Annotated in this window: 55 protein-coding genes and 1 rRNA gene (1 of these 56 only partly in view); 22 read left to right on the forward strand and 34 right to left on the reverse strand. The window is 32.5% G+C overall.

Annotated features, from left to right (window positions below):
* The 3 genes from prfA to H277_RS0115990 all read right to left on the reverse strand — a co-directional run.
* On the reverse strand, positions 1-447 hold the beginning of the coding sequence (gene prfA / locus H277_RS0115980) for a peptide chain release factor 1 (protein WP_019976627.1). 645 nt of this gene lie to the left of the window's left edge; 447 of the gene's 1,092 nt are visible here — the first part of the coding sequence; it begins with the start codon at positions 445-447; its stop codon lies off the left edge, out of view.
* 108 nt (positions 448-555) lie between these two features.
* Positions 556-1,920, reverse strand: coding sequence for a T9SS-dependent choice-of-anchor J family protein (locus H277_RS0115985; RefSeq protein ID WP_019976628.1), 1,365 nt, complete (start codon positions 1,918-1,920; stop codon positions 556-558).
* Positions 1,921-2,175: 255 nt separating this feature from the next.
* Complete coding sequence (locus H277_RS0115990; protein ID WP_019976630.1) at positions 2,176-2,493, reverse strand: DUF3817 domain-containing protein; 318 nt, start codon at positions 2,491-2,493, stop codon at positions 2,176-2,178.
* A 108-nt stretch (positions 2,494-2,601) separates the two neighbouring features.
* Here H277_RS0115990 and H277_RS0115995 point away from each other — a divergent pair, with 108 nt between their 5' ends.
* The gene (locus tag H277_RS0115995; protein WP_019976631.1) at positions 2,602-4,230 is read left to right on the forward strand and encodes a POTRA domain-containing protein; all 1,629 of its coding nucleotides are present in this window, start codon (positions 2,602-2,604) and stop codon (positions 4,228-4,230) included.
* Between the two features lie 101 nt (positions 4,231-4,331).
* Positions 4,332-5,525, forward strand: a complete 1,194-nt coding sequence (locus tag H277_RS0116000; protein ID WP_026357666.1) for a C1 family peptidase — start codon at positions 4,332-4,334, stop codon at positions 5,523-5,525.
* A 27-nt stretch (positions 5,526-5,552) separates the two neighbouring features.
* Here the strand turns inward: H277_RS0116000 and H277_RS19315 are convergent, their stop codons facing one another.
* The 5 genes from H277_RS19315 to H277_RS0116025 form a co-directional block, all read right to left on the reverse strand.
* Positions 5,553-6,950 (reverse strand): AAA family ATPase, encoded by a 1,398-nt coding sequence (locus H277_RS19315; RefSeq protein WP_019976633.1) that lies wholly within the window; start codon positions 6,948-6,950, stop codon positions 5,553-5,555.
* A gap of 136 nt (positions 6,951-7,086) precedes the next feature.
* Complete coding sequence (locus H277_RS0116010; protein ID WP_019976634.1) at positions 7,087-8,385, reverse strand: cation:proton antiporter; 1,299 nt, start codon at positions 8,383-8,385, stop codon at positions 7,087-7,089.
* An 87-nt stretch (positions 8,386-8,472) separates the two neighbouring features.
* The gene (locus H277_RS0116015) at positions 8,473-9,315 is read right to left on the reverse strand and encodes an OmpA/MotB family protein (RefSeq protein WP_019976635.1); all 843 of its coding nucleotides are present in this window, start codon (positions 9,313-9,315) and stop codon (positions 8,473-8,475) included.
* A gap of 147 nt (positions 9,316-9,462) precedes the next feature.
* The gene (gene lysM / locus H277_RS0116020) at positions 9,463-9,918 is read right to left on the reverse strand and encodes a peptidoglycan-binding protein LysM (RefSeq protein WP_019976636.1); all 456 of its coding nucleotides are present in this window, start codon (positions 9,916-9,918) and stop codon (positions 9,463-9,465) included.
* 64 nt (positions 9,919-9,982) lie between these two features.
* Positions 9,983-10,819 (reverse strand): hypothetical protein, encoded by an 837-nt coding sequence (locus H277_RS0116025; protein WP_146810478.1) that lies wholly within the window; start codon positions 10,817-10,819, stop codon positions 9,983-9,985.
* A 125-nt stretch (positions 10,820-10,944) separates the two neighbouring features.
* Between H277_RS0116025 and H277_RS0116030 the strand changes: the two genes are divergently transcribed.
* Positions 10,945-11,985: an asparaginase gene (locus tag H277_RS0116030; protein WP_019976638.1), complete on the forward strand. Its 1,041-nt coding sequence runs from the start codon at positions 10,945-10,947 to the stop codon at positions 11,983-11,985.
* 70 nt (positions 11,986-12,055) lie between these two features.
* Here the strand turns inward: H277_RS0116030 and H277_RS0116035 are convergent, their stop codons facing one another.
* Positions 12,056-13,462 carry a DHA2 family efflux MFS transporter permease subunit gene (locus H277_RS0116035; protein WP_033422771.1) on the reverse strand — a complete coding sequence of 469 codons (1,407 nt, stop codon included), beginning with the start codon at positions 13,460-13,462 and terminating at the stop codon, positions 12,056-12,058.
* A gap of 73 nt (positions 13,463-13,535) precedes the next feature.
* Here H277_RS0116035 and H277_RS0116040 point away from each other — a divergent pair, with 73 nt between their 5' ends.
* From H277_RS0116040 to H277_RS0116060, 5 genes are all read left to right on the forward strand, one after another.
* Complete coding sequence (locus H277_RS0116040) at positions 13,536-14,195, forward strand: TatD family hydrolase (protein WP_019976640.1); 660 nt, start codon at positions 13,536-13,538, stop codon at positions 14,193-14,195.
* 11 nt (positions 14,196-14,206) lie between these two features.
* Positions 14,207-14,929: a tRNA threonylcarbamoyladenosine dehydratase gene (locus tag H277_RS0116045; protein WP_019976641.1), complete on the forward strand. Its 723-nt coding sequence runs from the start codon at positions 14,207-14,209 to the stop codon at positions 14,927-14,929.
* 59 nt (positions 14,930-14,988) lie between these two features.
* Positions 14,989-15,696 carry a hypothetical protein gene (locus H277_RS0116050; protein WP_019976642.1) on the forward strand — a complete coding sequence of 236 codons (708 nt, stop codon included), beginning with the start codon at positions 14,989-14,991 and terminating at the stop codon, positions 15,694-15,696.
* A gap of 94 nt (positions 15,697-15,790) precedes the next feature.
* Complete coding sequence (locus H277_RS0116055; protein ID WP_081623245.1) at positions 15,791-16,411, forward strand: hypothetical protein; 621 nt, start codon at positions 15,791-15,793, stop codon at positions 16,409-16,411.
* Between the two features lie 85 nt (positions 16,412-16,496).
* Positions 16,497-17,519, forward strand: a complete 1,023-nt coding sequence (locus H277_RS0116060) for a DUF3667 domain-containing protein (RefSeq protein WP_019976644.1) — start codon at positions 16,497-16,499, stop codon at positions 17,517-17,519.
* Between the two features lie 51 nt (positions 17,520-17,570).
* On the opposite strand, the gene carB is transcribed toward H277_RS0116060, so the two are convergent.
* From carB to H277_RS0116105, 8 genes are all read right to left on the reverse strand, one after another.
* The gene (carB, locus tag H277_RS0116065; protein ID WP_019976645.1) at positions 17,571-20,801 is read right to left on the reverse strand and encodes a carbamoyl-phosphate synthase (glutamine-hydrolyzing) large subunit; all 3,231 of its coding nucleotides are present in this window, start codon (positions 20,799-20,801) and stop codon (positions 17,571-17,573) included.
* Between the two features lie 11 nt (positions 20,802-20,812).
* On the reverse strand, positions 20,813-21,901 hold the full coding sequence (gene carA / locus H277_RS0116070) for a glutamine-hydrolyzing carbamoyl-phosphate synthase small subunit (protein WP_019976646.1): 1,089 nt from the start codon (positions 21,899-21,901) through the stop codon (positions 20,813-20,815).
* Positions 21,894-23,030 carry an aspartate aminotransferase family protein gene (locus H277_RS0116075; protein WP_026357670.1) on the reverse strand — a complete coding sequence of 379 codons (1,137 nt, stop codon included), beginning with the start codon at positions 23,028-23,030 and terminating at the stop codon, positions 21,894-21,896. Before H277_RS0116075 ends, carA begins: the two co-directional genes overlap by 8 nt.
* A gap of 27 nt (positions 23,031-23,057) precedes the next feature.
* Positions 23,058-23,420 (reverse strand): four helix bundle protein, encoded by a 363-nt coding sequence (locus H277_RS0116080; RefSeq protein WP_019976648.1) that lies wholly within the window; start codon positions 23,418-23,420, stop codon positions 23,058-23,060.
* A gap of 31 nt (positions 23,421-23,451) precedes the next feature.
* Positions 23,452-24,438, reverse strand: coding sequence for an N-acetyl-gamma-glutamyl-phosphate reductase (argC, locus tag H277_RS0116085; RefSeq protein WP_019976649.1), 987 nt, complete (start codon positions 24,436-24,438; stop codon positions 23,452-23,454).
* 167 nt (positions 24,439-24,605) lie between these two features.
* Positions 24,606-25,787, reverse strand: coding sequence for an argininosuccinate synthase (gene argG / locus H277_RS0116095; protein WP_019976651.1), 1,182 nt, complete (start codon positions 25,785-25,787; stop codon positions 24,606-24,608).
* 7 nt (positions 25,788-25,794) lie between these two features.
* On the reverse strand, positions 25,795-26,247 hold the full coding sequence (locus H277_RS0116100) for an arginine repressor (protein ID WP_019976652.1): 453 nt from the start codon (positions 26,245-26,247) through the stop codon (positions 25,795-25,797).
* Positions 26,248-26,317: 70 nt separating this feature from the next.
* Positions 26,318-26,896 (reverse strand): GNAT family N-acetyltransferase, encoded by a 579-nt coding sequence (locus H277_RS0116105; RefSeq protein ID WP_019976653.1) that lies wholly within the window; start codon positions 26,894-26,896, stop codon positions 26,318-26,320.
* Positions 26,897-27,147: 251 nt separating this feature from the next.
* Here H277_RS0116105 and argB point away from each other — a divergent pair, with 251 nt between their 5' ends.
* Entirely contained in the window at positions 27,148-27,915 is a 768-nt protein-coding gene (gene argB / locus H277_RS0116115; protein ID WP_019976655.1) for an acetylglutamate kinase, read from the forward strand.
* Positions 27,909-28,976: a M20 family metallo-hydrolase gene (locus H277_RS0116120; protein WP_019976656.1), complete on the forward strand. Its 1,068-nt coding sequence runs from the start codon at positions 27,909-27,911 to the stop codon at positions 28,974-28,976. The genes argB and H277_RS0116120 overlap by 7 nt, the downstream gene beginning before the upstream one ends.
* Positions 28,977-29,102: 126 nt before the next feature.
* On the opposite strand, the gene H277_RS0116125 is transcribed toward H277_RS0116120, so the two are convergent.
* The 4 genes from H277_RS0116125 to H277_RS0116140 all read right to left on the reverse strand — a co-directional run bounded on the left by H277_RS0116125 (position 29,103) and on the right by H277_RS0116140 (position 32,131).
* The gene (locus H277_RS0116125) at positions 29,103-30,053 is read right to left on the reverse strand and encodes a hypothetical protein (RefSeq protein WP_019976657.1); all 951 of its coding nucleotides are present in this window, start codon (positions 30,051-30,053) and stop codon (positions 29,103-29,105) included.
* Positions 30,054-30,085: 32 nt separating this feature from the next.
* Positions 30,086-30,619 (reverse strand): ExbD/TolR family protein, encoded by a 534-nt coding sequence (locus tag H277_RS0116130; protein ID WP_019976658.1) that lies wholly within the window; start codon positions 30,617-30,619, stop codon positions 30,086-30,088.
* Positions 30,620-30,638: 19 nt separating this feature from the next.
* Positions 30,639-31,229, reverse strand: coding sequence for a biopolymer transporter ExbD (locus H277_RS0116135; protein ID WP_019976659.1), 591 nt, complete (start codon positions 31,227-31,229; stop codon positions 30,639-30,641).
* A gap of 89 nt (positions 31,230-31,318) precedes the next feature.
* The gene (locus H277_RS0116140; protein WP_019976660.1) at positions 31,319-32,131 is read right to left on the reverse strand and encodes a MotA/TolQ/ExbB proton channel family protein; all 813 of its coding nucleotides are present in this window, start codon (positions 32,129-32,131) and stop codon (positions 31,319-31,321) included.
* Between the two features lie 320 nt (positions 32,132-32,451).
* Between H277_RS0116140 and H277_RS0116145 the strand changes: the two genes are divergently transcribed.
* The gene (locus H277_RS0116145) at positions 32,452-34,593 is read left to right on the forward strand and encodes a type IA DNA topoisomerase (protein WP_019976661.1); all 2,142 of its coding nucleotides are present in this window, start codon (positions 32,452-32,454) and stop codon (positions 34,591-34,593) included.
* A 153-nt stretch (positions 34,594-34,746) separates the two neighbouring features.
* On the opposite strand, the gene H277_RS0116150 is transcribed toward H277_RS0116145, so the two are convergent.
* From H277_RS0116150 to H277_RS0116180, 7 genes are all read right to left on the reverse strand, one after another.
* Positions 34,747-35,154, reverse strand: a complete 408-nt coding sequence (locus H277_RS0116150) for a hypothetical protein (RefSeq protein WP_019976662.1) — start codon at positions 35,152-35,154, stop codon at positions 34,747-34,749.
* Positions 35,155-35,215: 61 nt separating this feature from the next.
* Complete coding sequence (locus tag H277_RS0116155) at positions 35,216-36,130, reverse strand: helix-turn-helix transcriptional regulator (protein WP_019976663.1); 915 nt, start codon at positions 36,128-36,130, stop codon at positions 35,216-35,218.
* 122 nt (positions 36,131-36,252) lie between these two features.
* Entirely contained in the window at positions 36,253-36,987 is a 735-nt protein-coding gene (locus H277_RS0116160) for a hypothetical protein (protein ID WP_019976664.1), read from the reverse strand.
* Between the two features lie 219 nt (positions 36,988-37,206).
* Positions 37,207-37,965, reverse strand: a complete 759-nt coding sequence (gene tpiA, locus H277_RS0116165) for a triose-phosphate isomerase (RefSeq protein ID WP_019976665.1) — start codon at positions 37,963-37,965, stop codon at positions 37,207-37,209.
* 77 nt (positions 37,966-38,042) lie between these two features.
* On the reverse strand, positions 38,043-39,125 hold the full coding sequence (locus H277_RS0116170) for an ABC transporter permease (protein WP_019976666.1): 1,083 nt from the start codon (positions 39,123-39,125) through the stop codon (positions 38,043-38,045).
* A 3-nt stretch (positions 39,126-39,128) separates the two neighbouring features.
* Positions 39,129-40,250, reverse strand: a complete 1,122-nt coding sequence (locus H277_RS0116175; RefSeq protein WP_019976667.1) for a BT_3928 family protein — start codon at positions 40,248-40,250, stop codon at positions 39,129-39,131.
* Positions 40,247-40,795 (reverse strand): DUF1599 domain-containing protein, encoded by a 549-nt coding sequence (locus H277_RS0116180; protein WP_019976668.1) that lies wholly within the window; start codon positions 40,793-40,795, stop codon positions 40,247-40,249. The genes H277_RS0116175 and H277_RS0116180 overlap by 4 nt, the downstream gene beginning before the upstream one ends.
* Positions 40,796-40,848: 53 nt before the next feature.
* On the opposite strand from H277_RS0116180, the gene folP reads away from it, so the two are divergent.
* Positions 40,849-41,676 carry a dihydropteroate synthase gene (gene folP, locus H277_RS0116185; protein ID WP_019976669.1) on the forward strand — a complete coding sequence of 276 codons (828 nt, stop codon included), beginning with the start codon at positions 40,849-40,851 and terminating at the stop codon, positions 41,674-41,676.
* Positions 41,677-41,710: 34 nt separating this feature from the next.
* Here folP and H277_RS0116190 read toward each other — a convergent pair whose 3' ends face one another.
* The 3 genes from H277_RS0116190 to H277_RS0116200 all read right to left on the reverse strand — a co-directional run bounded on the left by H277_RS0116190 (position 41,711) and on the right by H277_RS0116200 (position 44,381).
* Positions 41,711-42,139, reverse strand: coding sequence for a hypothetical protein (locus tag H277_RS0116190; RefSeq protein WP_019976670.1), 429 nt, complete (start codon positions 42,137-42,139; stop codon positions 41,711-41,713).
* 53 nt (positions 42,140-42,192) lie between these two features.
* Entirely contained in the window at positions 42,193-43,215 is a 1,023-nt protein-coding gene (locus H277_RS0116195; protein ID WP_019976671.1) for a DUF4407 domain-containing protein, read from the reverse strand.
* Between the two features lie 104 nt (positions 43,216-43,319).
* A complete protein-coding gene (locus H277_RS0116200) occupies positions 43,320-44,381 on the reverse strand; it encodes a branched-chain amino acid aminotransferase (protein WP_019976672.1) in 1,062 nt (353 codons plus the stop codon).
* Between the two features lie 80 nt (positions 44,382-44,461).
* Here H277_RS0116200 and mnmC2 point away from each other — a divergent pair, with 80 nt between their 5' ends.
* From mnmC2 to H277_RS0116215, 3 genes are all read left to right on the forward strand, one after another.
* On the forward strand, positions 44,462-45,178 hold the full coding sequence (mnmC2, locus tag H277_RS0116205; protein ID WP_019976673.1) for a tRNA (5-methylaminomethyl-2-thiouridine)(34)-methyltransferase MnmC2: 717 nt from the start codon (positions 44,462-44,464) through the stop codon (positions 45,176-45,178).
* A 71-nt stretch (positions 45,179-45,249) separates the two neighbouring features.
* Positions 45,250-46,077, forward strand: coding sequence for a 50S ribosomal protein L11 methyltransferase (gene prmA / locus H277_RS0116210; RefSeq protein WP_019976674.1), 828 nt, complete (start codon positions 45,250-45,252; stop codon positions 46,075-46,077).
* A 6-nt stretch (positions 46,078-46,083) separates the two neighbouring features.
* Positions 46,084-46,380 (forward strand): ATP-dependent Clp protease adaptor ClpS, encoded by a 297-nt coding sequence (locus tag H277_RS0116215; RefSeq protein WP_019976675.1) that lies wholly within the window; start codon positions 46,084-46,086, stop codon positions 46,378-46,380.
* On the opposite strand, the gene H277_RS0116220 is transcribed toward H277_RS0116215, so the two are convergent.
* Together H277_RS0116220 and H277_RS0116225 are read right to left on the reverse strand one after the other, a co-directional pair.
* Positions 46,377-46,781, reverse strand: a complete 405-nt coding sequence (locus H277_RS0116220; RefSeq protein ID WP_019976676.1) for a hypothetical protein — start codon at positions 46,779-46,781, stop codon at positions 46,377-46,379. The genes H277_RS0116215 and H277_RS0116220 overlap by 4 nt on opposite strands.
* A gap of 33 nt (positions 46,782-46,814) precedes the next feature.
* Positions 46,815-47,351, reverse strand: coding sequence for an RNA polymerase sigma factor (locus H277_RS0116225; RefSeq protein WP_019976677.1), 537 nt, complete (start codon positions 47,349-47,351; stop codon positions 46,815-46,817).
* Between the two features lie 418 nt (positions 47,352-47,769).
* On the opposite strand from H277_RS0116225, the gene H277_RS20580 reads away from it, so the two are divergent.
* The 7 genes from H277_RS20580 (at position 47,770) to H277_RS19855 (ending at position 52,819) form a co-directional block, all read left to right on the forward strand.
* Positions 47,770-47,904, forward strand: coding sequence for a hypothetical protein (locus H277_RS20580; RefSeq protein WP_019976678.1), 135 nt, complete (start codon positions 47,770-47,772; stop codon positions 47,902-47,904).
* 70 nt (positions 47,905-47,974) lie between these two features.
* Positions 47,975-48,994, forward strand: a complete 1,020-nt coding sequence (locus tag H277_RS0116235; protein WP_019976679.1) for a hypothetical protein — start codon at positions 47,975-47,977, stop codon at positions 48,992-48,994.
* 6 nt (positions 48,995-49,000) lie between these two features.
* Positions 49,001-49,939, forward strand: a complete 939-nt coding sequence (locus H277_RS0116240; protein ID WP_019976680.1) for a hypothetical protein — start codon at positions 49,001-49,003, stop codon at positions 49,937-49,939.
* Between the two features lie 4 nt (positions 49,940-49,943).
* The gene (locus H277_RS0116245) at positions 49,944-50,879 is read left to right on the forward strand and encodes a hypothetical protein (RefSeq protein WP_146810482.1); all 936 of its coding nucleotides are present in this window, start codon (positions 49,944-49,946) and stop codon (positions 50,877-50,879) included.
* An 8-nt stretch (positions 50,880-50,887) separates the two neighbouring features.
* The gene (locus H277_RS0116250) at positions 50,888-51,304 is read left to right on the forward strand and encodes a hypothetical protein (RefSeq protein ID WP_019976682.1); all 417 of its coding nucleotides are present in this window, start codon (positions 50,888-50,890) and stop codon (positions 51,302-51,304) included.
* A 41-nt stretch (positions 51,305-51,345) separates the two neighbouring features.
* Positions 51,346-51,687, forward strand: coding sequence for a hypothetical protein (locus H277_RS0116255; protein ID WP_019976683.1), 342 nt, complete (start codon positions 51,346-51,348; stop codon positions 51,685-51,687).
* The gene (locus H277_RS19855; RefSeq protein ID WP_019976684.1) at positions 51,680-52,819 is read left to right on the forward strand and encodes a hypothetical protein; all 1,140 of its coding nucleotides are present in this window, start codon (positions 51,680-51,682) and stop codon (positions 52,817-52,819) included. The genes H277_RS0116255 and H277_RS19855 overlap by 8 nt, the downstream gene beginning before the upstream one ends.
* A gap of 284 nt (positions 52,820-53,103) precedes the next feature.
* Here H277_RS19855 and rrf read toward each other — a convergent pair.
* Positions 53,104-53,212, reverse strand: a 5S ribosomal RNA gene (rrf, locus tag H277_RS0116265).
* Between the last annotated feature and the right edge of the window lie 67 nt (positions 53,213-53,279).

Genomic DNA, 53,279 nt, shown 5'->3' on the forward strand with positions numbered 1-53,279 from the left:
TTTCCATCCTTTTTCTTTGAAATACATCGAATACATACGGTAAACATCTTCTACAAAAATAGCCGCTTCATCACCTCCTGTACCTGATCGTAATTCGACAATAACGTTTTTATCATCTTCCGGGTCTTTCGGAATCAACATCATTTTAATTTCCTCTTCTATTGCAGGAATTGCATTGATCGCTTCATCTTTTTCAATCTTCGCTAATTCAACCATTTCGGCATCCGAACCATCGTTAATGATTTCGTCCGCTTCATCAATTACATTCACTAAGTTTTCGTATTCTTTTTGCTTTTCAACAAAGTCTTTCAAGTCTGAATATTCTTTGTTTAATTTTGCATAACGAGCTTGATCTGTAACAATATCGGGTTGAATGATTAAATCAGCCACCTCATCGAAACGCTGTTTGATTGCTCTTAATTTATCTAATAGACCTAAATCTGCCATATACTTTTATTGGATTGCAAAGATACAATAACTCAAGGGATTCAGAAAATTTGAATAAAAAAAACCGATGATTTCTCATCGGTTTTTTTATGGCATAATTTATAAATATTATTTTTTAATAATTTTCTTGACAGTTTTTGTCACACCGTCATTAATTTTCAATACATAAACACCCGCCGGTAAAGTTGAAATATTATAAGAATCTGCATAATCAAACGATTTAATTTTAGATCCATTCATATTATATAACTCTAAAGAAATTTTTGTTTTATCTACATTTGTACTAAAATCAATTTTAAATGAATCTTGTACAGGGTTTGGATAAACTCTAGTTACATTTTTTGTGTCAATATCAGAAGTCCCTAATGTTTTCAGCTTTCCTTCAACAGACACGTTATCAATATTGATACGGTACATATCTGTTACATCAAAATGTCTGAATGTGATATAAATTTTTTGTCCTACGAACTCTGTTAAGTCAACTGATCGTTGAGTTTCTTCTCCTGGTAAATCTTTTTCAGTAAAAACTTGTTTAAAAGCTGATTCATCTGACGTATCATTTGTTGTAGAAATATACACCGCATAATTCTCTTTGTTAAATTTTGGGTCAGAAGCAAATACACCATATTTTAAAGTTGCTTTACCATCTACGTTTGTTAAATCAACTTGTGGAGAAGTTATCCAGTTATCAGGCGTTAAAGGTCCAAGATTATTTATATATGAAGCAGAAGTGATTACCGGACTACCTACCGGATTACCTGTTGCATCAGTTGATTGTACTGCAGACCATTTATAACCATCTCCATCTTTATCATATAATTTCCAATCACTGATATCTTTATCATCAAAATTATCTGACCAAATAATATCTCCAGTTGGCTCAGGATCTCCCCCTCCTGTAGAATCAGTTACTTTGATATCATCTATTAATAACATAAACATATCATTCGAATTGTTTACAAAAGCAATTCTTACTTGCTGACCTACATAATCTTTTAGATTAATTGTTCTTTTTTTCCAATCACTATCTTCAGCTGGAATACTCAATAATTCAGTTTTAAAATCAGCTACTGTATTCCCTCCAGTAGAGATCATTACTTTATAACCATCTGAAAAATCAGCATCTTGAGCTTTGGCATTCCATTCTATAACAGGAGCTTTAGTCTCTTTAAGATCTATTACCGGAGAAATCAACCAATCATCTGATGTTCCAGCCGGCGTATACCATGATGTACTCATTGCTGCATAATTACCAGCAGGGCCCCCATAGTTTCCATTCGCTCCAAGCCGATCTATAGAATTCCAGCCATTTTTTATAAAATTCACTGCAGAGGCAGGTGTATTCTTATCATTGTCTATAACAGTCCAAGCACTTATACCTGGCCCATTTCCATCAAAATCTTCTTGAAAAATCTGCGCTGATAATGTCGTAACAGAAGATAACGTTAATAAAGAAAATAAAATTTTTTTCATAAGTAATTCATTTTAGTATTAAAAAAATATTAGTGTTACATAAAACTACTTAAAAAAAAAATTAAAACAACAATATTTTAATGAAAGTTTTTAAAAAAAAATTAATGATGTTTGAAAAATTTAAATTATTTGAAGATAATATTATCGATATAATCAAAATTTCTTGTTAGTTAAAAATGAAGAAGAGTTATTTTCTTCAATATAAAATCCCATCAACATGAAACATGTTGATGGGATTATTTTATTATCCGAATTTTATTGATTTACTTCTTTCTCCGCCAGCATTTCTTTGTATTTTTTTCCTTCAATAAACTTCTTTTCTGCCCAGATTGTCCCCCCGGGAATAATTGCTGCTACAAAAAATATCCAGAAAATGGTCATACTCCAATTGTATTTTTCTTTTAACAGATATAAAAGAATAACATACAAAACAAATAATCCTCCATGTATACGCCCGGCATGAGTTACCCAAGTAGGATCATCCCAAATGTATTTCATAGGCATTGCTACAAAAAATAAAATAACCGCAGAAAGCGCTTCTAAATAACCAATAACTTTAAAAAATTTCAACATTCCGTGTAAATTTGAAGCCAAAAATAATTTTTAATTTTCATATGAACACTAATAGATATCAGTAAAACAAATACTTAACATCTATTTTATACGTTATTATAACCAATCATGCGATTTGTAGTTTACATATTTCTGTTTTTCATCCAAACGGTTTTACTTTTCGGACAAGAAAAGTCGTATCTTTTTTTTCGTTACAACAATGATAGTAAATCGTATACAAAAGATTTTGAAAGTAAAAATCTTCAACTGTCTTTAGATTCTTTACAACAGACAGGTTATTATACCTTGACAATAGATTCAATAAAAAACGAAAATGTTTATTTGAATAAAGGAAGGTTATACCATACTATTTGGATAAAAAATAATGACCTTTTCGAAAATAAAAACGATTATTTTCCAACCAACAATTTAGATTCTATTTTAACTAAAATCTCTAATGAATATACCAATCTAGGGTATCCTTTTACTCAGATAAAACTTGTACAAAAAGGATTCGAACAAAATGAACAAAAAATAGAGTTACTTTTAAACAAAGGAAACCTTCGAACTGTTGATGGCGTAAAACTCGTTGGTTACGAAAAATTATCAAAAGGTTATTTACGACATGGTCTGAACATCAAAAAAGGAGAAATCTACAATGAACAAAAATTAGCCACCATCTCTTCCTTGATGCAACAAACCAATTATATAACAGAAGTCCAACAACCGAAAACTTTGTTCAAACCAGATTCTACCATTTTGTATTTGTACCCCCGGAAAGTAAATTCTAATTATTTTGATGGTGTTTTAGGTTTTGGGACAGATGATAATGGCGATTTTAAACTGAACGGAAACGTACAGCTTTCGTTGAATAATGTATTTAATGGTTTGGAAGAAATTCGGTTAAATTGGATTGGAACTGCCAACAAAAATACTTCCTTGAATGTAGGAGTTAAACTCCCTTATTTATTCAAATCTGCAATCGGTTCAGAAACTAATTTTAAATTATTCAAACAAGATTCTGTTTTTGTCAATCTTGATTTTTCGGAACGATTATTTTATCAATTGAATCTCAATTCAAGTATTGGTATAAGTGGAATAATACAATCTTCTAACTTCCTATTGGAAGATGATTCGTATCTAAAGTCTAGTTATGATGATTATTCTAAAATAGGTGTTGGTTTGAGTTATCATTATTTTTTGAAACATCCTTTCCGTTTGATGGAAGGTAAATCGATGTTGAATGTTTTGGTTAATTCGATTCGAAAAAAAGAGAAAAATTTTTCGTGGACAGAAGATCTCGAAAATAAAACAGTGAATCAAGTTGAAATTGGTTTAAAAACTTTCCGCTTATTTGAAATAACTCAAAAACATTACCTTAAAGCTGGTGCAGAATTTAAAGGTTTATTGACAAAAGATGATAATTTCTCCGAAAACGAATTGTATCGTATCGGAGGATTTGGAAGTTTTAGAGGGTTTAATGAAGAAAGTATAACAGCAAATATGTACGGCTTTGCAACTCTAGATTACCGCTTTGTTCCAAGCGAAGCCTTTTATATTGGATTATTTGCAGATTACGGTTTTATTGATAACAAACGAGCTAATATGAATACATCGCTGTTAAGTTTTGGAACAGGAATTTCATTTTTAACCAAAATGGGAATTTTCAATTTGAGTTATGCGGTTGGTAAAACAGACAATTCTTCCTTTGATTTTAAAGAATCTAAAATTCATTTTGGAATTTTGAGTCAATTTTGATTTTATTTCATTTAAAAAAAACTTTAATTTTTTATAGGTTTATTGTTAACATTTTCGTGAAATTAGCTACTTATAAAAAACTCACACAAAATAATTTTAAAATGCGTAAAATTTTTTATCCAATTTTTGCTTCAGCATTATTGCTTGGAAGCGTTCAATTGGTCTCTGCACAAGACAACTTAGTTAATTCGTTAAACAAAAATGTCAGTGAAAATAGTAAAGAAGCTTTCAAATTTACTGACGTGATTAATTTGGCAAAAACAGGTGTAGAAAACCAAGGTTCATCAGGTACTTGCTGGTCTTATTCAGGAAATTCTTTCTTCGAATCAGAAATGTTAAGAATGGGAAAACAACCTATTCAATTGTCTCCAATTTTCAATGCGAGAAATACATATGTTGAAAAAGGTAAACAATATGTTCGTATGCATGGCGCAACAACTTTAGGTGACGGAGGTGGTTTTTTTGATGTTTTAAATACCATCAAAAAATACGGGGCTGTTCCTGTTGAAGCTTATACAGGTCTAAATTATGGAACTAAAATTAACCAATTTGGTGAAATGGCTGCAATTCAAGAAGGAGTTTTGAAAGCTGTAGTTTCTAATCCAAATGGAAAATTAACACCTAACTGGGAGAAAGCTTATACAGCTGTTTTAGATAGCTATTTAGGAGAATATCCAAAAGAGTTCACGTACAACGGAAAAAAATATACACCCCGTACATTTGCTGATCAAGTGGTAGGAATTAATCCAAACGATTATGTTGCGATTACATCTTTCAAAGATCACAGCTACTACAAACCATTTGTATTAGCAATCCCTGATAACTGGGCATATGAATCATTTTATAATGTTCCGATGACTGAAATGACAGACAATATTGATTATGCTTTGAAAAATGGCTATACTATCGCATGGGCAACAGATGTTTCTGAAAAAGGATTTAGTTGGAAAAATGGTGTTGCTTATGTTCCTGAAGTAGATTTTGCAGATATGACTGCGACACAAAAAGCTGAGATGTTTAAAGGTCCAAAACCTGAAAAAGTAATTACCGAGGATATGCGCCAAGCGGCTTTCGATGATTATCAAACAACGGATGATCATGGTATGCACATTGTTGGTTTAGCAAAAGATCAAAACGGAAAAGAATATTATATCGTTAAAAACTCTTGGGGATTAACAAACGATTACGAAGGATATTTATATGTCACAAAAGCATTTGTTCAATACAAAACAACAAATATTTTAGTACACAAAAATGGTCTTCAAAAACAAACATTGAAAAAATTAGGAATTTAATATCCATTTTCTACACTAAAAAAGCTCCTATTTGGGAGCTTTTTTAGGTTTCTTTTTTTCTTCTATAGGTTTCTCTAAAAGTTCAAGAGGTTCTTCATTTTGCTTGAAACCAATTTTAGTAATTGGTATTTCTTTGGTATTCAAATAAAACTCTAAATCAGCATTCAATTCAATAATGCGATGAGGAAAATCTTGACCAACATTCTGTTTGGCTTCATTTACAAAAATTGCACAATGTCTCAAATATTCTGATGTCAGTTTCGATTTTGCTTCTTGAAATGCCGAAAACAATACTTTTTCCGTCATAACAGTATGTTTTGTTTCATCTTTTCTGTAAAGTGCATACAAACGTTTTTTTAATGATTGTGTAAAATCAATCAACATTGTATTTGAAAAAAGTCTCATTTCAGCTGCATAAGGTGTCCAAAAATCTTTGTTTAATGCATTCTGATTCTTGAGAATAGTTAATAACGGAGAATCGGAAGCCAAATTAGAAGTTAAGTGATGAAGAAGCAATTGTTTTCGTTCATCTAAACTTGGAGGAAAAATTGGAATATGCATATCAAAGCGTCCCGGTGCAACGATTTCGTCATTCAGATTGGCGAGTGATTCAACTGAACCTACAATCAAAAGTTCTTTCTTATCATTTTTCTGAATATGTCGCAAAACAGAGTAAAATAATTCTACCATATCAGGATAAATTGTATTTTCTGATGTCGCATTCAACAACTCTTCAAATGAATCTATAAACAATAATGTTTTGGGTTGATTCATTTTTTTGGATAGAAAATCTGAAAATTTGTTTTTTGTAGAATCAAAATTGCCCAATAAATAATCGTTGAAAACGTGGACAAATTCATAACCAATCATATCCGCTATTTTCCTTGCCCAATAAATTTTCCCGCTCCCAGGAGGACCATATAAAACAATTCCGGCAGGTTTAGAAATACCCCATCTTTCTACTTGATCTTTACTAATGAAAGGATCGAGCATATCTGTCATATAAAAATATAAATCGGTATAGCCTACTAAACTTCTGCCTGAAAAGTCTTCACATTGCGGAAAAGCTTTTTCTATAAATGGGTATTTTCCTCCGATGTACGAATGAATCAAATAACTTGACACTCCGGTTTTCATTTCTTTGGCTACATCTGCAGGAATACCATTCACAACAAAAAAATGAAGTACTTCGTCTTTTTTTGCTCCAATGGTTTTTGCTATTTCTTCTACTGTTTTTTCTTTTGAATAATCTTCAGCATATTTCTTTAAAAAGTCTTTATTTTCCTCAGAAAATGCAACAAATTCTTTTGTTACATTAAAATTTTCGTCAATACAAAAACTTAAATCGATATTAAAATCATTGATAAAATTTTGTAAGCTTCCTAAAGATATTTCAAGTTGATCCGATAAATCTTTTAATTTCATTTTGTTGGCTTCTTCTAATTTCTATTAAAAATAAAAATTTATTCACGAATAAGACCAATTATAAAGTCTAAACTTCTGTTAAACAACAAACGACTTCTTATGAAGTCGTTTGTTGTTTTTAATATACTTGTATCTTTTATAATTTTGAAGAATTCAGATACTCTTCCATTTCGTCTTCTTTTGCTTCTTCCGCTTCATCTTTTAATACACGACGCGCAACTTTTCCTACAGTTAAACCTTGTATCACAATTGAAAACAACACCACAATATACGTGATTTCTAAAAGCAAATCTTTCCATTCAGAATTGGGCATGGAAAGCACTAAAGCAATCGAAACACCACCTCTAATTCCTCCCCAAACTAATACAATCAATGAGCCTTTAGAAAAGGTATTTTTTCGTAAAATTGTTCTTGCCGGGATTATAATGGACAATGTTCGGGATAATAACACAATAAAAATAGTTGCAATTCCCAATAAAATTTGATCCATCAAATCTTCGATCAACAACAATTCAAAACCTATAAAAAGAAATAGAATTGCATTCATTATTTCATCAATTAATTCCCAAAACTTCGCAAGATAATCACGTGTTGTACTACTCATGGCAACTTTTTTACCATAATTTCCGATAATTAAACCTGCAATAACCATTGCCAGCGGACTCGATATATGAAGTTCTTTTGCGATTAAAAAACCTCCCATTACAATGGACAAAGTAATCAAAGCCGAAACTTTGTAATCGTCAATTTTTTTCATCGAATTAGAAGCTGTAAATCCTAATAAAAGTCCTAATAGAATTCCGCCTCCGGCTTCCATTAAAAATAATTTAGATACACTTGCAAAATCAGCATCAAAATTTGGATTTGTCGCAATCTGCAAAACAACTGCAAACATAACTACCGCTACCCCATCATTAAACAAAGATTCTCCTGTAATTTTGGTCTCAATTACCTTCGGAACTTTGGCTTGCTTTAAAATTCCCAATACAACAATGGGATCGGTTGGGGAAATTAATGTTCCAAACAATAAACAGTAGATATACGGAATTTGTATCCCAAAATATGGCGCGATGTAATACAAAATTCCGGAAACAATAAAGGCTGAAAGTACGACAGAAATTGTTGCGTACGTCGCAATTGTCCACCTTAAATTTTTAAGGTCTAAAATATTAACATGCATCGCTCCTGCAAAAAGTAAAAAGTTCAGCATAGCTCCCATCAATATTTCATTAAAATCAAGGTTGCTAAAAAGTTGAAAAAGATCTTTTGTTGCATCCGGGAAATAACTGTCTCCTAATAAACGAATGGCGACAGAGACTAACATGGCGATAATCATAATTCCAATTGTTCCGGGTAATTTCAAGAATCGAAGATTTGCATATGAAAATAATGCTGCAAGAACAATTAGAACAGAAAAAGAATAATATAGTTCCATTGGTATTGATTAAATTTTGGAAAAAGATACAAAAAAAGAGCCACTGTAAAGTGGCCCCTTTTATACTAATTTGATTTATTTATCTAATTAATTTTTTGGAGCTTGCCCAATTAAATCCATAAACTGATCTAATTTAGGTAAGATAATAATTTGTGTACGACGGTTTTGAGATTTTCCTTCCGCTGTTGCATTAGTCGTAATTGGGTTAAATTCTCCACGACCACCAGCAGTTAAACGTTTACCATCAACACCATATTGGTTTTGTAATGCTTGTACAACAGAAGATGCACGTAAAGCAGATAAATCCCAGTTATTACGGATGTTTGGTTTAGAAATTGGCACATTATCAGTGTTTCCTTCAATCAACACATCGTAATCTCTATAATCGTTGATAATTTTAGCAATTTTACTCAAAGTTTCTCCTGCAGCCGGTGAAATTTCATAGCTACCAGATTTGTATAGCATATTGTCAGCTAATGAAATGTAAACCACTCCTTTCAATACTTTAACATCAACATCTTTCGCTTCACTGCTCGATAAAGAACGCGTTAAGTTATTTGTTAAGACCATATTCAAACTATCTGATTTGCTTTTCGCATCAATCAAATGTTTGATGTATTTGTTAGATTCGTTGATTTCTTTTACTAACTCAGAAACATTTTTAGAACCTCCATCAATACACTTCTTAAGAGCAGCTTGTAAATCTCTTACTTGCTGTCTTTCACTTTGAACTGTGTTTTCAAATTGACCTTGGTTACTTTCATAGTTAGCTAATTTGGCCTTCGCTACAGCTAATTCTGTTTGACATCCTTGGTTCTCAGAATAAGCAGAATTGAATTTATTTTGTAATTCATCATACTTCTTCTGACTCACACAACTAAATAAAGTTGAAGCAGCGATTACCGCTACTGGCAAAATTGAAACTTTCATAATTATTTTTTTATTTCAGTTATACGAATATATGTTATTATTTTTTATTGGAACTAATATTCCTCAAAAACCATGCTGTAAAAATATAAAACTCCTACAATCATAAGGTTGTAGGAGTTTTAACGGTATAATTTTATTTCTATTGTATTAATCCTGAGGAATATACAAAACCTGACCCGGATAAATTTTATCTTCGTGTTTTAACATTGGTTTATTTGCTTCGAAGATTTTTGGGTATTGCATAGCGTCTCCGTATACTTCTTTTGCAATTTTAGACAAAGAATCTCCACTTTTTACTGTATACATTGTCTTAGAAATATCCGGAATTTCAATTTTTAAAGGCGTCTTTAATGTCAATTGATCTTCCACTCCTTCTACTCCGTCAATATTTCCTGCTGTAGCCAATATTTTTTGTTTCTCGTTGATATCCAACGCTTGCCCGGCTACCACAATTTTATCTCCATCAGCAGAAAAACTTACTCCTGATAAATCAAATCCTTGTTTCGCAACCTGATCTTTTACTTTTGTTGCTTTTTCTTCTGGAGTTTCAGCTCCTCCGAAGACTTTTTCTCCGGCATTTTTAATAAATGAAAATAATCCCATAGTGAGTTGATTTTAATAATAATTTATTTGTTGATATTTAGTAAATATATAATTTCTCTAACAATTATCGTGCAATTGATGAATATTTCTTTTTTAAATTTTCGCTCATCGAACGCTGTTGTTGTATTTGACTTGTTAATTGATTAATTTTCGAATCAAGCCCTTTATCATTTTCTTCCGCTGTCTGAATTTTTCCATTCAAGGTGACAACCTGATCTTCTATTGTTCTTAACGCATTTTCGGTTTTTATCTTTTTCTTCATCAACCCGTCTATCGCTTTTTCATCAGATTCTCTTTCCAATTGGTTCACAATCAATTCTAACTTATCTCCTAAAACTTGTTTTTTATTTTCTAATTTTAGTAACGTATTGTTATTTTTTAAATACGATTTAATTGAATTTCCTTTTTTCAATTGTACATCAGCATTTTCTTTCGCCAAGCGAATCATATTTTCATTGGCTAATTTCAATTCATTTCGAACACAGCTTTGTTTCGTTTTGATAGCCAAGTCTTGTAAAAAAGTATAAATCTTATCGAACTCCGGCGAATTACTATTAAACCCCATTCCGTTCTGATCTGTCAACGTATTAATTACCGTTGTTTTTCCGTTTTCTTCATCAACCAAACTAATCACAGATTTATAAACATCTTGCGAATTTTTGAACTTGATGTTATTCGCTTCATGTTTTTTCAGAAACCCCGAAGACCCTTCTTTATTCGACACCCAGTTTTCCCACGATTTAACAATCAAACTTTGGGAACAGTTTTCAGTAGAAAAGGCAAACGATTTCAATTCCTGGCCGTTCATTTCATATTCAACTTCAAACAATCCTTCATCAGATTGTGCGTTCACATAAGACGATGTTATGAAAGCTGTCATGGCTAAAAGTACTATTTTCATCAAGTTTATATTTTAAAATTCAATACACAATAATTTATCCAATTTACAAAATATCAGAGTTTATGAAAAGTTGTTGTACAGATTTTTTATTATGGCTAATTTTAACCAGAAATTAATCAATCCGCATGCAAACAAAAATTTTATTAATCTATACAGGAGGAACAATTGGAATGGCGAAAGATTATGGCGACCAATCCTTGAAACCTTTTAATTTTGATAATTTATTAAAACAAATTCCCGAATTGGGTCTGTTAGATTGTTCTTTTGATTACCATAGCTTCGATACACCAATTGATTCATCTGATATGAAGCCTAAATATTGGATAAACATTGCCGATACAATTCAGCAAAACTACGAAAACTATGACGGTTTTGTTGTTCTTCACGGAACTGATACCATGGCGTATACAGCTTCTGCATTGAGTTTTATGATTGACAATTTAGAAAAACCCGTCATATTCACAGGTTCTCAATTACCAATTGGTGACCTACGTACAGATGCAAAAGAAAATTTAATTACTTCTATCCAATTGGCTTCTTTAAGAAAGAAGGATAAACCAATTATCAAAGAAGTTTGTGTGTATTTTGAATATAAATTATTTCGAGCAAACAGAACAACGAAGATTAATGCTGAAAATTTTGATGCGTTCGAATCACCGAATTATCCGGTAATTGGAGTTTCGGGTGTTCATTTAGAGGTAAAAGAAGATTTATTACTGAAAAATACCGTAACTGAAAAATTAGCTATTAACAAAAAGCTTAATGCTGATGTTGGCGTACTAAAAATTTTCCCGGGAATGAATCGGTCTTTTATTGAAAGTGTTCTAAAAGCTCCCAATATGAAGGCTTTTATTATTGAAGCTTTTGGAACTGGTAATATTTTTACCGATGATTGGTTTATTGAATTATTGGAAGAAGTTACAAACAAAGGAATCCATCTTATTATCAACACACAATGCGCGGGAGGAATGGTAGAACTCGGTCGCTATGCAACGAGTGATGCTTTATTAAAAATGGGTGCTATTTCCAGTTTTGATTTAACAATGGAAGCTGCCATTACAAAAGCGATTTATTTATTGGGGCAAAATCTTTCAAAAGATGAATTTAAAGCTCAGTATGAAGCAAATTTAAAAGGAGAGCTTCGTCATCACTTTTACAATGATTAAATCAAAATAAATTTCAAACAAAAAATCTCTACTTAGTAGAGATTTTTTGTTGTTCTAATACACTTAACACCTATTTTTTTCCTGACATAGAAGATCCGTCAGATTCTTTTAATCTGAAAAAGATATAAGTAGATAAAATAGTCATCATTCCCATTGTCAAAAATGAATAACGAAAAGCTTGCACTTCTACTCCTTTTGTAAAAGTTTCCATTTGTCTAAAAATCCCTAAAATCAATGCAGCCACAGAGATTCCGAATGTTAACGACAATTGCTGAGTAACAGCTAACAAACTATTCCCTTCACTGGATGTATTCTCCTCCAAATCTGCCAATGATAATGTATTCATCGCTGTGAACTGAATGGAACTAAAAAAGCCGTTTAATATCATTAATGGAATAATATAATAAATGGGAGACTTTGATTCTAAAAAATAGAACAGACAAATTATCAATCCTAAAATAATCGTGTTTCCAATTAAGGTATTTCGATAGCCAAATTTATTCACAATCGGAACAACAAATGATTTTGCAATAATATTACTCGCAGCAGAAGGAATCATAATTAAACCGGCAACTGTAGCAGTGTAACCGTAACCAACCTGCAATAGCAAAGGAATAAGAAAAGGCATTCCTCCTATTCCTAACCGTGTAATCAGGTTTCCTACAATTCCGATTCTTAATGTTCTTATTTTAAATAAATTCAAATCGATTAAAGGATGCTGTTTATGTTTTGCATGGTAAATGTACAAACCTATCAAAAAAGCAGAAACGATTGACAGGGCTAAAACGGTTTGTATTCCAATTACACGAGAAGATATTAATTCCATCACCAATGTCAATACTGTTATTCCTCCACTAAAAAGAATCAACCCTCTGCTATCAAATTTAAAGACAGGATGTTTATAATCCGGTAGAGCAAAAGTGGTCATCCATAACGCTATTATTCCAAAAGGAATATTTACAATAAAAATCCAATGCCACGACAACGTTTCGACTAAAATTCCACCAATCGTAGGCCCTAAAAGCGGTCCTATTAATCCAGGGATTGTAATAAAATTAATTACTTTTAGCAATTCACGTTTTGGATAAGCGTACAGAATGGCCAATCGAACCACCGGAACCATCATCGAGCCTCCAATGGCCTGAACTATCCTCGAAATGACAAGAAAAGGTAAGGTTGTCGCAAAAGCACAAAGTGTCGATCCAAGTGTAAAAATTATAATCGCTGACTGAAATACTTTTTTTGTTCCGTACTTATCCGAAAGCCAGCCACTCAAAGGAATTAACAACGCAATTGTCAGGGTATAAGCCACAATAATTGATTGTATTTCCAAAGGCGACTTTCCCAATTCTTTTGCGATTGTAGGTAAAGAGGTATTTAAAATCGTCGCGTCCAAAGCTTGCATAAAAATTGCCATCGCACCCAGCCATGGCAGATATTTCAACATTTTCGGACTTAAATTATTTAGTGAATTCATTCGCTGTCTCCCTGCAAATTTTATTCCTATTTTAGCTTTTCGTGAATTGTTTGAAAAAGAGTAAATTTGAATCATGTTTCTCAATACACATACACATCATTTAACACTAAAATCGGATGTTTTGGAACTGTACAACCAGTTTCCAAAAGCGTTAAATCATGAGGCAAAATTATTTTCAATCGGGATTCATCCTGCCTACATCAAGACCTCTTCTATACAAGAAGAAATTGAGATCATTTTGCAGTCTCTCACACATCAAAATTGTTTAGCAATTGGTGAAATTGGTTTAGATAAATTATGCGAAACGAATTTTGCGTTACAAATCAGTGTTTTTGAGCAACAACTAAAAATTGCCGAACAGTATCGGTTTCCTGTTATTATACATTCGGTTCGGGCTTATCAGGAAATTTTACAAATTCGAAAAAAATTAAAGCTTTCTGTTCCGTTTATTTTTCACGGGTTCAATAAAAATGAGCAATTACTCAATCAAATTATTGCACAAAATTGTTTTGCATCTTTTGGAAAAAATCTTCTTTCTAACAAAAACTTACAAATTATATTTGCAAATCTTTCGGCAGATCAATTCTTTTTGGAGAATGATGCAAGTGAAATTTCTATTCAGGAAATTTATGCATTTGCTGCTGATTTACGAAAGATATCAATTGAAGAATTACAACTTCAACAAGCCGAAAACTGGAACACCATTTTCGGTTACGAAATTCAATTAAAATAAAATACATTTCAATGGCAGTTTGGCAAGAAAGAGCTGAGTTATTATTTAAACAAGAAGGTTTAGAAAACCTAAAAAATTCGAACGTTTTAATTGTTGGTTTAGGAGGCGTTGGCTCTTTTGCAGCAGAATTTATTGCACGTGCTGGTGTAGGAAAAATGACAATTGTAGATGGAGATACGGTAGATATTACAAATATTAACCGGCAATTACCTGCTTTACATTCAACTGTTGGACAACATAAAGTGGATGTCGTGGGAGATCGTCTGATGGACATTAATCCGGAATTGCAATTAACGCGAATCAACGAATTTTTGAGTCCGGAACGTACACACGAAATCGTAACAACCGATTTTGATTATGTGTTAGATTGTATCGATTCTGTTACGCCAAAAATTAATTTAATTTTGGCTGCGAAACGCAAAAAAGTAAAAGTCATCAGTAATATGGGGGCCGGCGGAAAATACCAAGCGAGTAAAGTTCAGGTTCGTGATATTAGCAAAACGGATGTTTGTCCTTTGGCTAAAAATGTTCGTAAAAGATTAAAAAAAGAAGGAATTAATAAAGGTGTAAAAGCCGTTTTCTCGACAGAAGTTCCTGATGAATCATCTGTAAAATTAACTGATGGAAAAAATTATAAAAAGTCATTTTACGGAACTAATTCATGGATGCCAGGTTTATTTGGATTACACGCTGCAGAAACAGTTATCCGTTACTTATTAAAAAATGATAAATAATTAAGTTCTTTCTTAAAGATTTAATTAATTTAGTTGCATATTAACAAAGAGACAAAAAAATGAAAATCAATTACGATTATATCACATACGAAGATGTTTTGAGAGCACGTCAATTTATGTACGAGCAAGCGTTGGAACAGAATGCGACTAATTCGTTGTTGAACACTGCCAGAGATTTATTTGGGAATCAAAATTTCGAGATGTGTATCAAAATTTGTGAAGGTTTATTGGATGCGAAAGATCCAAAACAATTGTATGATGCAAAGAAATTAATTGCCTTATCTTACTATAGTTTACAAGATTTTGAAAATGCGGATAAAGCTTTTTTTGCTATCGCTGAAAACTCGGATAATTCGGACGATTGGTTTAATGTTGTGATTTCTGCTGCATTAAATAAAAATATCGAACGCAGCCAAGAATCATTTGGAATTGCATTAGAAAAATACACCAAATTTGGTCATCAACGCAATATGCCATCTGTACAACTGATGTTGCATTACATGATTACATTGGAAACAGTAAAAGAATATGCCTTGGCATTGGAACAGTGTAAAATGTTATTGCAAGTGTATGCGAAATTGAAAAAAACAGACGAAAAATTCTTACGTTCTCGTGGGTTAGAACAAATCGAGGTCTTTTTGGAAACGGCACAGCCTGTTTTGAAAAAAGCGAAAAAGAAAGAATTAACTGAAATCAAAAAAGAATTAGTTGAAGCCTTAGACGCAAACGGCGTAGAAAAAGTTGAAGCTTTTTTTGCTGAATTTTAAGAAAACTATCTTTATTCAATAATTTAATCCACTTCAAAAGAAGTGGATTTTTTGTTTTTAGTTATTATTGTAAATTAGTTGAAACATGAATTGAATGAAATATATTTTTACGTTATTATTTTTGAATTCTATTTTTACTTTTGGTTGTAGCTGTATGCGCTCTTCAATAAACAATTCTTTTGATGACGCTGATGCTATATTTATTGGAAAAGTAATTGAAATAGATAAAACAAAATATGATTTCTCTTCCAACCCGGTTTATGTCTATACATTCGAAATAACAAAAGATTTCAAACGAAAATACCAAGGAAATAAATCTGAAAAATTTTATACTACTATCTATACTCCATTATCTTCTATGGTTGGAGGCTGTGGAAGTTCATTTAGTTTAAATGAAACATATTTAATATATGGTTATCATTCAAATATTGGTACTTTAACAAGTCTATGTACAAGAACTTTAGATTTAGAATCCGTCGAAAAAAATGAGTTAGATTCCCTAGAAATAAAAAGTAATTTATTTTTTAAAAAGAAAAAAGATATTGTTGATGTCGAAATCTATGGAGCGTATTCTGATCATAATAATGAATTATTAAACGAATACGAAAATGAAATTTTGAAACTAAAATCAATGAATAAAATTTATATTATTCTAATTAGTATTGTTTCTACTTTATTATTCATCAGTTTATTCTTCAATTTTAGGAGCAAATGAAAATCAAAATAATTTCAAATTTTTCAAAACTCAATTATTCAAAATAAATAATCTTTTTATAGCTTTATAACTATTTAATTAACACATGAGTCACGGAAAATTAAGAGAAGATCACAATTGTCAGAATTGCGGTCATTACGTAGAAGAACATTATTGTACACATTGCGGTCAGGAAAATGTAGAAACACGACAGCCTTTTCACTTTTTATTCACTCACTTTATAGAAGATTTCGTTCATTATGATGGTAGTTTCTGGCAAACCATAAAAAAGCTGTTTTTAAAACCCGGAGAACTGACTAAAGAATACCTGAGTGGAAAAAGAAACAGTTCTGTAAATCCGGTTAAAATGTACATTTTTGTCAGTTTTGTAACATTCTTTCTGATCTCTATTTTTCCCTCAAAAAATCATGATAGCAAACCAAAAATAGCAACTACAGCCACATTTGAAAAAGAAAAAGCTGTAAACGCAATTTTAGATACTTTAAAAAATAAAGGTTTGACAAGCGAAGAACAGGATGCAAAAATAAAAACTGAATTTAATAAAAATAAAACCATCAGTTCTTTGGATGAACTGAATGATGAAACTCTTGTCACTGTAGAAAATGAAGTCGGTAAAGAAGCTCCTGTCCTGAAACCTATCGTTACAAAATACAGAGAGTTAAAAGACAATAATATTTCGAATGCACAATTAAATGAAGCCATTGTAGAAAAAACATTGCATATCATTCCTAAAGTTCTTTTTGTGTATATGCCATTATTTGCCTTTTTACTATGGCTTTTTTACAATAAAAAAACATGGTGGTATTTTGATCACGGCATATTTACACTTCACTATTTTACTGTGATACTGTTGTCCATTCTAGTTATTTTCTTATTAAAGTCGCTCGCAAACTTTATAGATGTTAATGCCATCTCATCTGTTATTATACTGATTAATATATTGATTGTACTCTATATTATTGTCTATTTTTTCATTGCATTATATAAATTATATCACCAAGGTTTAATCAAAAGTGCCGTAAAAGGAATTCTATTAATTAGCATAAACACCTTTATATTTTTCTTTATTGTCATAGCCATTTTAATTTATTCGTATATGCATATTTAAAAATAAAAAGCCTCGCAAATGCGAGGCTTTCTAATTTCTAGATTCTAACTTCTATTTATTACGGTATTCGTTCCAAGTTTTAATTTTTAAATCATCCATTGATAATGTTGTAAATGCATTGATGAAAGCCGAAGCTAAACGCGCATTTGTTACCAATGGAATATTGAAATCTACTGCTGTACGACGTATCTGGTAATCATTATCTAATTCCGCTTTTGTTAAGTTTTTCGGAATGTTGATTACCATATCAATTTTCTTGTCGTGTAAGTAAGACATTACATTTGGTTCTTTTTTATCAGAAGGCCAGTAAACTAAAGTCGAATACACGTCGTTTTCTGTAAAGAATTTATGTGTTCCTTCAGTAGCATAAATTTTATATCCTTTTGCGATTAATTGTTTTGCCGGTCCTAATAAAGCAACTTTCGATTCAATTGGTCCACCAGAAATTAAAACTGTTCGCTCAGGAATTTCATATCCAACAGATAACATCGATTTTAATAATGCTTCTTCTGCTGTATCTCCGATACATCCTACCTCTCCTGTAGAAGACATGTCTACAGATAGCACCGGATCTGCTCCTGCTAAACGTGTAAATGAAAATTGAGAAGCTTTCACTCCTACATAATCCAAATCGTACACAACTTCTGAATGTCCTTTTTCAACTTCTAGTCCTAATAAAACTTTTGTTGCTTTTTCAATTAAGTTATTTCCAGCCACTTTCGATACAAATGGGAACGAACGTGACGCGCGGATATTAGTTTCGATAACACGAACTGTATTATTTTTAGATAAGAACTGAATGTTCATTGGCCCTGAAATTTCGAAACGTTTTGCAATCTTCGCTGCAACTTTTCGCATTTGGCGAATTGTTTCAATATACACTTTTTGAGGTGGATAATACATGGTTGCATCTCCTGAGTGTACACCGGCAAATTCTACGTGTTCGGAAATAGCATAATCTACAATTTCTCCGTTTTGACATACTGCATCCAATTCAATTTCTTTTGCACCTTGTACGAATTCAGAAACGACAACCGGATAATCTGGCGAAACCTCTTTTGCTAATTTTAAGAATGCATCTAATTCTTCCGTATTCGAAACCACGTTCATTGCAGCTCCAGATAAGACATAAGAAGGACGAATTAAAACCGGAAAATTAACTTCTTCCACAAATTTATGAATCGCTTCTAAAGAAGAAAGCTCTTTCCAACGCGGTTGATCAATCCCCAATTCATCTAAAATTTCAGAGAATTTGTGACGGTTTTCTGCATCATCAATACGCAAAGGAGAAGTTCCTAGTATATTGATTGATTGATCATACAATCTCATGGCTAAATTGTTTGGAATTTGCCCTCCAGTTGAAATAATGGTACCTTCCGGTTGTTCAAATTCTAAAATATCCATTACTCGTTCGAACGATAATTCTTCAAAATATAAACGGTCTGATTCATCATAATCCGTTGAAACAGTTTCCGGATTATAATTGATGATAATTGTTTTATAGCCATTCTTAGCCGCTGTTTGCGCTGCATTTACAGAACACCAGTCGAATTCCACAGACGACCCAATACGATAAACACCTGATCCTAAGATACAAACTGACTTTTCAGTTTCTTGAACTAGATCATTTTCAGTCCCATGATATGTTGTATATAAATAATTGGTTTGTGCCGGGAATTCTGCTGCTAACGTATCAATTTGTTTAACAACGGGTTTTATTCCGAAGTTTTTGCGCAACTCACGAACTGTTAATTCATTTCTGTGTACGTTTTGATTTCCTTTTACTAAAACTGCAATTTGCTGATCCGAAAACCCTAGTAACTTTGCACGTTTTACTAAATCTGCTTCAACTTGTTCAAATCGTTCTAATGCTTCAAATTCTTTCGAAACATTAAATATTCTTTCTAAACGTTGTAAGAACCATAAATCAATTTTCGTTAAATCATGGATTTTTTCAATTGAATATCCTGCTTTGAAAGCTTCTGTAATAGCATATAAACGCTCATCGTTTGGCTCTGCTAGCCAAGTATCTAACGATTCTCCTTCTGGAATTGTGAATCCGTTAGCGACGAAACCTCTGTGCCCGATATCCAACATACGAATTCCTTTCTGAATCGCTTCTTCAAAAGAACGTCCTATGGCCATCACTTCTCCTACAGATTTCATTGCTGAACCAATGTTACGACGAACTCCGTAGAATTTGTTTAAATCCCAACGAGGCAGTTTCACTACACAATAATCTAATGCCGGTTCGAACATTGCAGATGTTGTTTGCGTCACACTATTTTTCAATTCATCTAAAGAATATCCCAAAGCTAATTTCGCAGCAACAAAAGCTAATGGATAACCAGTTGCTTTAGAAGCTAAAGCAGAAGAACGTGATAAACGAGCGTTTACTTCGATTACACGGTATTCTTCCGAAACTGTATCGAAAGCATATTGGATGTTACATTCTCCAACTACACCAAGATGACGAATTGTGCGAATTGCAACTTCACGTAATTTATGGTATTCCGAATTTGATAAGGTTTGAGATGGAGCAATTACGATAGATTCTCCTGTATGAACACCGATTGGATCAAAATTTTCCATGTTACAAACTGTAATACAGTTATCGTAAGCATCGCGTACCACTTCGTACTCAATTTCTTTCCATCCTTTTAATGACTCTTCCACTAAAACTTGAGAAGAATAATTGAATGCTTTTTCAACTAATTCTAATAACTCTTCTTCATTATTTGCGAAACCAGAACCTAAACCTCCTAATGCGTAAGCTGCACGAATAATTAATGGAAAACCAATTCTTTTACCCGCTTCCATTGCATCTGCAACAGTTTCTACCGCTTCAGAACGAGCCGTTAAAACACCGATTTGATCCAATTTTTCAATGAAAATATCACGATCTTCAGTCGATTCGATAACTGGAATTTGAGTACCTAATACCTCAACTCCATATTTTTCGAAGATTTTTTCTTTGTTTAATTCAACCGCACAGTTTAAAGCGGTTTGTCCTCCAAAGGCGACTAACACACCATCCGGTTTTTCTTTTTGGATAACTTTTTCTACAAAGTAAGGCGTCACAGGTAAAAAATAGACCTCATCTGCAATCCCTTCAGAAGTTTGAACAGTTGCAATATTCGGGTTAATTAAAACTGTTTTGATTCCTTCTTCTTTTAACGCTTTTAACGCTTGTGAACCGGAATAATCAAACTCCCCTGCCTGTCCAATTTTTAATGCTCCTGATCCTAATACTAATACTTTTTTAATATCTTTTTTTAACATCGTGATTCTAATTATGCGTTAGCGTTTTTATATTTTTTTACTTCTTCGATGAATTCATCAAATAAATATTCTGTATCAACTGGCCCTCCCATCGCTTCCGGGTGGAATTGAACGGTAAAGAATGGTTTTGATTCGTGACGAATTCCCTCACACGTTCCATCATTTAAGTTCGTAAAGAATGTTGTAAATCCTTCCGGTAATTTCGAATCATCTACTGCATAACCATGATTTTGAGAGGTGATAAAACATCTTTTTGTTCCAACCAATTGTACGGGCTGATTGTGTGAACGGTGTCCGTATTTTAATTTGAATGTCGATGCACCAGCAGCTAAACTTACCAATTGGTTTCCTAGACAGATTCCGAAAATTGGTTTATCCACTTTCAAAGATTCTTTGATATGATTAATGGTAGGAACACATAAAGCCGGGTCTCCAGGACCATTTGAAATGAATAAACCATCATACTCTAATGTTGAATAATCGTAATCCCATGGCACACGAATCACTTCTACATCACGGTTTACAAAACAACGAATGATGTTATTCTTCACTCCACAATCAATCAAAACAATTTTGATATCAGCTCCTTCATTGTAACGAATAACCTCTTTACATGAAACCTCATCAACTAAATTATCTTGATTTGGATCATAATATTCAATATCCTGATCAGCCACAATTTTTCCTAAAGTAGAACCTTGCTCACGTAATTTTTTTGTAATCATACGTGTATCTATTCCATAAATACCAGGAATGTTTTGGCTTTCTAACCAAGCTCCTAATTTTTGGATAGCATTCCAGTGGGAATAATCATCAGCATAATAAGAAACAACTAATCCGGTTACCTGAATCTGATTAGATTCCATCCACGCTTCAATTTCATTGATCATTGCTTTATCATCAGGAACACCATAATTTCCGATCATAGGAGCCGTCATCACCATAATCTGCCCTTTGTAAGAAGGGTCAGTCAAACTCTCATTGTATCCAACTAAAGCTGTGTTGAATACTACTTCTCCTGCAGCAGAAGTATATGCACCGAAAGATTTTCCTTCGATTTCTAATCCGTCTTGGAATACTAATTTTACTGTCTTATCCATTGATGATAATGTTTATTTCAGTTTCTAAAGCTGATATGAATTTGTCTACGTATTGTTTTGTAACAGTTAAAGGTGGTAACAAACGAATAACATTTGTTCCTGCATAACCTACAAAAATGTTGTGTTTTGTTAATAAGTTATTTTTCAATTCTCCGATTGGAAAGTCAAACTCAATTCCAATCATAGAACCTCGTCCACGAACTTCTTTAATTTTTGGGAATTTGTTTAATTGGATTCCTACATATTCACCTATTTCCTTCGCGTTTTCGATTAAATTCTCTTTTTCAATCACATCTAAAACGGCTACTGCAGCTGCACAAGCCAAATGATTTCCTCCGAAAGTTGTTCCTAATAATCCGTAAGAAGCTTTAAACTCTGGAGAAATTAATACTCCACCGATTGGGAACCCATTTCCCATTCCTTTTGCCATCGTAATCAAATCTGCTTTGATACCGGAATGTTGATGCGCAAAGAATTTTCCAGAGCGTCCGTAACCACATTGAATTTCATCTGCAATTAAAACGACTCCGTTTTCTGTACATACTTTTCTCAATTCTTGTACAAATTCGTCTGATGGTAAAACGATTCCTCCAACACCTGCAATAGGTTCATAAATCACAGCTGCTACATCGCCTCCTGCAATCACTTCTTTCACTTCATCTATATTATAATCTACGAAAGATACTTTATGATGCGCATTGAAAGGCGCTATAATTTTTGGATTGTCAGTGAGTGCAACTGTTCCGGAAGTACGCCCGTGAAACGCTCCGTGAAATGCAATAACACGGTCTTTACCGGTATGAAATGACGCTAATTTTACAGCATTTTCATTTGCTTCTGCTCCAGAATTAATCAAGAATAAAGTATAGTCATCATAACTAGATACTTTTCCTAATTTTTCTGCCAACTCTTGCTGAATTGGTATATTTACTGAGTTTGAATAAAACCCAATACTATTGATTTGTTCTGTTAATTTCTCAACATAATATGGATGTGAGTGACCAATTGAAATCACAGCATGACCTCCATAAAGGTCCAAATATTCTTTCCCGTTTTCATCCCAAAGGATACAATCTTTGGCTTTTACCGGAGTTACATTCATTAATGGATATACGTCGAATAGTTTCATTTTGTTTTAAGTTTTACGTTTAACGGTTTATGCTAAACGATTGTTAATTGTTTTAATAAAAGCTAATAGCATCGCTTTTATCTTTTCAACTTTATCTTCTAGTTCTTTAAATGTTTCTTCGGTAATCAATTTTAAATCATTTGATAAAATCAATAAATAAAGCGTTTCATTCGTCGAACCTAAAGCAATATGAAGGAATCGTAAAAAATCTTTATCTGAATTTCTTCCACACCCTTCAGCTATATTATTCGGTATAGAAACACAAGCTCTTCTTAATTGAGATGTTAGATTAAACATTTCAGATTTAGGAAATTCAGAAGTTATTTCATAAACTTTCAAAGTAAATTGATGAGATTCGTTCCACACTTTTATATTCCTAAAGTCTTGCATATCGTTTACTGTTAAGCTTTAAGCCTAAACCTTAGAAGGCTACTGTTTTAAGATTAAGACCAAGATTTTCTTCCCAACCAAACATCAAGTTCATATTTTCTACCGCTTGCCCGGAAGCTCCTTTTGTCAGATTATCGATAATAGAAGTAATCAACAACACATCATCTTGTTTCTGCACATGTAAAAAACATTTGTTCGTATTGACAACTTGTTTCAGGGCAATTGGCTCATCTAATACAAATGTAAAAGGTTCATTTTTGTAATATTCTTTAAAAATATTCTTAGCTTCTTCTTCTGTTAAATCTGTTTTTAAATAAACACCTGCCAAGATTCCGCGCGCAAAATCTCCTCTCATTGGCAAGAAATACACTTTGTTATTGAAATCCTTTTCCAATTGATTCAGTGTTTGGTAGATTTCTCCTTCGTGTTGATGCGTAAACTCTTTATAGAAAGAAACGTTATTGTTTCGCCAACTAAAGTGCGTAGAAGCTGATAAACTTTGTCCGGCACCTGTAGAACCTGTTACAGCATTGATATGAAGATCATTTTTAATTTTATTCGTTGCTGCTAATGGTAAAACTGCCAATTGAATAGCTGTTGCAAAACAGCCCGGATTTGCAATATTTTTCGCTTTTTTAATTCCCTCACGGTCTAATTCCGGTAAACCGTAAACAAATGTTCTATCTTCGAAAATGTGGTTCGCATTTAATCGAAAATCATTACTCAAATCAATAATTTTTGTGTTGACTGAGTATTTATTGTTTTGTAAAAACTCTGCCGATTTTCCGTGACCAAGACATAAAAAAACGACATCAGCATTTTCGTCTATTTTATCCGAAAATACGATGTCAGTTTCTCCAAACAAATCGTCGTGTACTTTGGTAACGGGGTTTCCTGCATTGGACGTACTATACACAGATGAAATATTAACCATCGGATGATGAATCAATATTCTTAGCAGTTCACCTGCTGTGTATCCGGCACCTCCTACAATGCTTACATTAATTTTGTTTGTCATTTTTTGTTTTTTGCGCGTGTTAGGTATAATACCTCATTTATTAGTTTTGACGTTTCAATACTTCCATTTACTTTGAATAAAAATATCATCTGATACTTTATTCGCTTTAGATTTATTTTATTATTGAAATAAAGTGGATTCGTTGGAATCCACTTTAACCAAATCAATTAATCGAAACTATGAACAATCTTTAATTGATTCCCAAATATTTTGATGAAACCTCTTGCATCTCTACTGTCCCAAGCTTCATTCTCTTCTCCGTAAGTAGCAACCTTAGACTGCATCATATCATAAGGTGAATCTATTCCGATCATTGAAAAATAATAAGGATTCAATTGTACTTTTACCTTTCCGGTTACATGATTCTGAGAAGACTCTAAGAATGCCTCAATATCACGCATTACCGGATCCATATATTGTGCTTCGTGCAATAATGTTCCATACCAATTCGCTAACGAATCTTTGTGCAACAATTGCCATCTTGTTAGCGTATGTTTTTCTAATAAATGATGTGCTTTGATTAAGATATAAGCTGCAGGTGCCTCGAAACCTACACGTCCTTTGATCCCTAAAATTGTATCTCCTACATGAATATCACGTCCTATTGCATATTCACCTCCTATTTCATTTAATTTTTGAATTAAAGCAACGGGAGATAGCTTTTCACCATCTAAAGCAGTTGGAATTCCTTTTTCAAATTCAATTTCAATTACAGATGGTTCTGTTCGTGATAACTGTGTCGGATAAGCTTCTTCCGGCAACGCTTGGTTTGATGTTAATGTTTCTACTCCTCCAACAGATGTTCCCCAAATTCCTCTGTTAATAGAATATTTTGCTTTTTCCCAACTATAATTTACACCATTTGCCTGTAAATAATCAACCTCTTGTTGGCGCGATAATTTTTCATCACGAATTGGTGTGATAATTTTAGATTGTGGTGAGATAACGGCAAAGGCAACATCAAAACGAATTTGATCATTTCCTGCTCCTGTAGAACCATGTACAATGTATTCTGCCTCCACATCTTTTGCATATTGAGCAATTGCAATTGACTGAAACATACGTTCTGCACTTACTGATAGTGGGTACGTGTTATTTTTTAAGATATTTCCGTAGATTAAGTAGCGAACACAATCGTTGTAGTATTTGTCTGTGATATCAATTGTCACGTGTTTAGAAGATCCTAGTTCATAGGCACGTGTTTCAATATCTTTTAACTCTTCTTCTGAAAATCCACCAGTATTTACAATTACTGTATGTACCTCCATTCCTTGATCTTTTGTTAAGTTAACTAAACAGTACGATGTATCTAAACCTCCACTGTAAGCTAAAACTGCTTTGTTGCTCATTGTTTGTTTATTTGTTTATATTGGGAATAATTCTTCTTAATTCATTGATCACCTCTTCTCGGCTACTTTCTTCTTTCATTACAATCAATACTGTATCGTCTCCTGCTATTGTTCCGATAATTGTATTGAAATGAGTATTATCAATTTCAAAACCGATTCTGTTAGCATAGCCCGGTTTAGTTTTTATAACACCCAAGTTTTTTGAAAAAACCAATGTCATTTGTTCGTTATGTGTGACAGTTGGTGTCGCAACAGGGTTCTCTGTAAGGCGATAAATGTATTGTCCTGAAGCATTAGGAACTTTCGAAACTTTCAATTCGCGCAAATCTCTGGATAAAGTCGCTTGAGTAATTGAGATATCTAAATCGATTAGTTTTTTTAATAATTCGTCTTGATTACTTATTTCTTGATCTGTTATTAAATCTTTTATAATCTGGAATCTGTATTTTTTATTACTCATTTTGAATATTTATTCGGAATTTTAGGCAAATATACTCATTTTAGACAAAAAAAAACCTTAGCTCGTATATTTATTCACTTTCTTTTTTATTCTCGTTTTGTTTTGCACGTTGTGCATACTCATCATCAAGGTTATCATAAACCAAACCTGTACAAATACAACGTTCACGATCGTTATCCATCAAGATGTGGTAATTTTTACAACTTTTACAGCCATTCCAAAATTCATCCGATTGCGTTAATTCTGAAAAAGTTACTGGCTTGTATCCTAATTTTGTGTTCATACGCATTACAGCTAAAGATGTTGTAATACTAAAGATTTTTGATTTCGGGAACTTTGTACGTGACAGTTCAAAAACAGCATGTTTTATTTCGCGTCCAATTCCTGAACTCCTTAAATCTGTACGAACAATTAAACCTGAGTTTACAACGAATTTTTCTTCTTCGTAAGTTTCAATGTAGCTAAACCCTGCCAATTGATCATTATCATCAAAAGCTATCACAGCATTTCCATTGCGCATTTTGCGCTCTAAATAAACCGGATTTCGTTTAGCAATACCCGTTTTTCTCATACGAGCGGATTCTTCGTACCATTCGCACAACAATTCTGTGTACTTGGCATCATCTGCATTTGCTATTCTAACATACATAATTTAAGGGAAAGTCGATTAATAAAGAGGAATTGGAAACAGATGACCATTTGTCATCATACTTAAGTAAAATATGAGAACCCGAAAGGTCGCTTTCTGTTAGAAAGCTATTCTCATAATTGAGAAGAATAATTTCAATAATTTCTTCCATTAATCAACAAGATATTCAGTTATTATACTGAGATGCAAAGTTAAATATTATATTTTTGTATCACCAAAAAAAAGCAAACAAAATTTACATATTTATTAAAATGTTGAAAATTATAAAAATAGGAGGAGGAATTATTGATGATGAACAGGAACTAGAACAATTTCTACACACCTTTACTGAAATTAAAGGACCAAAGATTTTAGTACATGGAGGAGGAAAAGGTGCTTCTAAAATGTTAAATCAATTAAACATTGAACCTAAAATGGTAGAAGGACGTCGTATTACAGACCAATCAACCTTAAATGTTGTTACAGGTTTGTATGCAGGTAATCTGAACAAATCTATTGTTTCCAAATTACAAGAATTTGGTTGTAATGCTTTAGGCTTATCCGGCGCTGATGGAAATGCAATCAAAGGTTCTAAACGTCCTGTGAAAAAAATTGATTATGGCTTTGTAGGAGACCTGAATGATGAAAGTGTAAACAAAGAACTCTTTCAGTTATTAATCAATAATAATATGACACCTGTTGTATGTGCCATCACCCATGATGGAAAAGGTCAACTGCTAAACACAAATGCTGATACCATTGCCTCTACACTAGCTGTTGCAATGTCGAAACAAAACGAAGTAGAGTTAAATTTCTGTTTCGATAAAATAGGTGTACTTCGTGATGTAAATGATGACTCAACATTAATTCCAAAAATTAACGAAACTTTATATTTGCAGTTAAAAGAAGAAGGTGTAATTTTCGAAGGAATGATTCCGAAATTAGACAATTCATTCAAAGTAATCAATGCGGGTGTAAAAAATGTATGTTTAGTGCACGCGCGCAACATTAACTCAGAGATTAAAACCATTTTATGTTAGAATTAGCTGTTCTCAAAAAGAAAGCTGTCGATTTATTGTGTCAACTAATCGAAACCCAATCTTTTTCTAGCGAAGAAGATAAAACAGCCGACATTATTTTCAAATTTTTAACTGATCATGGTGCTACGGCTCACCGTCAGGATAACAATGTCTGGAGTATTCATCCAAATTTTGATGCGAACAAAAAAACGATTTTATTAAACTCCCATCACGATACTGTAAAGTTTGGTTCTTCTTGGACTTATGATCCGTTAAAAGCGACAATAGAAGGAGATAAATTAGTCGGATTAGGCAGCAATGATGCAGGAGCATCTGCGGTTAGTTTATTGGCTGCTTATATCAATTTTCTGAATGAGGATTTACCTTATAATTTAATCGTTGCTATAACAGCTGAGGAAGAAAGCTCTGGTCAATTAAATGTCGCAAGCATCTTACCAAATTTACCAAAAATAGATTTGGGAATTGTAGGAGAACCTACACAAATGGATATGGCAATTGCTGAACGTGGTTTGGTTGTAATGGATATTACAGTAAAAGGAAAGACCGGACATGCAGCACGTAACGAAGGTGTAAATGCGATTTATGAAGCGATTGAAGTTATGAATTGGTTGAGAACATATCAATTTGAACGAGTTTCAGATATGTTAGGCCCGGTTAAAATGACTGTCACTCAAATTGAAGCTGGAAAGCAACACAATGTTGTTCCGGATGAATGTCGCTTAGTTGTTGACTGCCGGGTGAATGAATTGTATTCTAATCAAGAGGTCGTTGATATTGTTGCCAGTTGTTTACCAAAAGCTGAGGTAAAAGCTCGTTCCTTACGTTTAAATTCATCTCGTATTTCAGAGAATCATCCAATTGTACAAAAAGGAATTGAATTAGGCTGCATGACTTATGGTTCGCCAACGATGTCTGATCAGGCTATGATGAACTTCGAAACTGTAAAAATGGGACCTGGAGATTCTGCTCGTTCACACACACCTGATGAATATATTTATTTATCAGAAATAGAGCACGGCATTGAACGTTACACAAGTTTATTAAAAGATTTTACATTTTAAAGTAAACAGAATATTATATAAAAAATGCTTCAAACAGTTTGAAGCATTTTTTATTGTCTATTTATTACTGGAAATAAAAAAGAGGCTAAATTATTAGCCTCTTTTTTTCTATGGTGAAATTAAGTTTTACTCAATTTGCATTTTAACTGGAATGTTGAAATTCAACTTCGCAGCACGACCATCTTCTGTTTGTGCAGGTTTGATCGTTTTTCCTCTTCTTTGTTGACGTTGTGTAATACGCTCTAAAGCTTTTCTAGCTTCAGGACCTAACTTCGCGTCACCCATTGGAGAAATTCCTACAATTCGACCTTCCGTATCAATTTGGAAAGTTAGCTTAGCTGATACAACACCTGTTCCCTGACCTGCTTGATCATTCGCAAAATCTTGTAACTCGTCTTGTAAATCAGCAGATAATTTTTTCGATAAACAATCAGTTGCAGCTTGTTTACCTTTTGCAGCTTCTTTCTCACATCCCGGATACACCGCCATAATAGCAGCTGTACGTGCCGTTACTGTTGCAGGAGCAGCTGGTTTATCACCTTTATCCTCCGTTTTAGGAGTTTGAGTTGTATTTTTAGGAGCTTCTGGGTTTAAATTAACCGGACCTCCACCAGTTTGTCCTGACGATTCTTTCCCTTCACGTTTTTCAAAAGATAAATCTTTACCAACCAACTCTTCTTTAGGAGGAATAGTTTCCTCTTTCTTTGGCTGTTCTTTTGGTTCAGGCATTACAAATTTTTCTTGTGCCGTTTCCTCTTGATAATGATTTTCTTGTTGTTCTGGTTCCGGTTCTGGTTCTGGCTCAACTACTTCTTCCTCTTTTGGAGGTTCAGGCATATTTAAATCCTCTAGTTGAACATCTACCACAACATCTTTATTCTCTTTACTTTCAAATAATCCAGTTCCTGATGCATAAACTGCAAAAGCAATAATTGCAATGATGATTAACCCGCGTAAGAATGCTTTAGCCAGAGTACTCTTTTCAGACATTCTCATGTCATAAGCTCCGTACGCTTTATTTCTACCTTCAAATACAATCTCGTCTAAGGATTTTAGTTGTTTGTTATTCTCTGACATTTGAATTCTTTTAAATTTAACAAATAAACTAATTATTTACCTACTTTTTCATCGTACACCTTTTGCTCTTCAGGTGTTACTTGAACGATACCGTATCGAGTAGACTTCGTAATCTCCATTTCATCTAACACATTTACTAAATTATCATAAGATGCTTCATCCATCGGTTTGATAATCACTGTAAACTTCTCTTTATCACTTGCTCTTGATGCTGCAGTCGTAATAACTTTACGAATCCCTTCAGCAGAGTAATCAGTTTCATTTAAGTTACCGGCATTTAATTTACCAGCCTCTTGTTGATACCAAAATAACTTGTTATCCTTCGCTACTAAAACAGTAACAGAATTTTCAATTTTAACTTCTGTTGGAGGAACAACATTTTCAGGAATCTTTGGAGGCATATTCAAGTTCATTACATTTGGTTTGATCGAAGTCGCTGCAAACATAAAGAAAGTAATTAATAAGAAACCTAAATCAACCAAAGGAGCCATATCGACTGTCGTCGAATTCTTTTTGGAACGGACTTTTTTTCCGTCGCCAGTATCTTGACTTTGTATTTGCGCCATTTATTTAATTTCTTAATAATTATTCTTGAGATGTAATTAACTGGAACTTATTCATGTTCTTTTCTTGTAACTGATGGATCAACGTTTTGAATTGTTTGTATTCAGATTGTTTATCCCCTTTAATTGCCAAGAAAATATCTGGGTTCACTTCTTTTGCTTCAAATACCCAATCAATCAATTCTTGATTTTTATTCGGTATCGTATCTAATGGAATACCAGGATGATATTTTTGTTGTTTATCAGCAGGCTGATTCAAATAATTTCTCATCTCATTCATTGGTACACCAAATTCCACTATGCTTTTGAATGCATTCTTTTCAGCATCTGTAAACTTCACTCCGTACTTTTCACCCATTCTCTCTAATGCAGGAATACGATCTTTTTCTTCTAATCCGAATAAGAATTTTCCTTTATCATCGATTTTAATAATCATCATGTTTTCTGATGCCATTTTTTGGTTCGAAACAGATGTTGGTGTAACTACTGGAACAACTTCAGGTTCTCTAAAGTTAGATGTCAAAATAAAGAAAGTTAACAAAAGCCAAGCCATGTCAGACATAGCTGTTAAGTCCATTGAAGGACCCCTTCTTTTTGGTTTTACTCTTGCCATTTTCTCTGTATTATTAATTAATATTCTAAATTATTTATTGATTTGATTTTGCCCTTATACTGTTATTCTAAGGCTTTCGTCAACGAATATTAATTGTGAGCAGAGAAAGATTGTTGGATACTCATTCCTACTTCATCAATTTTGAACGTTAAATCGTCAATTTTAGAAGTTAAGAAAGCATACATAATAATAGCGAATGCAGATGCACCAATACCCATACCTGTATTAATTAAGGCTTCGGCAATACCTACAGATAATTGAGCTGCGTCTGGAGATCCTCCTCCTTCTCCTAATGCGAAGAATGCTTTAATCATCCCGATTACAGTACCCATTAAGGCGATTAACGTACCTACAGATGCAATTGTAGAGATGATTGTCATATTTTTCTCTAATGTAGGCATCTCTAAAGTTGTAGCCTCTTCTAATGTTTTACCTAACTGAGCTAATTTTTGCTCTTTATTTAAAGTTGTGTCGTTTTCTAAAGCTTTGTAAGTAGTTAAACCTTCTTTTACTACATTACCAATAGCTCCTTTTTGTTTGTCACATAATTCGATTGCTTTGCTGATTTCGTTTTTGTTCAATAAAGCACGAACCTCGTTCACAAATTTTTCAGCCGAACCTGTACCTTTTGCTTTGTTTAAAGCAATAATACGGTCAATTGAGAAAACGATTACCATAAAGAAGAATGAAATCAAAAATGGAATGATCACCCCCCCTTTATAAATAATTCCCAAGAAATTTAATGGGTGACCTTTTGCTGAATCTCCACCTTCAAAATTACTTGCTTGTCCAAATAAACCATAGAAAACTCCCATTGCTAAAGCAATTAAAATGATCATAGTAATCACAGGGTTAAGACCTCCCTTTTTAGTTTTAGCTGGTACTGTTACATTCTTTTCCATTTACTAATTCTTTTAAATATTATGATTTTTATTAATGTGGGTGTAAATTAAGTGAAAATTTTTTAATTCTTCTAAATTTTTTATGTTGTTATGTCATTAAATTTTAATTTCGTTCGAAATCAATACTGTTTTTTACCGAATTGATAATTTAATTAATCAAAACAGTGCAAAATAGATAAACAACCTTTTAATTTTGAATAACTTTAACTTTCACAAAAATTAACCTATCGCAAATTTATTCAATAATTATACATATTTATATTTTTTTTTAAGAATTAAATTATTATTTTGACTTTTGCACTTCAATATTATCAAGTACTATGAAAGTTTGTATCGCTGAAAAGCCAAGTGTTGCCAAAGATATCGCCAAAGTAATCGGGGCCAATCAAAAGAATGATGGCTATTACGAGGGAAATGGCTATCAGGTTACATGGACTTTCGGTCATTTATGTACCTTAAAAGAACCACAAGACTATACACCTGAGTGGAAAAGTTGGGATCTCAATTATTTACCTATGATTCCCTCTAGTTTTGGAATTAAACTAATTGAAGATAAAGGCGTTTCGAAACAATTTAAAATTATCGAACAGCTTGTAACAAATGATCAGGTTGAAGAAATTATTAACTGTGGTGATGCCGGCCAGGAGGGAGAATTAATTCAACGTTGGGTTTTGCTAAAAGCAAGAGCAAAAGCACCAATGAAACGTCTTTGGATTTCATCTTTAACAGAAGAAGCTATTAAAGATGGGTTCGAAAATTTAAAGGAGGGAGATAAATATTTCAATTTATTTTCGGCAGGCCAAGCACGAGCGATTGGCGACTGGTTATTAGGCATGAATGCCACACGCTTATTTACTAAAAAATTTGCACCTCCCAAAACTGTCCTTTCTATTGGGCGTGTACAAACTCCTACTCTCGCAATGATTGTACAACGTCAAAAAGAGATCAATGCTTTTGTAGTAGAAGAATATTGGGAATTAAAAACAATTTTCAAAGAAGTTGAATTCAATGCAACAATTCCTCGTTTAAAATCTGAAGAGAAAGCAAAACAAGGGTTAGATTTTATTAAAGACAGAACATTTGAAATCATTGATTTCGAAGTCAAAGAAGGACGTGAAAAAAATCCACGTTTATTTGATTTGACTGCTTTACAAGTAGAAGCCAATAAAAAATATGCATTTTCGGCAGAGAATACATTAAAATACATTCAAAGTCTTTACGAGAAAAAATTTGTGACGTATCCTCGTGTAGATACGACCTATTTATCAGAAGATATTCACCCAAAAGTTCCCGGAATTTTAGATAAATTAACTGCTTATCAAAATTTGGTTGCACCATTAATGACACAACCAATTCCAATGTCAAAAGCAGTTTTTGACAACACTAAAGTAACTGATCACCATGCGATTATTCCAACAGAAATCTTTCCCCAGGGATTATCGAATGAAGAAAAACGTATTTACGATTTAGTCGCTCGACGTTTTATTGCTGTTTTTTATCCTGAATGTAAAGTTGCCAATACAACCGTCGAAGGAAAAGTAGAAAACACTGGTAAAGACGGACTACTTTCTGCGATTTATTTTAAAGCTACGGGAAAACAAATTCTCGAAATGGGTTGGCGTGAAGTGTATGCAAAAGATAAAAAGGACGAGGAAAAAGACGAGGAAAAAATAATGCCTATTTTCGAAATTGGAGAAAAAGGCCCTCATGAACCTTTTATTCACAAAGGGAAAACAACTCCTCCAAAACATTACACTGAAGCAACTTTATTACGCGGAATGGAAACGGCGGGAAGACAAGTTGATGATGAAGAAATGCGTGAATTAATGAAAGAGAACGGAATTGGTCGTCCTTCTACACGTGCAAATATCATCGAAACATTGTTTCGAAGAAAATACATCGAGAAGAAAAAACGCAATATTATTGCGACACAAACCGGTATTGATTTGATTGATACCATTCAAGACGAATTGCTGAAATCTCCTGAATTAACAGGTGTTTGGGAACGAAAACTACGTTTGATTGAAAAAGGTGAATATGAATTAGAGCAATTCAAACAAGAATTAATCGAAATGGTTTCTAAATTAACTTTCGATGTAAAAAACAGTTACTTTAGACCGATTGCCTCACATCAAACTTCTGTTCAAACAATAGAAAAACCGAAGAAAGAACGTAAACCAAAAGAAGAAATCAACCTAGAAGATGCAACTTGTCCCAAATGCAAAACACATCTATTAGTGAAAGGGAAAGCAGCTTATGGTTGTGCTAATTTTAAAGAATGTGGATTTAAAATCCCATTCGAATTCATGGGTAAAAAATTAACGGACAAACAAATTTTAGATTTACTTACCAAACAAAAAACAGGTAAAATGGCAGGTTTGATCAATCCTGAAAATGGAGAAAAAATGACAGGAAAAGCAATCCTTGGAATGAATTTCGATTTGGAATTTGAAAAAATGTAAAAAAATATTCTTCATAAAATATTATAAAAAAGTCGAAGCTCAAGTGGAGCTTCGACTTTTTTATAATATTTATCTAAATAATTGTTGTTATATGTTTTTCTGAACATTTACCTTATCAGTTTATGCAAAACTAAATTTAGTTTATTAACTAATTTAATCCCTAAAAAACCAAATTGCTCCTCCAGCAAAAACAGCAACTGATAATAATATTAGAAAAATATTGCTAGTTGCTAAATCTCCTCTAATATGATTTTCTTCAATTAATTGCTTATTATTCATTTTCATTGAAATAATTCGTTTAGCATTATTATTTTGAATATTTATCAATTTTATTAATACTGAATCTTTTAAATAGTGTGTTGAATCTATGAAATTATGACCAAAAAAAGATAAATCATCGTCATAAAATATATAATTACGATTTACAAACTGATAATATTTCACTTGGTGTTTACCTTCCCTATAATAATCCACTAAAATCGAATCATCTACATATACAGAAACTTCTTGCACATTAGATAGTTCTTTTTCGTTGTTTGTTTTCTTGTTGTATCCTATCATAAATAGGAAAATACTTACGATCATTACGAAAATCAAGTTTCTTATTTTCTCTAACATATTATTATGAATACTTCTCTAACGTTTCCCTCAAAATTGTTTTGACTTTTTCTTTCAGTTTTTTTGGTTCGATAATCGTAACCGAACGACTCATTGAAAGAATTTCGCTGATAAAATCTTCTGTCAAAAACAATTCTAACCCAATTAAAACCTCATCCTGTTTAATTTCCAAGACATGTTGAGATTCATGCAATGGTAAAGACTCTAAATAAGCCGCTTGTTTTTTGGTAACAGAAAGGATAATTTTTTCAGGTTTTTCAGAGCTTGGCACAATAATTCCGAACGAATATTTGTACTTATCATTGTAATTAAACTCAATATTATCATCTATTTTTTCTTTTAGAATGGCGACTTTATTCATTCGTTCTAAACCAAAGTTTTTGACGATTCCTTTGTCATCTGCAATCAAATACCAACGGTTATCGTGCTCTCTAATCGCAATTGGTGAAACTTTACGAATTGTTTCTTTTTCTTCTCCAAACTTTTGATAATGAAACTCGATTTTCTTTTTTTGCTGGATTGCCTGTACAATATCAGGTAAAAATTCAGCTCGTTTTGGTTTTCTTTTTTCCAAATAGACTATTGACTCGAGTGAATTGGTCAATTTCAATGCAGAAAAACTGTTGATCTCCTCTAAGGTTTTCAAAAATAAATCGGAACTGTAATCGTCTTGAATAATATAATATCCGCGTTGGCTTCTGCTGTACATTATATCAATACCAAGAATATTTCGAATTTCGCGGATATCACGTTGTAATGTTCGTTTAGAAAAATTAAATTCTAATGTATCGTCTTGAATTTGTAACATCCCGAACTCTCTTTCCAAAAAACGTTCTAACTCTTCATAAGAGCAATATTTTTGTTGAGAAAGTTTACGGACAATATTAAAATAACGTGCGATATATCCCTGTTTTGACATTGAATTGTAAGTATTTGAACAAACTTAAGTGTTCTTCAATTAAAAACAAAAAAAAGTAACATTTCGTAAGGAAATGTTACTTTTTTTTCATTCATAAAATGAAATATTCGAAAAACGGACTTTTATTTTTTAGTTTTTTTCACTTTCTGTTTTACATCTTGTGCTGCCGGTTCTGCAATTACAGCTGCACTATCTATCGTAGCTGTTACTGTATCTACTGCCGCAGTTGGTCCTGCTACAGCCGAAGCTCCTGCCTCTTCTACTTGGGCTGTTTCAATAAAGTTTGAAATTTTATTAATAATTTCTGTATTTGAAGTTGGTTCGTTCTTCACCTTTACACTTAAAAAGATCGATGGGGCTAAATTATCCTGAATATAATTTGAATCATTTTGGTATACACCATCATTTTTTACAGAAGTTGAATTTAAATTATCTGCTAATTCTCTTGCTACTTTGAATGTTTCTTCAAAAGCAACATTTTGTTTAGACACTACTGCCGCCACCTTATTTGTATTATCATCCGTTTTATCAAAACTTAATGTCATAATCAACTCTGGCTTTAGGCTATCAATAATTGCTCTTTTTTCTTCTTCTTGCAATCCTTTCGTCAAATCTTTCCAAAGAATAACATTTACATTTTCTTTGTTTAAAGATTCTATTTTTGCCTTAAATTCTGTTGCGATGTTAGATCCAGATGCTGCAGCAATATTATCTACAATATCTAAAATAACAACTTTTGGTGCATCGTCAACAATTGTATATGATGATGTTACCACTGGAATTTCATTCTTGGTTGTAAAAGAGAAAGAAACTAACCCTATTGCTACAACTCCTAATACTTGCGTCAATTTTTTCATAATAAATGTGTTTTGTTTAAAAATGATACTTTTTAATAGTTAGTACATCTTGAGACTTTGCAGACACTGTTCCGAAAAATCTTAATAAATCCTAAGAAATGTTATAATTTTCTTAATTCACTGTATTAATGAAGCTTCCAGAGAAGTAGAGTTTATTGTTTTATACAACGTATCTACTACTAAAAATAAAAAAAAGCTCAACAATGTTGAGCTTTTTTACTATTTACATGCAGCAATAATCTGCACAAAGTCGTCGTATTTTAATGATGCGCCTCCCACAAGGCCTCCGTCTATATCCGGTTGAGCAAAAATTTCGTTTGCATTTTGAGCATTTACACTTCCTCCGTATAAAATACTTGTTTGATTTGCTACGTCTACTCCAAACTCATCTTTCAAAACTTTACGAATAAATGCATGAATTTCTTGTGCCTGTTCGGGTGTAGCTGTTTTTCCTGTTCCAATTGCCCAAACTGGTTCATAAGCAATAATCAAACGGGAAAGATTTTCAGAATTTTGAGCAACCAAAGCTTCCATTAGCTGAGTTTTTACAACTTCAAAATGTTTATCGGCCTCACGTTCTTCTAATTTTTCTCCCACACAAAGAATGGGGTTAATTTGATGTTTGAAAGCTTGCTTTAATTTCTGAGCAATGATAACATCTGTTTCACCTTGGTATTCTCTACGTTCAGAGTGTCCAACAATTGCAAAATCTAATCCGATGCTGTCCAATTGCTCAGCTGAAATATCTCCTGTGTACGCCCCTTTTTCATGAGCAGAAATATCTTGTGAAGAAACTTTTATATATTGTTCGTCCACCGCCTCTAATAATGTTTGCAAATAAATAGAAGAAGGTGCTACAATCACTTGAGCTATTGGTTGGTTATCCGCTACCCAAGCATTAAGATTTGTCGCCAAATGAATTGCTTCTTCATAGTTTAAGTTCATTTTCCAGTTTCCTGCTACGATTCTATCACGCATAAAAAAGTGTATTTTATTTGATTTTGGTTTTAATATGTACTGCAAGATAATTATTTCTCTCGAAATTATAACCTGATTTATTTTATCCTAACTCGAGGATCTAAAATTCCATAAAGAATATCAACCAAAATATTAATTACAATAAACATGACTGCGATAACCAAAACAGCTCCCATTACAATTGGTAGATCTAATGTATTCAGTGCATTCACTATTTCTTTTCCTAATCCATTCCATCCGAATACAAATTCCACAAAAACAGAACCTGCTAACATTGAAGCAAACCAGCCAGAAATTGCTGTAATCACAGGATTTAAAGCATTTCGTAAAGCATGTTTTGTGATGACGGTTTTTCTAGATAAACCTTTTGCAAACGCTGTACGGATATAATCCTGATTTAGTACTTCTAACAATGAATTTCGTGTCAACTGTGTAAAAACTGCCAACGGTCTGGATCCTAGAGTAATTGCAGGAAGAATTAAGTTTTTTAACATCAAATGCTTTCCTTCACCTAAATCATCCACCTCATATAAACTACCTATCATATTAAGCCCTGTTATATCATGTAATAAAAAGGCAAAAATATAGGCTATAATAATCGCCGAGAAAAACGATGGAACACTCATTCCAAAACTTGTTATAACTAATAATAAACGATCTAACCACGTATCTTTCATTAAAGCAGAAACAATTCCTAAGGCTACACCAATTATTGTTGCTATAATAATTGCTGCTATGGCTAAAACCATTGTATTGGGCAAAGTTTCTCCTATAATTGTACTTACACTTTTCCCTTGTTTTTGAAATGACTCGCGTAAATAAGGTGCTTTCAACACCATTTCATTTGTCCCAAAATCAATTAATTTACTATACTTATATTTTCCTGAACTTAACGATGTATACGTTGTGTTTGTTTCATCTGTATTGTGAAAGGAAATTGGTGAAAGATCATTTAAATAGAATGCATATTGTTTCCATAAAGGCTGATCCAACCCTAAATTCTTACGAATCTGTGCTAATTGTTCAGGATCTTCTTTTTGATCAAGCATCATTCGAGCCGGATCTCCCGGCAGAACAGAAAACATTAAAAAAACAACTGTAACAACTCCGAAAAGTGTTAAGAATCCGTAGAAAATTTTATTTAAAATATAATTGATCACGTCTTAAAATAAGTCTTCTAATTGATGAATTGAAGGAAAATCATTGTCATGGTATTTCGCTTTCACTGTTCCTGTTTCTAAAATCATCACACCTGGATTTGAACGAATAATAGTTTTCATCGTCGTTTGATCCATAAAACAATTTTCAATCTCTAAACCCGGAACCGGATTATTCGAAACAGTTGTGACCGTATACCCTTTTGATTTTGCATCTTTACCAAGAATATTCAGCTTCTCAATTTGTTTTTTATCTATCTTTTCGACAAAAGGAACGATAAAAATTAAAGCTTTAGGTGCATTTAATATTTCTGAAGTTTTATCGACTCCATTGCAATCAAAACTAAAATCATGAATTGGCGGTTCGTATCCTTTTTTCTCGACAACCGTACGTGTTTTATCTTCTTCTATAACCCAAGGTGTTCCGTGTTTGTACCATTTATCATCAGCAATATATTGCGCATCATCAATTTCTACTACTTTTCCATCAACACTATTTCTCATGGTATAAATTGTCTTATACGTCGTCGGTTTTAATCCCAATTCTTGTGGAGATTTCATTCCTTCTATCAAATTTTTTCCAACTGCATAAGGTCGAAAATCTATAATTGGTAAATGATTAATTCCTAAATAAGCGATAATTGCAGAAGTCAAAATCACAATAGAATTGATTGTATAATTTGCTTTTTCAACAAACAATGGTTGAATATATTGTTGTCCAATCACTAAAATTACAATCAACGCCAACAATACCACATCTTTGTAAAATGATGTCCAAGGTTCTAGTTTCAATGCGTCACCAAAGCATCCGCAATCTGTCACTTTATTAAAATAAGCTGAATAAAAAGTTAGGAAAGTGAAGAAAATAATCGTCAATAATAAAGCAATTGTTGTAAATCTTTTCCAAACACCAAGCAACAATAAAACACCTAAAACAATCTCAAAAATAGAAAAGAATGTTGCTAGAGGAAGACTCAAACTTTCTAAGAAAGGGATATTAAGAACAGTTGGCGAAAAATATTCTTCCAGTTTGAAACTTAATCCGATTGGGTCTACATTTTTTACAAATCCCGAAATAATAAAAATTACTCCAACTATAATTCGGGCAAATTGTACGATATATTTCATGACATTTTCTTTTCGTTAATTAAAATCATTGCAAAAATCGAATAATTAATCATATCCAAATAATTTGCATCCAAGCCTTCTGAAACAATAGTTTTTCCTTTATTGTCTTCAATACTCTTCGTACGCAAAACCTTTTGATAGATTAAATCTGTAATCGAACTTACACGCATATCCCGCCAAGCTTCTCCATAATCATGGTTCTTTTTGATCATCAAATCGTGCGCAATTCCTGTGTACTTATCATAAAACTCGATCGCTTGTTCCGCCGTTAAATCCGGTTGATCTGCGAAACCAAGTTCCAATTGAATCAATGCCATAATGGAATAATTAACAATCGCAATAAATTCGCCTTCTTCATCTTCGTCCACCAAACGTTCTGTTGCTTCTTGCAATGTTCGAATTCGATTGACTTTGATAAAAATTTGGTCTGTTAATGATGGTAAACGCAACACGCGCCAGGCCGGACCATAATCTTTAAGTTTTTTTGTATAGAGATCTCTGCAAAGAGAGATAATTTCATTGAATTGAATTGAGGTATTTTTCATAATTTCGTTTCGATTTCAAAAATAATTGAAATTGCTTAAAGAACTTCTAAGATATGACAATTAATTGTAATGGTCGTTTGATTGATCTCAGCGAACCAAAAATTATGGGAATTTTGAATACGACACCCAACTCATTTTATGATGGGGGGCGCCATCATTCGATTGATTTAATTTTAGAAAGCGTTACAGAACATTTGTCCGAAGGTGCAGATATAGTTGATATTGGTGGTTATTCGACAAAACCCGGAGCAGAAAATATTTCCGAACAAGAAGAAATAGACAGAACTGCTCCTGTAATTGAAAAAATTGTAAAACACTATCCTGAAATTATTATTTCTATAGATACTTTTCGCGGAAATGTTGCCCGAGAAGCAGTGAAAGCCGGTGCTTCTATCATCAATGATGTTTCGGGTTGGGAATTGGACGAAAATATGTTCGCAGCCATCAAAGAACTTCAAGTTCCTTATATCTTAATGCACATGAAAGGAACGCCGCAAACGATGCAAAACAATCCTGAATATGGAGACATCACAATAGAGGTGAATGAATATTTTTCGGAGAAAATTGCGCTATTAAAAGAAGCGAAAGTGAATGATATTATTTTGGATCCTGGTTTTGGATTTGCCAAAACACTGGATCACAACTATGAATTATTCAGTAAAATGGAAGCTTTAGGTCTCGGAAAATTCCCTTTATTGGTTGGTATTTCGAGAAAATCTATGATTTACAACTTATTCAATTCAACTCCGCAAGAAGCATTAAATGGAACTTCTGTTCTCAATCTAGTCGCTTTGCAGAAAGGTGCAAAAATTTTGCGTGTACATGATGTTAAAGAAGCAAAAGAGACCTTACAAATTTTTCAGAAATTGAATCAAAAATAAATAGGAAAGCCACTCAAAAAAGTGGCTTTTTATTTTAATCGATGATTTGACTATTTGGAAAGAAAACTTTAAATGTATCGACAATATTAATATCTGAAGTCAGAATCTGCCAATGTGAATCTTTTACAAATTCAAACACGACCTCATTGTCGTATAAATTTTCATCTTCAATGTTTACGTGTAAATTATTCTCTTTTCTATCTCCAATAATCAACGCCTCTGTTACAGTTTCCATTTTGTAAGACAAACTTTCCAGTTGATCATATTCGACAAAAATTCCATCCTGTTGATCAATGACTTCCTGTAATTCGAAAACAGAATATTCGTCTGTTTCACTTTCACCATCTATCCAAAGTATCTTCCAAAAATAATCCTGAATATCTTTTATAGGAGCTATCACCTCTTCCATTCGCTGAATTTGGTTCTCGTCTTCTCCGTAAATTTCTATTTTATAAGTTTCCATATCTGGTACAAAATTAAAAAAGTAACTTTAAATTAAAGTTACTTTTCTATTATTTATGCTTTTTCTAATTCGTGTTTGACTCGTTTTTCAGATTTAATGTCCATAACCTGAATCGATTCTTTGCTAAATATTTTGAATGAATGTTCATGTTTTTCTAACAGAAAATCATAAGGTCCTTTAGGTGCAATTAACTTTACTAAAACAGGCGCCGTTTCTAGCGAGATAAACACAAGAGCTATAAAAATAGCTGCTGTTCCTAAAATTGGATTGTTAACAGATAACTCATCTAATGCCTGCATGCGCGCAGCAAAACCATTGTAATTTTCTTCCGTTGGTTTAGCGGCATCTATTTCTTTTTCTTTGGCCACATTCAATCGATCCAGTTCCTTGTTAATCTCTGCTAAACGAGGAGCTGATTGCTGAATATATGTTTCGATCTCCGCTGCTTTTTGCTTTTTCAGTTCAGCTTTTCGTTTCGCATTCGGTCCGTAACCTTCGCGTCCGGTTGTCGTTTCTGTTTGTGTACCTACAACTTCTTTTTCCAATTCCGTGGAAGCAGAATTATACTCTGTTCTTAATTTATCAATTTGAGCATAAATTTCTTTTCTTTCATTCGAAAAAGGTGTTCCTAATTCCGCATAGCGCGCATCAATTCCTTTCTGAAGTTCTGCTTTATTCCGATTCACAATTACATTCAACTGCTTGTCAATTTCTTTCTCAAAAATTTTCAACTCTAAGGGTTTTGAAATTACAATACCCAATAAAACAGCAACCAAAATACGTGGTAAAGCAATAAAAAACTGTCGGAAAAATCCTCCCGATTTTTTCATTGAAGTGACAATATAACGGTCGAGATTGAAAATCATCAATCCCCACAAAAGACCAAAACCTGCTGCTGCATATAAATTATCAAAAACAGTATTCAACGCATATCCGGCAGACAAAGCTGCCAAAATTCCCGTAAATAATATGACACCTCCAATTCCAACATGTTTATTGATATCTGTAGGTGTTTTTTTCAAGAGTTCAAGACTACTCCCTGAACAGATGATTAAAAATTTCTGTAGTCCATTCATTTTACAAATATAGTACTTTGCATAACATAATATTAAATATCGTGCCAAAAAAAGCTGACAATCAAATTGTCAGCTGATATTTTTAAAAAACTTCCTAAATATAATTAAGCTTGTTCTTCTATTTTAATTCTCCATCCATAAGGATCATCAGATAATCCGTATTGAATGTCTTTTAATTTCTTTTTCAATTGTAACGCAAAAGAGTCTTCTTCAGCTAATACAGGCAATTGAGCTCTTTCTTCTCCAAATCCTACTGCATCGTATTGTGTAATAACAACTGCTGTTCCGCAACCAAACACTTCTTTTAATTCGCCTGCTTTATAAGCCTCGTACATTTCTTGCACTTCGATAGGACGAACTTCAACTTCATATCCACTATCTTTTGCTAATGTTAAGACAGAGTCGCGAGTCACTCCATTCAAGATGCGTTCAGAAGTTGGAGCTGTTAAAATTTTATTCCCAATACGAACCATTACGTTCATTGTTCCTGCTTCTTCAATATATTTGTGCTCTATAGAGTCTGTCCAAATAACCTGATCATATCCATCTTTTTGTGCTTCTGAAGTTGGAAAAAATGATGCGGCATAATTTCCTCCACACTTTGCAAAACCAACACCACCTTGAGCAGCACGACTATAAAAATCTGCAATTTTTACAGATAACGGTTTGTCGTAATAATTAGGTGCATAAGCCAATAAAATTGCAAAAATAAATTCGTTAGAGGCTCTTGCAGAAACAGCTTCCTCTGTTGCAAACATAACCGGGCGAATGTACAATGATGTTCCATAATCTTTTGGTACCCATTGACGATCTAAATCTATAATTGCTTCTAATCCATCAATAAAAATTTCTTTTGGAACTTGCGGCATATTAAGACGTGCAGCAGAAAGGTTAAAACGTTCGAAGTTTTTCTCCGGACGGAAAATAAACACTTCTTCATTATCATTTTTGTAGGCTTTCATTCCTTCAAAAATTGTTTGACCATAATGGAAAGACATGGCTGCCGGAGTCATTGAAATTGGCCCATAAGGAACAATTTTTGGTTCATCCCATTTGCCATCTTTGTAATGCGCAATTAACATATGGTCTGAGAACTCCTTACCGAAAGTAGTAGAGTTGAAAACTGAATCATTGAATTTAGATTCAGCAATTTTTTCTATAATCATTTTACGATATATTTTGTTTGTGCTTATCAAAGGTACATTTTATTTGCACTTTTTCATAATAAAAATCATAACTTTCGAGTATGAAAAGAATTATTCAAGAAACGGAGGATGGTTCCAAAACCATCTATATTGAAGATTGGGATGAATCTTACCATTCTAAACATGGTGCTGTACAAGAGGCTTTTCATGTATTTATAAAAAATGGTTTCAATCATTTTATTGCGACCAAGAATTATATTAAAATTATCGAAATTGGATTAGGAACAGGGTTAAATTCGTTTATTACATTACTAGAAGCAGAAAAAAATCAAAAACCGATTCAATATGTTGGAATTGAAAAATACCCGGTTTCGGAGGAAGAATTTCAATTGGTCAATTTTTTTGAGGATGTTTTCAAACTTTATCCGGAACTAGAACATCGTAGAGATGAATTTCTAAGCTATTACCAACATTTATTTTATTCTGATTGGGAACATTGGTATAGAATTTCCCCTTTCTTTGAAATCAGAAAAGTGAAAGAAGATTTTTTTAACCTAAAAAATATCAACGAAAACGAATTTGATTTAGTTTATTTTGATGCTTTCGGCTCTCGTGTTCAGCCTGAATTATGGGAAAAAGAACTATTGGAAATTGTGGATTATTTGACAAAAAAATCGGCTGTTTTCACCACATATGCCGCAAAAGGAACCATAAAAAGAGGATTAAAAGATTTAGGATATACTGTTCAAAAACGTCCGGGACCTCCGGGAAAACGAGAAATGATGGTTGGTTTAAAAGACTTTCCTTTGGACGAATAATCTCCTTTATCATTAATTATAAAAATCGTAAATTTGCATCGGAAAACAATTTGAAGTTTTTCATATTTTTTATGACAAATTATATCGAATATAAATTTAAAGTTGCGGAAGTAGAGCCTTTTAATGAAATTATTATTGCAATGATTTCTGAATTACCTTTTGAAAGTTTTGTTGAAAATGAAGAAGGTTTTGATGCTTACATGCCAAAAACTGAAGAAAATATTGACCAAGTAAAAGAAGTGATTGATGCCATCGAGAATATTGATTTTTCTTATACTCGTCTAGAAATTGAACAACAAAACTGGAATGCTACCTGGGAAGAAAATTTCGCCCCAATTTTAGTGAATGATCAGTGTCTGATTCGTGCAGAATTTCATGAAACAATTGAGAATATTCCTTACGAAATCATCATTCAGCCAAAAATGTCTTTTGGTACAGGACATCACTCTACAACACATTTGATGGTAGAATACATCTTGGAAACTGAGTTTACCGGAAAAGATATTTTGGACATGGGTTGTGGAACTTCCATTCTTGCTATTTTAGGGATGAAACGTGGTGCAAACTATGCCGAATGTATTGACATCGATGAATGGGCGGTTGAAAATTCGATCGAAAACGGAAAGCGCAATGGCGTTAGTCTAGATGCTAAGATGGGCGATAACTCTCTTTTAGGAAGCAAACAATTTGACATTATTTTAGCAAATATCAACAAAAATATTTTGATTAGTCAAATACCATCTTATATCAATGTTTTGAATGAAGGTGGAGATTTATTCTTAAGTGGTTTAATGGAACAGGACTTTGAAGATATCTTCGCTTTCTGTACAGAGAACGGTTTGAAATTTATATCTAAAAAACAACGAAATGAGTGGATTGCACTTCATTTCAAAAAATAATATTGTATGGTAAAATACGCAACAAAACCCATGTGGGAAACGGAAAAAGATTCGGCTGTTGATGTATTGGAACAGGAATCGCATAAGTATCAAATTATCGTTTACAACGATGATGTTAATACATTTGATTGGGTGATTGAGTCTTTGATGGATGTCTGTGAACATACTCCTGAGCAAGCAGAACAATGTTCAATCTTAATTCACTACAAAGGAAAATGTGAAGTTTTAACAGGTGAATTAGAAGATTTAAAACCTCGATGCACAGAGTTATTGAACCGAGGCTTGAGTGCAGAAATTATTTAATAATTATACAAAACAAAATCAGAATCGTCTAATGCAACATTGGACGATTTTTTATTTTGATCACTTACAATATAAGAATCGTATATCTTTTCGTACACTTGATTTTCCGTCCTAGTATCCACCACTACTTCTGTTTTTTTAGTAGTCTTCACAAAAGGTACTGCTATTAAAGCTAAGAACAAAACACAAGCTGCCGCCCACCATACATTGAAATGAACAGTCTTCGTTTCTTTTTTCTTGATTGCTTTTGTTAAAACATTTTGTTCTAAACTCTCAAAATAATTATTCGGAACAGTATAATTCTCTTTTTGTTTTAAAGAATTCAGATAAAGTTTATCTTTTAAATCATCAAAATAATTAGTTGGAATTTTAAAATTATTTTTTAATTCATTTTTATTCATATCAATTATAAGACATTAGAAAATTAAAAAGGTTTAATCATCAAACTCTAAAATTTCTTTTATTTTTGAGACCGCATGATGATAAGAAGCTTTCAGTGCACCTACAGAAGTTCCTAGTATATCCGAAATCTGTTCATATTTTAATTCTTCGTAATACTTCATCATGAATACAAGACGTTGTTTTTCAGGCAAACTTGCAATTGCTTTTTGTAATTTCTGTTCTATTTCATCTCCCGTAAAATACTCATCCGAAGATAAATTATCGGCTACGTTCATCGAATAATCTTCAAAAGAAATATTATTCTCTTTCGCATTTTTATGAATAAAGTTGATTGTTTCATTGTACGTAATTCTAAAAATCCATGTCGATAATTTCGATTGATTCTTAAAAGAACTTAAATTTTGATAAATCTTAATAAATACATTTTGAGTGATATCATCTGCATCTTCATGAATCAAAACCATACGACGAACCTGCCAATAAACTTTTTGATGATAATCTTTTACAATAAGTTTAAATGTCTGGTCTAAATCTTCTTTTAGTTGAGAAGTTGAAATAAGTCGATCCAATAGAATAATTTATTAAGTTGTAAATCTATTAAATTAGAAAGTACAAAGATTGGTTATTTTATTTAATAACGAATATTTATCATTTTTTTAAGAAGTTTTACCTTTTATTCATCAAATCAGAAAAAATAAATACTTATTAATTAATTATTTTTTAACAAATTGACAAACATATTGTTTTACAGTTTTTTAAAATCTTTTTTTTGTAGTAATGAGTTTAAAAACTTATTCTATATTTGAAATACCAAACTATAACTCTTTATTACCTATGATATTACATACACTTCATGTTATCTAAATGCACAAGTAGCATTTTGTACAATTAAATCTTTTTTTAAAATCTTATAAATACGTTTCTGCATTAAATTAATTGCAGAGATACTTTATATACATTTTTTAACCCCTTAAAAATTATTCAATTATGAAAAAGTCAATTAATGCTTTTCAAGTAGAAAGATTAGAAGACAGAAAAGAATTTATCTTCTACTGTTTATTTCACAAATTTCACAAAACATGTGACAACCCTGATCCAGAAAATCCAGGAGGAGGTAATTAAAAAATAAATTTGGTTAACCTCTTTTGAGGTTAACCAAATTCATTCATCAACCAACAAAACTTTTACTACTATGAATATTAAATTTCTACTTTTTATTGGGGTTTCATCTTTAACCTTTGCGCAAATCGGAATTAACAAAACAACCATCAATGCAAATTCAGTATTTGAAACTTCTGCTACCAATCAGGGTATTTTAATTCCTCGAATTCCTGTTGTAAAAAGTTTAACAGACAAGACCTTTTTAAATTTACCTACTGAAACTTTACCCGATGGTCTACTCATCTATTGTGAAGGCGGAAACGGAAGTATTGGTTCCGGATATTATTTCTGGCAAAACAACCAATGGAATTACATATTAGACCTTAAAAATTTACAAAACAGAATAGATATAACAAGGTTATATACAACTACAACAACCGGAAATACACCGGGAATCGTGAAAGATTTTTACAAAAACTTATCAAAAGGAGGCAATTCTTTTGAGAACATTCCTCAATTAGATTACAATAATTCTTTAAGTGTTGCAAGATGGACAGCTATACCTGAAACAGAGATTGATTTCCAGATTGCACAAACGGACAATACAATTACTTTAACAACGTATGGAAATACACAAACAGGTTCGAACGGCTATATTAATACGGTTACTCCATATTCATCAAGAACGCTGACTTTTAATATAGGAATTTTCATCAAAGCAAAAGGAGCAAATGATTCTGCTTATAGATTATATGCAATTGGATCATTTGCAAACTCTACCAGAAGAGCTTGTCTTGTAACTCCTTTTACCGTATCGACTGTTATTAATTTATCTCAGACTGGTAATTATACTGCAAAAGTTTTTGCTCTAGGTAGACGGAATTTTATTACAAGAGCGGATGCTAACAATAGAGCAGATTATTATTATCCTCTAAATGAAAGCAATACCACATATGGAAATACTGGAAATTATACTTACTTAACTGTTGGAGGAAAGAGCAGCGGATCCGGAAACCAAGGAGAAAATAATGGATCTTGTACGAATACAGATAAATTAACAATGGGGACAACCCTTAATATATTAGTATCAGAAGTTACACCTAAAAACTAAACTATTATGAAAAAAATAATCTTTCTCCTATCTATTCTATCTCCTTTTTATTCAGATGCTCAATTGCATACAGGAGTTCCTGCAAACAATAGTCCAAATGCTATTGTAAATATTTCTAGTAATAGTCGAACTCAAATCAAAGGTTTTACAGTTCCCAGTCATTCATTAACATCCTTATCCGGAGATTTTCTTGGTGATGCTAATGCCACAAATCTTAGAAATTCCTTATTAATTTTTAATTCAAATTCCACTTTAACAAAAGGACTATATTTTTGGGATGCTACAGAGTGGACAAATTTGGCCGACACCAGCATATTAAACAGTAAATTATCTAATCTGAGTAAAATAAATAAGTTCTCATCTTCAGCAACTCCCGTTACAACAACTTATCCTGATGGAAATTACACCGCAGGTGCACAGCACACTATGAATGAATTATACTCTTCAAGAGCTTCGGGTTATTGGACAGATTTGAATTTTGCTGAGGGAACTGTAAAAAATATTGAACTAAAGAATAGTAAAAATAATAATATTCTCAAAACTTCTGGTACTATACAAACTCATTTAAGTACAAACACTTCAAATGCTGAGGCATATGTGGGTTTAGCTTTATTTATTAAAAGCCCTGGAGATTCTGATTTCAAACTAAAAGGATATAAAATTATATCCGGCTATATGAATAATTCGTGTTTAAATTTTCAATTTGATATGGTAAATGCTGTAAAAGACTTACCTGTAGGAATGAATGAAGTTAAAATAGCTATGGACAATAGAGAAATTGATGGCCCAAATAATAGTGTATCCTATAATTTGTATGTGGCGTCCAGAAACAACAATTGTATGAATACTGATTCCGGGGGTAATATTGCAAAGCAAAATTTTTTACCGGCATCCACTATGATCACGAACTTAGTTGTAGAAACTTATGAAAATCCTAATTTTTAAGACGATGAAAAAAATTATATTTATTTTACTTTTTGCAGCATCTTTTTCTAATGCTCAAGTAATTGTGTCAGACGATCCAACTTATCCAACAAGTACAGCTACTACAACTAAAGCTATATTCGATGCTAATTCTACAAAGTCAGGGATCCTATTGCCGAAGGTAACTTTAATAACTTTAACCCCTACTGCTGCAGCTTCTCCTCCTGAAGGTACTATTGTATATAATATTGCAGGTAATACTTTTGCGCAAGGATATTATGTTTTTATTGATGGAAAATGGGCAGCATTACTCAATTCCGGTAATTTGGATGATAGTATTTCTACCATCGTTACAAAAGCTAAATCAACATACAATGGAAGTACAGGCAATTCTGTCACCCTTACAAATTCTAATATTACGACAGGAAACAATTCATATTTTCCTACGTCATCAACTAATGATGGAAGTGGTTTCGCTGTTGGAAGTGATTTAGGTACGGGTAATTATAACTGGAAAACAATTGCTAATTTTGAAGTTACAGGTATTGTTATTCCTGATCCTCTTAAAGCAGAAAATAGACTTTCTATTAATGCAAATGGAATTATTGCCTTTCAATATGCTAATCTTGCAAGTAGAACATTTACATATGCAATTGCATTGTTTAGGCAGCGAACAGATATTTCTGGTTCTCCTCAACTTGTCGGAACAAAAATTTTTAATACCTTAATTAGCGGGCAATGTTCTTTTGATAGCTTTAATACTAATTTTTACGATAGTAATCTAACTCAAGGAACTTACAAATATTTCATTGGTTACAAGTATCTGTATCAGCAAGATAATCTAAGTATAACTTTTGGTGACAAAGGGCAAAGTAGTGGTTCAAATACATGCACTAATTTGTCTAGTTTTTCTGCTCAGCAAAACTTAATTGTCAACCTAAATAAAATACCAAAACTCTAAGTTCATAAATGAGCCAAATCAATCAACTCTTTTTTCAAGACATCGTCGACTTTCTTACTGAAAATGTCGAACTTAATGCTGAAAATAAAAATCAATTAGACCTTATTGCGAAAACATATTATAACTATATCATCCATTTAGATAAATTGCTTGATCATGAGATATCAATTAACGAAAATTTACTTACCTCTAATCCATTATTCAATTTAACCAACCATTATGAATTATGTATAAGAACACTTCTCAAATTATTTGGCGAAAACTCACCAATTTTTGAGAGCAAAAGAAAATATAGTAAAATTTATTTCGATGCCATAATCAAAGAAAAATTATGGGATTTTGATTCTCATGTTTTAACCAAAGAGCAGTTTGAACAACTTGCTGTTGAAAAACACATACCTGTTTTTTTGTTGTCGATGGAATAAATATTCTACAATCTGATTATCCTTCAGAAGATATAAAATTAATGCTTTCTTCTATTTTCAAGGGAATCCAAATGTATGACGATATGACAGATATTGGGGAAGATTTACAAGCACAACAATTCACATATATTATATCGAATACCATCCAATATCTTAAGAATGATGAAGATTATTATCCCAATAATCAATTGTATACGCACAAAGCTTTCTTTGCAGTAGAAGAACTATGCAATCCTCAATTCAGCTATATGTTAGACCAATTCTCAGCAGCAAAAAAAATTGCGATGAAATATAGTTTAACCAAAATGATAAACTGGATTGATATTATTAATTCACAAATAAAAGATTGGAAAAATCAGGTTAAAGAAATTAGAAATGCATAGTCCTTTAGTAAATATAGATTTCTTGTTCACTAAAAAGAATGATCAGAATTGGATATTAGAACATTCCGAAAAATTCTTCATCGTTAGCGATGAAATAAAATCTCTTCTGGAAATTCTAAAAAGAAATCAATACAATTTAGATAAATCTTACAAAGAATTTATTCAAGAATTTGATTATGTTTCGAACGATGATTTTCACTCTATTGTAGAACAAAATTTAAAAAGTCTAGAGCTTAATTTGGTCAATCAGAAAATCAAAAAAGAGAAGTCATTTATTCTTTTCGAAACAAAATTAATTTCTAAAGAAAACGCGGCTAAAATCTCAAAAGTATTGCAACCTTTATTTCAGCCCACTTTCTTTTGGATAGCTTTCACATTGTTATTTATCTTTTCCATCTATAACCTTACTCAAATGCATCATTTTCATCTTGAGAAAGAGTATATGTTGTTTTTATTTATTTTCTACATAATAAGTGCATTTATACACGAATTTGGTCATATCGCAGCTTGCAACCGTTTTACAAAAAAAAATGGCGAAATAGGTATAGGTATTTATTTCATTTTTCCTGTATTTTACTCTAATATAACCCCTATTTGGTCTGCCAAAAAACAAGAACGAATTATTACAAATCTAGCAGGAGTTTATGTGCAACTATTTATAATACTCGGATTATTTATAGCCTATGTAATCACTGATAATCACCAAATACAGGATGTAATTGCAATAAGTACAATCGTTATTCTTTATCAACTCATTCCGTTCATTCGCTCTGATGGATATTGGATTATTTCTGACATTACAGATACACCAAACTTATTATCAATTAGTTCTAAAAAAGTGAATAATTTCTTTCGAAACCCTCTTAAATTGAAAATTCAAAATAAAAAGGATGCATTTTTTCTTATTTACGGACTATTCAATCAATTAATAATGTTTTACATCATTATTAACATCATTAAAACCTATAAATCTCAATTAGTAACAGGACCAATAGAATTGGCGAAAACAATTTTCAAATATCCAAGAGAAATAATCAATCATCTGAATACAAATATTGAATTAATCGTTATATCAATCATTTTCTATATGATTCTATTTAATGTAATCAAACGTATTTTAAAAAATAATTAATTAAAAATCCGATTCGATTATGAGTCGGATTTTTTAATATCTATATTGAATAAGAAGAGACTACTGTTTAATTTTTTTCACTCATTGGTTCTGGCTTTTTTAAACCAACCATATCAATCTGGCAATTAGATTAAAGATACTGAGGTATGCGTAGTGAGTAGTGAGTAGTGAGTAGTGAGTAGTGAGTAAAGTTAATTACTAAGATTCCTTATCTAAAACCTTTATTTTTTATTTTACCCCATAAAAAAAGCCTCAAGTAATTCACTTGAGGCTTTTGATTAAAAAACTGGCGACGACCTACTCTCCCGTAAGTAACAGTACCATCGGCGCAGGCAGGCTTAACTTCTCTGTTCGGAATGGGAAGAGGTGAGCCCTGCAGCTATAGTCACCCTAATATTTTTATATAGGTTTTAGTTCCTATTATTTCTTTGACATTATTGTTTTATTTATTCACACAACC

The organism is Empedobacter brevis NBRC 14943 = ATCC 43319 (assembly GCF_000382425.1).
GTDB lineage: Bacteria > Bacteroidota > Bacteroidia > Flavobacteriales > Weeksellaceae > Empedobacter > Empedobacter brevis.

What these genes read in the sequence shown, in the direction of transcription:
- H277_RS0116105 (WP_019976653.1), bottom strand. Translation starts at nt 26,896, where the DNA reads ATGTATGTTAGAATAGCAAATGCAGATGATGCCAAGTACACAGAATTG.
- H277_RS0116240 (WP_019976680.1), top strand. Translation starts at nt 49,001, where the DNA reads ATGAAAAAAATAATCTTTCTCCTATCTATTCTATCTCCTTTTTATTCA.
- H277_RS0116125 (WP_019976657.1), bottom strand. Translation starts at nt 30,053, where the DNA reads ATGTCAGAGAATAACAAACAACTAAAATCCTTAGACGAGATTGTATTT.
- H277_RS0116155 (WP_019976663.1), bottom strand. Translation starts at nt 36,130, where the DNA reads ATGTCAAAACAGGGATATATCGCACGTTATTTTAATATTGTCCGTAAA.
- H277_RS20580 (WP_019976678.1), top strand. Translation starts at nt 47,770, where the DNA reads ATGAAAAAGTCAATTAATGCTTTTCAAGTAGAAAGATTAGAAGACAGA.
- H277_RS0116135 (WP_019976659.1), bottom strand. Translation starts at nt 31,229, where the DNA reads ATGGCAAGAGTAAAACCAAAAAGAAGGGGTCCTTCAATGGACTTAACA.
- H277_RS0116180 (WP_019976668.1), bottom strand. Translation starts at nt 40,795, where the DNA reads ATGAAAAATACCTCAATTCAATTCAATGAAATTATCTCTCTTTGCAGA.
- H277_RS0116175 (WP_019976667.1), bottom strand. Translation starts at nt 40,250, where the DNA reads ATGAAATATATCGTACAATTTGCCCGAATTATAGTTGGAGTAATTTTT.
- H277_RS0116245 (WP_146810482.1), top strand. Translation starts at nt 49,944, where the DNA reads ATGAAAAAAATTATATTTATTTTACTTTTTGCAGCATCTTTTTCTAAT.
- H277_RS0116080 (WP_019976648.1), bottom strand. Translation starts at nt 23,420, where the DNA reads ATGCAAGACTTTAGGAATATAAAAGTGTGGAACGAATCTCATCAATTT.
- H277_RS0116235 (WP_019976679.1), top strand. Translation starts at nt 47,975, where the DNA reads ATGAATATTAAATTTCTACTTTTTATTGGGGTTTCATCTTTAACCTTT.
- carA (WP_019976646.1), bottom strand. Translation starts at nt 21,901, where the DNA reads ATGGATAAGACAGTAAAATTAGTATTCCAAGACGGATTAGAAATCGAA.
- H277_RS0116250 (WP_019976682.1), top strand. Translation starts at nt 50,888, where the DNA reads ATGAGCCAAATCAATCAACTCTTTTTTCAAGACATCGTCGACTTTCTT.
- H277_RS0116215 (WP_019976675.1), top strand. Translation starts at nt 46,084, where the DNA reads ATGGTAAAATACGCAACAAAACCCATGTGGGAAACGGAAAAAGATTCG.
- H277_RS0116045 (WP_019976641.1), top strand. Translation starts at nt 14,207, where the DNA reads ATGGCAGTTTGGCAAGAAAGAGCTGAGTTATTATTTAAACAAGAAGGT.
- H277_RS0116100 (WP_019976652.1), bottom strand. Translation starts at nt 26,247, where the DNA reads ATGAGTAATAAAAAATACAGATTCCAGATTATAAAAGATTTAATAACA.
- prmA (WP_019976674.1), top strand. Translation starts at nt 45,250, where the DNA reads ATGACAAATTATATCGAATATAAATTTAAAGTTGCGGAAGTAGAGCCT.
- H277_RS0116120 (WP_019976656.1), top strand. Translation starts at nt 27,909, where the DNA reads ATGTTAGAATTAGCTGTTCTCAAAAAGAAAGCTGTCGATTTATTGTGT.
- H277_RS0116255 (WP_019976683.1), top strand. Translation starts at nt 51,346, where the DNA reads ATGCTTTCTTCTATTTTCAAGGGAATCCAAATGTATGACGATATGACA.
- H277_RS0116030 (WP_019976638.1), top strand. Translation starts at nt 10,945, where the DNA reads ATGCAAACAAAAATTTTATTAATCTATACAGGAGGAACAATTGGAATG.
- H277_RS0116130 (WP_019976658.1), bottom strand. Translation starts at nt 30,619, where the DNA reads ATGGCGCAAATACAAAGTCAAGATACTGGCGACGGAAAAAAAGTCCGT.
- H277_RS0116140 (WP_019976660.1), bottom strand. Translation starts at nt 32,131, where the DNA reads ATGGAAAAGAATGTAACAGTACCAGCTAAAACTAAAAAGGGAGGTCTT.
- lysM (WP_019976636.1), bottom strand. Translation starts at nt 9,918, where the DNA reads ATGGGATTATTTTCATTTATTAAAAATGCCGGAGAAAAAGTCTTCGGA.
- H277_RS19315 (WP_019976633.1), bottom strand. Translation starts at nt 6,950, where the DNA reads ATGAAATTAAAAGATTTATCGGATCAACTTGAAATATCTTTAGGAAGC.
- H277_RS0116190 (WP_019976670.1), bottom strand. Translation starts at nt 42,139, where the DNA reads ATGGAAACTTATAAAATAGAAATTTACGGAGAAGACGAGAACCAAATT.
- tpiA (WP_019976665.1), bottom strand. Translation starts at nt 37,965, where the DNA reads ATGCGTGATAGAATCGTAGCAGGAAACTGGAAAATGAACTTAAACTAT.
- carB (WP_019976645.1), bottom strand. Translation starts at nt 20,801, where the DNA reads ATGTTAAAAAAAGATATTAAAAAAGTATTAGTATTAGGATCAGGAGCA.
- H277_RS0116075 (WP_026357670.1), bottom strand. Translation starts at nt 23,030, where the DNA reads ATGAAACTATTCGACGTATATCCATTAATGAATGTAACTCCGGTAAAA.
- H277_RS0116145 (WP_019976661.1), top strand. Translation starts at nt 32,452, where the DNA reads ATGAAAGTTTGTATCGCTGAAAAGCCAAGTGTTGCCAAAGATATCGCC.
- H277_RS0116035 (WP_033422771.1), bottom strand. Translation starts at nt 13,462, where the DNA reads ATGAATTCACTAAATAATTTAAGTCCGAAAATGTTGAAATATCTGCCA.
- H277_RS0115990 (WP_019976630.1), bottom strand. Translation starts at nt 2,493, where the DNA reads ATGTTGAAATTTTTTAAAGTTATTGGTTATTTAGAAGCGCTTTCTGCG.
- H277_RS0115985 (WP_019976628.1), bottom strand. Translation starts at nt 1,920, where the DNA reads ATGAAAAAAATTTTATTTTCTTTATTAACGTTATCTTCTGTTACGACA.
- H277_RS19855 (WP_019976684.1), top strand. Translation starts at nt 51,680, where the DNA reads ATGCATAGTCCTTTAGTAAATATAGATTTCTTGTTCACTAAAAAGAAT.
- H277_RS0116000 (WP_026357666.1), top strand. Translation starts at nt 4,332, where the DNA reads ATGCGTAAAATTTTTTATCCAATTTTTGCTTCAGCATTATTGCTTGGA.
- argG (WP_019976651.1), bottom strand. Translation starts at nt 25,787, where the DNA reads ATGAGCAACAAAGCAGTTTTAGCTTACAGTGGAGGTTTAGATACATCG.
- H277_RS0116200 (WP_019976672.1), bottom strand. Translation starts at nt 44,381, where the DNA reads ATGATTATAGAAAAAATTGCTGAATCTAAATTCAATGATTCAGTTTTC.
- argB (WP_019976655.1), top strand. Translation starts at nt 27,148, where the DNA reads ATGTTGAAAATTATAAAAATAGGAGGAGGAATTATTGATGATGAACAG.
- H277_RS0116040 (WP_019976640.1), top strand. Translation starts at nt 13,536, where the DNA reads ATGTTTCTCAATACACATACACATCATTTAACACTAAAATCGGATGTT.
- H277_RS0116150 (WP_019976662.1), bottom strand. Translation starts at nt 35,154, where the DNA reads ATGATAGGATACAACAAGAAAACAAACAACGAAAAAGAACTATCTAAT.
- argC (WP_019976649.1), bottom strand. Translation starts at nt 24,438, where the DNA reads ATGACAAACAAAATTAATGTAAGCATTGTAGGAGGTGCCGGATACACA.
- H277_RS0116010 (WP_019976634.1), bottom strand. Translation starts at nt 8,385, where the DNA reads ATGGAACTATATTATTCTTTTTCTGTTCTAATTGTTCTTGCAGCATTA.
- mnmC2 (WP_019976673.1), top strand. Translation starts at nt 44,462, where the DNA reads ATGAAAAGAATTATTCAAGAAACGGAGGATGGTTCCAAAACCATCTAT.
- H277_RS0116015 (WP_019976635.1), bottom strand. Translation starts at nt 9,315, where the DNA reads ATGAAAGTTTCAATTTTGCCAGTAGCGGTAATCGCTGCTTCAACTTTA.
- H277_RS0116060 (WP_019976644.1), top strand. Translation starts at nt 16,497, where the DNA reads ATGAGTCACGGAAAATTAAGAGAAGATCACAATTGTCAGAATTGCGGT.
- H277_RS0116050 (WP_019976642.1), top strand. Translation starts at nt 14,989, where the DNA reads ATGAAAATCAATTACGATTATATCACATACGAAGATGTTTTGAGAGCA.
- H277_RS0116220 (WP_019976676.1), bottom strand. Translation starts at nt 46,781, where the DNA reads ATGAATAAAAATGAATTAAAAAATAATTTTAAAATTCCAACTAATTAT.
- folP (WP_019976669.1), top strand. Translation starts at nt 40,849, where the DNA reads ATGACAATTAATTGTAATGGTCGTTTGATTGATCTCAGCGAACCAAAA.
- H277_RS0116025 (WP_146810478.1), bottom strand. Translation starts at nt 10,819, where the DNA reads ATGAAAATAGTACTTTTAGCCATGACAGCTTTCATAACATCGTCTTAT.
- H277_RS0116195 (WP_019976671.1), bottom strand. Translation starts at nt 43,215, where the DNA reads ATGAATGGACTACAGAAATTTTTAATCATCTGTTCAGGGAGTAGTCTT.
- H277_RS0115995 (WP_019976631.1), top strand. Translation starts at nt 2,602, where the DNA reads ATGCGATTTGTAGTTTACATATTTCTGTTTTTCATCCAAACGGTTTTA.
- H277_RS0116160 (WP_019976664.1), bottom strand. Translation starts at nt 36,987, where the DNA reads ATGAAAAAATTGACGCAAGTATTAGGAGTTGTAGCAATAGGGTTAGTT.
- H277_RS0116055 (WP_081623245.1), top strand. Translation starts at nt 15,791, where the DNA reads ATGAAATATATTTTTACGTTATTATTTTTGAATTCTATTTTTACTTTT.